Genomic DNA, 54,684 nt, shown 5'->3' on the forward strand with positions numbered 1-54,684 from the left:
CAGCCCGAGCGCGGCTGCGCCAACGCACCCGTGGACGACCACCGGTACGACGACGGCAGACTGCACGTACCACCCGGCGGCGGCGTGGTCGGCGGTGCGGTGGTCGGCGGCGCGGTGGTGGGTGGCGCGGTGGTGGGTGCGCCGGTCGGGTCGCCCGTCGGCGTGGTGGTGCCGCCGGTGCAGGTCACCCCGTTGAGCGCGAAGCTGGTCGGCACCGGGTTGCTGCTGGTCCAGGAGCCGTTGAAGCCGAACGACGTGGTGCCGTTCGTCGGGATCGACCCGTTGTAGTCGACGTTGCGCGCGGTGACCGCGGCCCCGCTCTGGGTCAGGCTCGTGTTCCACGACTGGGTCACCGTCTGGCCGGCGCCGAACGACCACGTCAGGGTCCAGCTCGACACCGGGTCGCCCAGGTTCGTGACGGTGACGTTGGCGCCGAAGCCGCCCTGCCACTGCGACGAGATCGCGTAGTTGACCGAGCATCCCGCGGCGGCGGCCCCGGCGGGCAGCGCCACGGCGACGGTCCCCGACGCCAGCAGTGCGGCGCCCGCCGACGCCAATATGGCATTTACTGATCTGGATCTGGACATGGAATGACCTCCTGCGGGGGCAGCGGCTCCGACATTGGCGGTGACGATTGTTTTGTGAGCGTTAACAGCCGCGTCAGGGATGTTACGGGAGCGCTCCCATGCACTCAACAATTCATTTTCGCGCCCACCGCGCCGCATGCCGTCGCCCGCCCGCGCCCACGCGCGCTCGCCCCGCCCGGTCCTCCGGATCATGAGGTGGACCGCGCTCGATGCGGAAGGATCCGCGGCCCGACGTCATGGTCGACGCGGCGGAGGCGGGCGGGCGGAGGGTGAGTGGGGGTGGGGTGGGGGTCAGGCGGGGGTGCAGGGGGTGTCGCCCGCGGTGCAGGCGGCGGGGGCGTCGTGCGCCGGGTCCGGGTCGCGGACGTCGAAGCGGATCGTGGCGGAGTCGCCGCCCGGCAACGCGCCACCGGTGAACGTGACCACGGTGCCGTCCTGCTTCGCCTCGGCCCCGCTCACGCTGCCCACGATGGCGCCGTCGTGCAGCGTCACGGTGACCGTCCAGACCGGACGCGGCGACGGTCCGGGGTTGCGCAGCACCACCTGGCCCCGGTAGCCGAAGACCCGGTCGTTGACCGTCTCGTAGGTGGCGCTCAGCGGCGCCGCCGCCACCGTCGAGGGCGTCGGGCTCGGCGTACGGCTGCGGGTGGGTGACGGTGTCGGTGAGGGCGACGCGCTGCGGCGGCTCGCGCTGGGCGTGGGCCGCGCGGTCGTCGGGCGGGCCGACGGCGTGGCGCTGGACGGCATGACGAGCGACGTCGTGGGCAGCGGCGCGGCCGGCGCGGGCGGGTCGTCACCGGTTGCCCACACAGTCGCCCCGGCCGCCGCGGCGAGCAGCGTCACCGCGCCGGCCGCCAGCAGCACCCGGCGCCGCCCGGGCCGGCGGTGATCGTCGCCGAGGAGCCGGACCACGGGCAGTTCGGCGGTCAGCCCGCCCTCGGCGCGGCGCAGGTCGACGTTCTGGAACGCCAGCCAGTCGAGGATCGCCGGCAGCCGTCCGGTGACTGCCTGCTCGTGCTGCGCGGCGCGGGCGTCGGCGTCCCAGTCGCCGTCCTCGAGGACCTCGCGTACCGACAGCCGGGTGCCGTGCGCGGTGGGGGTCAGGTCGCAGGCGAACCGGGTGGCCCGGCCGTCCTCCCGGCAGCGGACCACCAGCCGTTGCGGCGCGCGCAGCTCGACGGTCTCCACCTCGGCGTCGCTGTCGTAGCCGGGCAGCGCGGCGGTGGCAAGGATCCACCGGCCGGACCCGGGCGCGCTGTCGGCGAACCACTTGGCCAGCAGCGCACGTTCCGTGAGCGCCCGCCAGACCCGGGCGGGCGGGTGGAACAGGTCGACCTCGGTGACGATCTCGATCACGCGGAGACTCTAGGTCCTGTGTCAAGGCCGGCGCGGGGCGCTGTCGCCGACCGGCTCGGCCGGCCGCTGCCGTGCCGGATGGCGACGAGCGCGGTCCGGGGCCCGTCGCGCGGCCGCCGATCTCGGGGACGGCTCAGCCGTCCGCCGGGGCGGCGCGGGCGAGCACGTCGCGCAGCACGTCGCGCAGGGTTCGCCCGGGATGTTCCAGCCACTCGTGGGCGGCGACGCGCAGGGACGCGAGGAACGTCGCGGCGACGACCCGGGCCCGCAGCGGCGCGTCGGGTCCGGTCAACCGGCGGGCCAGCTCCGCGGCCAACTCCCGCTCCTGGGCCGCGTACGCGCCGACCTGGTGGGCGGCCAGGGCCGGGTGGCCGTGCAGCCGCCGGCGCCGGTTGAGCCAGGGCTCGGCCGGGTCGTCGTAGCCCTCCTCGGCCTGGACCAGGGTGGCCCGGGTCAGCGTGGCCCACGGCCCGAGTTCCGCCGGCTGCTCCGCGACCAGCGCGAGCAGCCGGCGCAGCCGCAGCGTGTCGCCGTGGAAGAGGGCCTCCTCCTTGCCACTGAAATAGTTGGAGAACGTACGCCGGGAGACGTTCGCGGCGTCGGCGATGGCCTCGACGGTGATCCGGTCCGGGCCGTGCTCGACGGCGAGCGACAGCGCGGCCTCGTGCAGCGCGAGGCGGGTGGCCGCCTTCTTGCGTTCCCGCAGCCCGGTGCACTCCTCCATGCGGCTTAGCGTAGGTGAGCGATTTCTCAATGGGCAAACTTGCCTACCGGGCAAGGTTTAGTGTTGATTGCTTGAGGCAACGAAGCGGCCAACCCCCATCGACACACCTGGAGGACGCGCGGATGAGCGCACCCACCGCGACGGCTGAGGCCGCCCCGATGACCAAGCGGCAGACGCTGGAGGCACTCAGCGGCCTGCTGCTCGTGCTCTTCGTGGCCATGCTGAGCGCCACCGTGGTCTCGACCGCCCTGCCGAAGATCATCGGAGCGCTCAACGGCTCCCAGACGCAGTACACGTGGGTGGTCACCGCCACCCTGCTCACCGCCACGGCGACCACCCCGATCTGGGGCAAGCTGGCCGACCTGTTCAACAAGAAGCTGCTGATCCAGATCGCCATCGTGGTGTTCCTGGTCGGGTCGGTCGCGGCCGGCTTCGCGCAGAGCGCCGGGCAGCTCATCGCCGCCCGCGCCTTCCAGGGCATCGGCGTCGGCGGTCTCCAGGCGCTGGTCCAGGTCGCCATCGCGGCCATGATCCCGCCGCGCGAGCGAGGTCGCTACAACGGCTACCTGGGTGGCGTGATGGCGCTGGCCACCGTCGGCGGCCCGCTGCTGGGCGGCCTGATCGTGGACACCTCCTGGCTCGGCTGGCGCTGGTGCTTCTTCGTCGGTGTGCCGGTCGCGGCCGTTGCGCTGTTCCTGCTCCAGATCACCCTGCACCTGCCCACCGTGCGCCGGAAGAACGTCAAGATCGACTACCTCGGCGCCACGCTCATCGCCGCCGGCGTCAGCGTGCTGCTCATCTGGATCTCGTTCGTCGACGACTCGTTCGCCTGGCTCTCCTGGCAGACCGGCGCCATGGTCGGCGGCGCGGTGCTGCTGCTCGCGCTCGCCGTGTGGGTGGAGGCGCGGGCCGCCGAGCCGGTGGTGCCGCTGCACATCGTCCGCGAGCGCACCACCGCCCTGGCGATCCTGGGCAGCCTCGCGGTAGGCATGGCGATGTTCGGCGGCGCGGTCTTCCTCGGCCAGTACTTCCAGATCGGCCGCGGCTACAGCCCGACCGAGGCCGGCCTGCTCACCATCCCGATGATGGCCGGCGTGCTGATCTCCTCGATCGTGGCGGGCCGGATGATCACCGCCAGCGGGAAGGTCAAGCCGTACATCGTGTTCGGGGCGGTCGTGCTCGTGATCGGGTTCGGCATGCTCGGCACCATCGACCACGAGACCTCGCTGGTCTTCGTCGGCATCGCGATGTTCATCGTCGGCGTCGGTGTCGGCATGACCATGCAGAACCTGGTGCTCGCGGTGCAGAACACGGTGTCGCTCAAGGACATCGGCGCGGCCAGCGCCAGCGTCGCCTTCTTCCGCTCGCTCGGCGGCACCATCGGCGTGTCGGTGCTCGGCGCGGTGCTGGCCCGCCGGGTCACCGACCGGATCACGCACGACCTGGCCGCGGCCGGCATCCCCACCTCCGGCGGAGGCGGCAGCACGCTCAACCTCGACGCGTTGCCCGAGCCGGTCCGGCAGATCGTCCGGGCCGCATACGGGGACGCGACCGGGCATATCTTCCTGATCTCGGCCGCCATCGCGGTGGTCGGTATCGTTGCGGCGCTGCTGCTGCGTCCGGTCACCCTGCGTTCCAGCCTCGATCTGCCGGACACCGGCCGTTCGGTGGCGGTGGGAGCGGACGCCGTCGACGGCGCGCCCGCCTTCGACGAGGTGAGCGTGGACTCGGCCGGCCGGGAGGAACGCGCCCGCCGCTGAGCCCGTACTCCCAGGGCCGTCGCCGACCCCGGCGGCGGCCCTGGTCCGTGGGGGGACGAACCGAAGGAGGAGCCGTGGACGTCACGCGGACCGCGCCCGCTCGTCTCGCCGCATGGCAGCGGGTGGCGCGTGAGCTGGCGCTCGTCGCCGTGCTCTTCCTGGCCTACAAGGTGGGCCGGCAGGTGGTGACCGGGCAGGCCGAGACGGCCCTGGCCAACGGCGAGTGGATCTGGCGGCTGGAGCGTCTGCTGCGCCTGCCCGACGAGGCGCTCGCGCAGGGGCCGCTGCTGGCGCACGAGCCGCTGATGCGGGCCGTCAACTCCTACTACGCCTTCGTGCACTTCCCGGCCACGGTCCTCTGCCTGGTCTGGCTCTGGCTGCGCCGCCCGGCCCACTACCTGCGGCTGCGGCGGGCCCTGGCGGCGCTCACCGCGGCGGCGCTCGTGCTCCACATCTGGGTCCCGCTCGCGCCACCGCGGCTGACCGCCCTCACCGGGATGGTCGACACCGGCGCCCGGTACGGCCCGAGCGTCTACGGCCCCCCGGACACCGACCAGCTCAGCAACCAGTACGCGGCCATGCCCTCGCTGCACGTGGGCTGGGCGCTGGCGATCGCGCTGGCGCTGATGGCGGTCACCGGCGGACGCCGCCGCTGGCTGTGGTTGCTCCATCCACTGGCCACCGCGTTCGTCGTGGTGGTCACCGGCAACCACTACTGGCTCGACGGCGTCGTCGCGGTGGCGCTGCTCGGGCTGATCCTGGCCGTGCTGCCGACGCCCGCGCCGGACCGGCCGGCGCTCGCGACCGGGCCGGCGCGCCCGCACGTGGTTCCGGCGCCGCGCCGCCCCGGCCGCCGCCGGAACCCGAAGGTCCCGGCGACGGCCGACGTGCGGCTGCGGCCACCCGGCCGCGGCTGAGGAGCGGTCAGCGCAGCGTGCAGACCGTCCCGTTGAGGCGGAACGCCGTCGGTGGCACGTTAGGTCCGCTGTACGCGCCGACGAAGCCGACGGTGGTGCTCCCGCCGTCGGCGGCGAGCCGCCGGTTGTCGGCGGTGGGCGTCACCCGGACGTTGCGGCCCTGCTGGTCCCAGGTGGCGCTCCACCCGCTGCTCACCTGCTGCCAGCCCGTCGGCCATGTCCAGGTCAGCGTCCAGCCGTCCACCGCCTTCGAGCCGGTGTTGATCACCTCGACGTTCGCCACGTACCCGTTGCCCCAGTCGTTGTCGTCGTTGAACCGCACCGCGCAGGAGCTCTCGGCCGGGCTGCCGGTGGCGAACGTCAGCGGCGGGGACGACCACGAGACCCGCCCGGCGGTGTCCCGGGCGAGCACGTTGACCGTGTAGCGGGCGCCCGGTTCGAGGTTGCCCACCGTGAGCGACGTGCCGGCGGTCTCGCCGAGCTGCTCGCTCACCGCGCCGTGCTGCCGGTGCACCTCGTACTTGGCGATCGGAGCCGCGCCGGGCGTGGCCGCCGGCCAGGAGATGGTCGCCGCGCGGTCGGTCACCGCGCTGGCCGTCGGCCGCCCCGGGGTGCCGGGCCGCCCGGCCGAGCTGCCTGCCGGTCGCAGCACGAGCGTGGTGAGCGAGTACGGCGGCAGCGTCCGGGCGGTCGCGTCGCCCGAGCGCCCGGTGCTGATCGCGGTCGCGCCGTTGGTGAAGGTGTGCACGGTCGGCGCCTCGTCGGCGGGGGTGAACCCGGCGTAGTCGAGTGCCACCGGATGCGCGTTCTCGGGGTCCTTGTTGAGCAGCAGGACCGCGAGGCTGCCGTCCGGCCGGCGGACCGCGTGCGCGGCCACCAGCGGCTCGTCGGTTCCGGCGCGGACGAGCTGGTCACCGGGCCGGGCGAACAGGTTCATCATGGACAACGCGTGGTACGGCGCGAACGGCGTGTTGAACGCCGGCTGGCACACCTCGCCGTCGCTCGTGCAGTTGCCACTGGACAGCAGCCCGAAGTCGCCGTAGTCGGTCTGCCCGGCCACCTCGGAGACGGTGCCGATGCCGTTGTGCACGTTCCACCACTGCACAGTGAACACGCCCTGTTCCAGCAGGCCGCTGTAGGCGTCGGCCAGGAACAGCGCGCCGGGCGCCGTGGTGCGGCCGGCGTCCACGTTCAGCTCGGTGAAGCTGATCCCGATCCGGTCCGCGCCGGGGCCGGCGTACCGGGCGATCTGCTGGCGCAGCAGCCAGGCCGCGTCGGGCAGGTGGCTGGTGCGGACCAGCGAGTCGGCGGCGCCGCCGCCCGGGTACCAGTGCACGTCCACGAAGTCGATCTTCGGGCCGGCGAGGGAGAGCACTGTCTGGTTCCACGGCCCCGGGTCGGATCCGGCGGTGATCCCGTCCGGCCAGTTGCCGGGCATGGTGAGCACCGCGCCGACCTTGATGCTCGGGTCGACCGCCTTCATCGCGTCGGCGTACTCGATCACCAGCCGCGCGTACTGGGTGGCGCTCTTGTCCGGGTGGTCGTCGGCCTCCCAGGCCGAGCCGTAGTGGCCGTTGCCGTAGTTCTCGTTGCCGACGGTCCACCACTTCGCGCCGTAGCCCTTTGTGACGTTGGCGTAGCGGACCCACGCCGCCGCCTCGGCGGGCGTGCCGGTGCCGTAGTTCGCGATGATCATCGGCTCGGCGCCGACGCGGCGGGCGCCGGCCATGAACGTGTCGAAGTCGGTGTTGGGCGCGACGTAGCCGCCGGGAGCGGTGTGGGTCTCCCAGTGGTAGATGTCGGCGTACGAGCCGCCGGGGTAGCGCAGCATCTTCACGCCCGCGGCCTTGAGCAGGTCGGACGTCTCGGCGCTGCCGAGCTGCGAATCCCAGATGGCGTGGTTGAGGCCGAGCGCGGTGGCCGGGACGGTGGCCAGCCCGGCGCGGGTGTTCACCGTGACGGTGACCGGTTCGGTGGGGTCGGCGGCGGCGACCGGCCCGCCGACAGTGCTGAGCGCGGCGGCGACCAGCAGCAGGCTGGCCGCGAACGCGGTGGATCTCCTCATGCGGGGGTGTCCTCCGGGGAGTGGGACGACGGGGGCGATGCCCGGTCTGCGTCGTCCTCCCGGACGCCTTGCGGCGGCGGGATGCCCAGGAACGACGGTCGGCTCCGCGCGGCGAGCCATCGATCAGGATCATACGCCCGGCGCCGGGCGTGCAGGACTTAATTTATAGATAGGAGTCTTTACTGTTAAGAATGTTTAATTTATGTTCGGGGCACCTTCCGTTCCCCCCGAAGGAGTTGCCACCATGCGACGGACAATCACCCTCCCGCTGCTCACCGCCGGCGCCGTGACCGGCACGCTGGCGCTCGCCGCGCCCGCGCAAGCACACGGCTACGTCTCCTCGCCGCCCAGCCGCCAGGCGCTCTGCGCGCAGAACCGGGTGCCCGACTGCGGCCAGGTCAAGTACGAGCCGCAGAGCGTCGAGGGCCCCAAGGGCCTGCGGAGCTGCCACGCCGGCATCACCCAGTTCGCGGTACTCAACGACGACAGCCGCAACTGGCCGGCCACATCGGTCGGCGGCACCGTCACGTTCACCTGGGTCAACACCGCCCGGCACGCCACCGCCAACTGGGAGTACTGGATCGGCGGCACCCGCGTCGCGGTCGTCGACGGCGGGGGCCGTCAGCCCGGCGCGACCGTGTCCCACACGGTCAACCTCGGCGGATTCTCCGGCCGGCAGAAGCTGCTGGCGATCTGGAACATCTCCGACACCGCAAACGCGTTCTACTCCTGCGTCGACCTCCAGATCGGCGGCGGAGGCGGCAACCCGACCCCGTCGCCCACCCCGACGGCGGCGCCCACCACGCCCGCTCCCTCGCCCGCACCCACCCGGACCAGCACCCCGGCGCCGGGCGGGACGTGGAGCGCCGGGCGGGCGTACCAGGTCGGTGACACGGTGACCTACGACGGCCGCGGCTACCGCTGCCGCCAGGCACACACCGCCATCGCCGGCTGGGAACCGCCGAACGTACCGGCGCTGTGGCAGCAGATCTGAGCCCGCGTACCCGCGCGGCGGAGCCGGCCGGCCCCCGGCTCCGCCGCGCGTCCGCCGCGGCGCTGCCCGGGATGGTGCTCGCGGCCGTGCTCGCCCTGCCCGGGTGCGGCGGCCCGCCCGCCGACCGGTCCGCCCCGGCGCAGGTCCCGTCCGCCACGGCCCCGGACCCGTCCGCCGCGCCGTCCGTCCCGGTCGGCGCGGACGCCGCGGTCAGCGGGATCGATGCGCTGTTCCTGGCCATGATGGTGGCGCACACCGAGCAGACGCTGGAGATCGTCCGGCTCGGCCTCGACCGGGCCGGCGAACCGCGGCTGCGCACACTCGCCGCCGCCGTCCGGGCCACCGAGACAGACGAACTGGCCACCATGCGCCGATGGCTGCGCGAGGCCGGCCCGTCGGCCGCCGCCGCGGCCGCCCGGCACGACCACTCCGGACACAGCGACGCCACCGCCGGACTGGACCGGCTGCGCGCCGCCGCGCCCGCCGACGCCGACCGGGTGCTGCGCGACGTGCTGAGCCGGCACCAGCGCACCGCGGCCGACCTGGCCCGCGCCCAGGTCACCGCCGGGACCGACGAGCGGGTACGCGAACTCGCCCGCCGCATCGACCGCTCCCGTACGGCCGAGGTCGAACTGATGGCCGGGCTGGGCTGAGCGGCGGCCCGGTGCGGGCATGACCTTCGTCACGGTCGCCGCCGCCCGCCCCACCCCGCCAAGGTTCACGAACCGGCGCGCACCAGCCCTTTCCGCGAGCCACCGCAGTGCCCGGGGTCGCCGGGGCGGCGGCCTGCCGCGCCGGCGCGGTTCGTCCTCCGGCTAAACCGGCCGCGTGCTGTCCCAGGTCATCGCTACGCTGTCGCCCGAACGCCGGCCCGCCGCGCGTTCGCCCGCGCTCCGCCGACGGCGCGCGGCGCCGCCACCGCCTCGAAGTGCCGGACCGGATCCCAGGAGACCGTCAGTGACACACCAACCCGTCGCGACGTCGACGAAGCTCGACGCCGCCGTGCTCAAGGTGGCCGGCGTCGTCGTGCTCGGCGCGATCATGTCGATCCTCGACGTGACAGTCGTCAGCGTGGCGCTGCCGACCTTCCAGAGCGAGTTCGACGCCACGTACGCCCGCGTCGCGTGGACCATGACCGGCTACACGCTCGCGCTGGCCACCGTCATCCCACTGAGCGGCTGGGCCGCCGACCGGTTCGGCACGAAACGCCTCTACATGGTGGCGTTGGCGCTGTTCACCATCGGCTCCGGGCTCTGCGCCACGGCCGACTCGATCGGCGAGCTGATCGCCTGGCGGGTCGTCCAGGGCCTCGGCGGCGGCATGCTCATGCCGCTCGGCATGACGATCATGACCCGGGCCGCCGGCCCGCACCGCATCGGCCGCCTGATGGCAGTGCTCGGCATCCCGATGCTGCTCGGCCCCATCACCGGCCCGATCCTCGGCGGCTGGCTGATCGACGTCGCGAGCTGGCACTGGATCTTCCTCATCAACCTGCCGATCGGCCTGGTCGCCCTGGTCTACGCCCAGCTGGCACTGCCCCGGGACAACGCCGAGCCGTCCGAGTCGTTCGACTTCCTCGGCATGCTCATGCTCTCGCCCGGTCTCGCGCTGTTCCTCTACGGCATCTCCACGCTTCCCGAGACCGGCACCGCCGCCGACACCAAGGTCTGGCTGCCGATGCTCGCCGGCGGCGCGCTCGTGGTCGCCTTCGTGCTCTACTCGTTCCGCCCTCGGCACCCGCTGCTCGACCTGCGGCTGTTCCGCAACCGCAACCTGACCATCGCCACCGTCACCATGTTCGTGTTCATCATCGCGTTCATGGGCGCCGGCCTGCTGTTCCCGAGCTACTTCCTCCAGGTGCGTGGCGAGACGACGCTGGCCGCGGGCCTGCTGATCGCGCCGCAGGGCATCGGGGCGATGCTGACCATGCCGATCGCCGGCATGCTCGCCGACCGCGTGCCGGTCGGCCGGACGGTGCCGTTCGCGCTGGTGCTCATCGCGGCCGGGTTCTTCACCTTCACCCAGCTCGGCACCGACACGTCGTACTGGCTGCTCTGCGGCTCGCTGTTCGTGATGGGCCTCGGCATGGGCGGCACGATGATGCCGATCATGACCTCGGCGCTGAAGACGCTCAGCGCGGCGGAGGTGGCGCGCGGTTCCACGCTCGTCAACATCGTCCAGCAGATCGGCGGTTCGGTGGGCGCCGCGGTCATGTCGGTCATCCTCACCAGCGAGCTGAACGGCTCGCGGCCGATCCCCGGCGCCGTCGACCCGGGCGCCGGCGCCCCGCTGACCGAGGCGCAGCTCGCCATCGCCGCTCAGCAGCAGCCCGAGCTGACCCAGCAGTTCCCGGTTCCGCCGTCGCTGATCGAGCGCGGTCTCGACTTCGCGGCGAACTCCTTCTCCACCACCTTCTGGGTCGCCTTCGGCCTGGTGCTGCTGACCTTCGTCCCGGCCGCGTTCCTGCCCCGCCGCCGGGAGCCCTCGCACCTGCTCGACGGCGAGACGGGGGAGGACAAGCGCCCCGCGCCGATCCCGATCCACTGACCGCCGCCGTGACCCCGGGGCCGGACGCGTCCGTGTCCGGCCCCGGGCCGTCGCGATCCGCTGCCCCGGCGACGACCAGCGCCTAGGATCGGTAACCGGAGCCGGGGAGAGGCGGTCGGCGTGAGCGGACACGACGCGCAGCGGTCGGCGCGACGGCGTAACCGGCTGCTGCTGGCCGGCCTGCTCGCCGTCGTCGGGTTGATCCTGCTGCTGCTCGGTCTCACCGTCGCCACCGGCACCGTCGCCGGCGTCGAGGTGGTGCTCGCGCTGCTGCTGCTGGTCACCAGCTACGCGATCCAGCGCGTGGCCCGCCGGGAGACCGTCTACCGGAACGAGCGGCGCTGACCGGCCCGGCGCTCCGGCCGGGCTAGGCTGCCAGTGTGGATCACGAAGACCGGATCGCGCTGTTCCTCGACTACGAAAACCTGGCCCTGGGCGTACGGGACCATCACGGCGGCCGGCCGTTCGACTTCCGGCCGATCGCCGACGCGCTCGCCGAGCGCGGGCGCGTGGTGGTGCGCCGGGCGTACGCGGACTGGTCGTACTTCGACGAGGACCGGCGGATGCTCACCCGCTCGCACGTCGAGCTGATCGAGATCCCGCAGCGGATGGGCGCCTCGCGAAAGAACGCGGCCGACATCAAGATGGCGGTGGACGCGGTCGAGCTGGCGTTCGAGCGTGGATACATCTCCACGTTCGTGATCTGCACCGGCGACAGCGACTTCACCCCGCTCGTGCACAAGCTGCGCGAACTCAACAAGCGGGTGATCGGCGTCGGGGTGGAGAAGTCCACCTCCGCGCTGCTGCCCCCGGCCTGCGACGAGTTCCTCTACTACGACCGCCTGGAAGGCGTGGACGTGCCGCCCCCGGCCGCCCGCCGGTCGCGCCCGGCCCGGCCCTCGCCGGCCGAGCCCGCGCCCGAGCCGGCGGTGGAGACCGCCCCGGCCGAGGAGGACTCGGCGCGGGACGTCGACACGCTCGCCGTGCAGCTCGTGCAGACGGTGGCCGGCATGCAGGGCAGCTCCAGCGGCGACGTGACCGCGTCCGCGCTCAAGCGTGCCCTGCTCCGCAAGGACCCGACGTTCAGCGAGTCCGACTACGGCTTCCGTACCTTCGGGGAACTGCTGCGCCACCTCGCGGCGCACAACGTGGTGGAGCTGGCCGCCGGGCCGGCCAAGGGCGATCCGGAGGTGTCGCTTCCCGAACAGGGTGACCGGGAGGTCGCGTTCGGGCTGCTCCGCTCCGTGGTGGTGGACCTCGCCGCGGACGGTGGCGCGGTGGCGCTGTCCGGCCTGAAGGACCAGCTCCGGCGGGCCCGGCCGGACTTCAGCGAGAAGAAGCTCGGCTACCGCAGCTTCCTCCAGTTCTGCAAGGCCGCCGCCACCGGCGGCGTGGTGGAGCTGCGCTGGAGCCCCGAAGACGGCGACTACCTGCTGACCCCCCAGCCCTCATAACCCCACCACTACCCTCGCTCTCGCGCCCCAGCTCCCCCTCGCCTCGCGATCTTGCACTTGCGGCCCTCATGAACGAGGGCGAATCGGGCATCCACGGGGCCACAAGTGCAAGATCGCCGGGGCCGGGGCCGGGGCCGGGGCCGGGGCGGGTCAGGAAGAGGGCGGGTTCGACGGGACTGTGACGCTGGGGCCGGCGACCGGGTCGAGCGGCAGGGCCAGCGGGGCCGGCTCGGGTGAGGAGACGGGGCTCCGCTCCGCGGTGGGGCTGGGCTCTCCGGTCGCGCCCGGATCGCCCGTCGGGCTCGCGGCCGGTGCCGGAGTCACCTGCGCGGTGGGCGGGGTGGACGGATCGACGCTTGCCGGTGGGCGGTTGTCCGTCTGCGACGGCGGCGATCCGGCGACGGGCGGCGCGGTGGTGAGGACTCGCGCGCCCGAGCGTGCCGCCGGATTCGGGAAGGGCTCCGGTCGCGGTGCGGGCCGGAGCGTCGAGGGCGTCGACGGGCCGGCCGGAGTGGCCACGGGCTGTGTCGACGGCGCGGCTGCCGTGGTGGAAGTGGCCGCCGGGTGGGACGCGGGTCCGCGCGCCGGGCCGGTCTGCCCGGCGGTAGCGCTCCAGGTGCCCGCGGAGGTGACGCCGAGCAGCACGGCCACCGCCGTGACGCCCGCCGCCACCAGCCGCCGGGGGAGTGCCGGCTCGGCCGGGGCGTCCCACGGGCCGAGCGGACGGGGTGGCCGGGGGCGTGCGGCCAGGTGGGCGGACCGCAGCGCATCGACGTCCTCGACGACCGCCTGCCGCGTGCCGGTGGCGTCGGCCCGGGCCAGGGTGAGGTAGAACCGGGCGTTCGCCGCGCCGGGCGCCGGTACGCGCAGGCCGGCCGGTGGGCCGCCGTCGACGCCGTGCAGCAGGGTGACCGGGCGGTCGCTGTGGTGGGCGAGGCCGTGCAGGTCCCGCAGGGGCCAGTCCCGCCGGACGACGCGCCCGGCGAAGGTCACCCGCCGGTCGGTCACCACGGCGGCGCCGCTGTCGACCACGCGCAGCCCTGCGGGTAGCCGGCCGTCGGCCGGGTCGAGGCGGTCGGTGAGCGTGCGGCCGGGCACGGGCAGTCCGGGCACGTGCCGGGCAGTGGCCTCGACCAGGTCGACGGCGGGCAGGACGCGGTAGACGACCTCACCGTCGTCCAGCGGCACCGGCACGGCGGTGCCCGGCAGCGCGCAGCCCTGGAAGCCGGCCGCCTCGATCGCCAGCCGGTCGAGGTGCTCCGCCCGGCGGCGCCAGATCCGCGCCGCCGTCTCGTACGCCTGACGCCGGCGTTCGTTCTCGCGCCGCGCCCAGGCCAGCCGTCGCCGCGGATGAGCTCCGATCGCATCGGGTCGCCTCGCCGTCACACCCGGTACAACGGTCCCGTGGCCAGGGCGGATACGTGAACGTGGCTATCGTCCGGGTTGGCGATATTATGTCCGCTACTAGACTTCGGGCATGCCGCGGATCGTCCAGTTGCTGGCCTCGCCCGTGCACCGGTACGTGGGCCGCCCGGCGGACGGACCCGCCCCGGCGCCACCCGGGGAACTGGTCGACCAGGTACGGGTACGCGCCGGACTCGGCATCGTCGGTGACCGCTACTTCGGCCGTCCCGCGCACCGGGAGGCGAGCGTCACGCTGATCGCGCGGGAGTCACTGCCGCCCGGCGCGGACCTCACCCAACTGCGGCGCAACGTGCTGACCGACGGCATCCCGGTGGACGACCTGGTGGGCCGGGTGCTCACGCTCGACTCCGGCGACGGTCCGGTCCGGCTGCGGGTACATCGGGCCGCGCCGCCCTGCGCCTGGCTCGACGTGGTGGTCGAGCCCGGTACGTGGAAGGCGATGCGCCGCCGCGGTGGCGTCCGGTGCGCCGCGCTCACCGACGGCGTGCTGCGGATCGGGCCGGTCACCGTGTCCGTCGAGGACTGACGAGATCCCGGGAACTTCCGTCACCCGACGGCCGACCAACCGAAGGGCGGCCGGCACCGCGGCGCCGGCAGGAGGGACGCCACTGATGAACCGAGCGGGGGCCGTATCCGTACCGTCCGGCATGAGCACGCCGGACCGGCGGACCGGTCGCGGATGAGACCGGACGCCGAAGACGAGCAGGTGACCGAGTGGGCGCGACGCGCGGCCCGGGGTGACCGGCTGGCCGCCGCCGCCTTCGTCCGGGCCCTCCAGGCGCCGGTGTGGCGTTTCCTCGCCCACCTGGCCGGGCCCGCCGAGGCCGACGACCTCGCCCAGGAGACGTTCCTGCGGGCGCTGCGCAGCCTGCCGGGCTTCGCGGGCCGGTCGTCGGCGCGTACCTGGATCTTCACCATCGCCCGCCGGGTCGCGGTGGACCACGTGCGGACGGCGACCGCCCGGCCCCGGCTGGCGGCGCTGCCGGACTGGCAGGCCGCAGCCGAGGCAGCCGGCGCGGTGACCGGCGGCGGGGACGACGGGGTGGTGTTGCGCGGTCTCATCGCCGCGCTGGCGCCGGACCGCCGGGAGGCGTTCGTGGCCACCCAGGTGCTCGGCCTGTCCTACGCCGAGGCGGCCGAGGTGTGCGGCTGCCCGGTGGGCACCATCCGCTCCCGTGTGGCCCGCGCCCGCGAGGATCTGGTCGCCGCCTGGTCCGGCGACGCCCGCGACCGCCGGGCCCGCTGAGACCGCGACCACCGCCGCCGGTCGGGGGGCCCGCAGGCGTCCAGGGGCCCGTGCGGCGGGCCGTCAGGCGGCGCGCCGGTCGCGGGCGTGTGCGGGGTACGGGCCGGGCGGCACCAACCGCAGCGGCGCGGGCGCGGGCGGCTCCTCGGTCCGCAGCGCCCACCGCGATCCCCCCGACCGGCGCTGCCCGGGCGGCGTGTCACCGGGACGCCGGCCGAGCCGGGACAGCACCAGCATCACGGCCCAGCCGACCAGCAGGAAGCCGTGGCCGACCAGCCGGGTCATCGCCACCTGCCCGGTGATCAGGTCGTTCACCGACAGCAGCACCAGCGTGGCGACGAACGCGCTGAGCATCGGCAGCAGGCCGGACGGGGCGGACCGGCGCGCCGCCACGTAGAGGAATCCGGCGCCGACCGCCACGTTCCACGCCGCCGACTCGTGCCACAGGTGCTGGCCGGAGGCGTGCGCGTGGGTGACGACCGCCTCCCGGCCGATCTGGGTCAGGCCGAGCACGAGCTGCACCCCGCCGAGCAGGCCGAGCGCCCCGCGCAGCCCGAGCGTGATCCGGTGGCGGCGGCTGGGCCGGGGCGGGGGCGCGGCGGCCAGTACCGCGTCGACCAGGTCGGGCACCCGCGGGGCGAGCTGCGTACGGGCCCGCCGGACCACCGACGCCGCGGAGTCGAACCAGCCGCGGCAGCCGGCGCAGCCGGTCAGGTGGGCCTCGGCCGCCTCGATCTCCGACCGGGACGCCTCACCGTCCAACTGTGCCGACAGGATCTCCCGCCACTGCTCACACCCCATGTAGGGATAGTCGTCGGGAGCGCCGCGCTGGTTCCCGGCGGGGTGCGGGTCACGCCCCGGTCAGCCGGGACTTCTGCACCTTGCCCATCGCGTTGCGGGGCAGCGCGCCGACCAGCCGTACCTGCCGGGGGCGTTTGTGCGCGGACAGGTGCCGCGCCACGAAGTCGATCAGCTCCGCCTCGGCCACGCCGTCGCCCACCACGTACGCGGTGACCTGCTGCCCCAGGTCGGGGTGGGGCGTGCCGACCACCGCCGCCTCCCGCACCCCCGGATGCGCCAGCAGCGCGTCCTCCACCTCGCCCGCCCCGATCCGGTAGCCGCCGCTGGAGATCAGGTCGGTCGCGGCCCGCCCGACGATCCGGTGGACGCCGTCCGGGCCGACGATCGCGATGTCGCCGGTGCGGAACCAGCCGTCCGCCGTGCGGCTGGCCGCGTCGGCGTCCGGCCGGTTCAGGTAGCCGTCGAACAGCGTGCCGCCGCGTACCTGAAGCTCACCCATCGCGGCGCCGTCGGCCGGCAGCGGGCCGCCGTGTTCGTCCACCACGCGCGTCCGCACGCCGGGCAGCGGCACGCCGACGGTGCCGGGCCGCCGGGGACCGTCCGCGCGGGCGCTCACCGTGACGAGGGTCTCGGTCATGCCGTACCGCTCCAGCGGCCGGTGCCCGGTCAGTCCGGCCAGCGCCGCGAAGACCGGCTCGGGCAGCGCGGCGCTGCCGGACACGAGCAGCCGGGCGCCGCGCAGCGCCCGCGCCGCCGCCGGGTGCGCCGCGATCCGCGACCAGATCGTGGGTACGCCGAAGTACAGCGAGGCGCCTGTCGCCGCGTACCGCTCGGGGTGGGGCCGGCCGACGTGGTGCAGCCGGCTGCCGACGCGCAGCGGGCCGAGCACGCCGAGCACCAGCCCGTGCACGTGGAACAGCGGCAGGCCGTGCGCCAGCACGTCCTCCGGGGTCCAGGCCCAGGCGTCGGCGAGCCCGTCCAGGCAGGCGGCGACCGCGCGTCGGGACAGCACCGCGCCCTTCGGCGCGCCGGTGGTGCCGGAGGTGTAGAGGATCAGCGCGGTGGTCGCCGGATCGGGCTCGGGGAGTGTGCTGTCCGATCGTCGCGCCAGGTCCAGCGGCACGACCGGCGGAGCGGCGGCGTCGCTGTCCGGTGCGTCCGGCGGCGCGAGCAGCAGTTCCGCGCCGGAGTCGCGCAGGATGTGATCGCGTTCCATCGGGCCGGCGTCCGGCGGCACCGGCACCACCGCCGCGCCGGCGAGCAACCCGCCGACCACGCCGACCACGGTCTCCAGGCTCGCCGTGGCGGGCACCGCCACCCGGGTCGCGCCGCGCAGGTCGTCGGCGACGGCGGTGGCCGCCCGGCGCAGCTCCACCCGTGACAGCGAACGGTCGCCGACCCGGACCGCTCCGGGTGCCTCGTCGGTGGTCTCGGCGAGCCGGCTGAGCAGCGACACGGGCACCCCTTCCCGGTATGTCCGCCCCGATGTACCGCGACCCTAACCGGCTGGGTCACCCCCGCCGGTTACGCCGTCGGGTATGTGTCATCGTGGGCGGCGGCGAGGGAGGTGCGGCATGTCGGGTCCGTTGCGCGGGGTGCTGGTCGCCGACTTCTCCCGGATCCTCGCCGGGCCGTACGCGACGATGCTCCTGGCCGACCTGGGCGCGGACGTGGTCAAGGTGGAGTCCCCGGGCGGCGACGACACCCGCGGCTGGCGGCCCCCGGTCCGCGACGACGTCTCCACCTACTACCTGGCGGTCAACCGCAACAAGCGGTCGCTGGTGCTGGACCTGACCGACCCGGGCGACCTGACGCTGGCGCACCGGCTGGCCGACAGGGCCGACGTGCTGATCCAGAACTTCCGCCCCGGCGCGCTGCGCCGCTTCGGTCTGGACCACGACACGGTGACCGCCCGCAACGCCCGCCTGGTGTACGCCTCGATCAGCGGCTTCGGCGCCGCCGGGGGCGCCGACCTGCCCGGGTACGACCTCATGGTGCAGGCCGCCGCCGGGCTGATGAGCCTCACCGGTGACGCGGACGGCCCACCGTACAAGGCGGGCGTGGCCGTGTTCGACGTGATCGCCGGGCTGCACGCGGCGGTCGGCGTCCTGGCCGCGCTGCGAGACCGGGAGGAGACCGGGCGCGGTCAGCACGTCACTGTGGACCTGCTCTCCTCGGCGCTGTCCGGGCTGGTCAACCACACCAGCGCGTACGTCGCCGGCGCGGCGGCGCCGCACCGGATGGGAAACGCGCACCCGAGCATCGTGCCGTACGAGCCGCTGCCCACGGCCGACGGCGAGCTGGTGGTGATCGCCGGGAACGACGGCCAGTTCCGTACCCTCTGTCGGGTGCTCGGCGTGCCGGAGTTGGCCGACGACGCGCGGTTCGGCCGCAACGCCGACCGGGTCGCGCACCGCGACGAGCTGCGCCCGCTGTTGGTGGCGGCACTGTCCCGGCGCGGCAGCGCGGGCTGGTTCGCCGAACTGCGCGCGGCGGGCGTGCCGTGCAGCCCGATCAACTCGGTGGCCGAAGGGGTGGCGCTGGCGCAGGGGCTCGGCCTGGAGCCGGTGGTGACTGTGGAGGGCGTGCCGGGCATCCGCAACCCGATCGGCCTGTCCGACACCCCGCCCCGCTACGACCTGCCGCCGCCGGAGCTGGACGAGCACGGCGCGGAACTGCGCGCCTGGCTCGCCGCCGAGTGAGGCGCGCGGTCGGTCCGGGGGTCGTCAGATCGTCTCGACCAGGCGAAAGCGTTGCAGCACGGCCGGCGTCTCGTCGTTCACCGTGAACCCGGGGGCGCCGAGCCAGCCGCGGTAGTCGTCGCCGTGCCAGAACCGCTCGTGGCCGGCCCGCCAGGCGGCGACCGTGTCGAACCCCTCGCCCTCGTCGCGCGCGTGGTCGAGGTCGACGTCGCCGAGGCGTGCGACGCGGACCTCGGCCAGCTCGATCACCGCCACCGGCCGGCCGTCGGAGTCGATGACCGCCGAGCGGGTCCCGACCGCGGGCAGCGGCTCGCCGTCGATCTCGTAGTCCTGGACCAGCGCGGTGGTCGTGGTCTTGCTGCAGTCGAGCACGGCGGCGACGAGCTGGTCGCGCAGCGGGCCGGGGAAGGCGAACTCGAAGGTGGGCAGATCGGCGTCCATGCGCGGCAGCGTAGCCGGGTCACGCGGGGCGGGCGACCGCATTGCGCGGCGCCCGGCCGCTCAGCCCGGCGGCGGCAGCGTCCGGTCGAGCCAGTCGAGCAGGACCCGCTCGTACTGCGGGCTGACACTGTCCAGGTCCTCGCGCTCGCCGAGCGTGGGTGCGTGGTCGCAGCCCGCCAGCCGGGCCACTGTCAGCCCCGCGTCGCGCGCCGCCCGCCGCCACACCGCGAGGCTGTCCTCGATCGGGATCCACGCGTCCGTCTCGCCGTAGCAGAGCAGCACCGGGCAGGTCAGCCGCGCCAGCACCGGCGCCGGGTCGTAGTCCATGTCGGTCCAGGTGCCGGGCTGCGCCGGCAGCTCGCCGGGCAGGAACGCCAGCGGGAACCACTCATGCCGAGCCGCCGCGTCCAGCGCCGCCTGCGCCACCGGGCGGGGCACCTCACCGCGCAGGAAGCCCTCGGCAGCCGCGCGCACCCGGACCAGCTCGGCCACGTCAGCCGGGCCGTAGCCGTGCCGGCGTAGCTGCTCGGCGGTGCCGTAGCGCATCTGGACGGCCGGGCTCACGCCGCTGCACCCGACCAGCACCAGGAAGTCGGCCGGGTGCCGGGTGGCGGTCAGCGCCGCCGCCCACGCGCCCTGGCTGAAACCCCACAGCCCCACCGGGGCCGTCCCGACGTGCCGGCGCAGTTCGGTGAGCGCTGCCGTCGCGTCCTCGGCCTGGTCGGCCAGCGGCACGTCGTGCCCGTCCACGCGCGGGCGGCGCTCGTAGCGCAGCACCGCGACCCCGGCCGGAGGCAGCAGCCGGGCCAGGTGCTCGTAGAGGAAGTAGGAGCGCTCGCCGGCGTGCGAGCCGTGCAGCACCACCAGGCCGCCGCGTGCCGGCCCGGCCGGCAGGTCGAGGACCGCGGGCAGGCCCGCCGCGCCGACTGTCGTCTCCACGCCGGGCAGTGAACCACGAACCGTTCCGCCCGGTGGTCCCGGCCGCCGTCCGGGACGCCCGCGTGCGTACGCTGACCGGGCACGCCGCACCGACCGTGGAGAACCGTGATGACCAGCCCCGCCTCCCGTACCGTCCGGGTCGCCCGCCCCGAGGACGTGGCCGGCCTCGTCGACCTGATCGAGTCGGCGTACCGGGGTGAGCGCAGCCGGCAGGGCTGGACCCACGAGGCGGACCTGCTGGCCGGGCAGCGTACCGACCCGGAGATGGTGACCGCGGCGGTCAGCGGCCCGGGCGGCGTGGTGCTGGTCGCCGAGCAGGGCGGTGAGCTGGTGGCCTGTTGCCACCTGGAGCGCCGCGACGACCACGTCTACTTCGGCATGTTCGCTGTCGCGCCCGGCCGGCAGGGCGGTGGCCTGGGCCGGGACCTGCTGGCCGAGGCCGAGCGCTACGGGGCCGTGCAGTGGCACGCCGGTGAGATGCGGATGACGGTCATCGTCCAGCGCGACGACCTGATCGCCTGGTACGAGCGGCGCGGCTACGTCCGCACCGGCGAGCTGAGCCCGTTCCCGTACGGCGACGAGCGCTTCGGCGTGCCGCTGCGGCCGGACCTGGCGTTCGAGACGCTGCGCAAGAAGCTGGGCTGACTCAGCCCGGCCGGTCGACGAGCGCGACCAGCTTCTTCGGGGCCAGCACGCAGTAGCTCTCGGTGAGCAGCTCGGCGACCTCGGTCCAGTCCGTCTCCGCGTCCAGCCGCAGGCCGACCACGTCAGCGGCCCAGTCCGGCTTGTAGAAGTGCGGCCCGGCGGCGAGCAGCCCGGCGATCTCGTCGCCGGGGGAGCGGAACGTCAGCACGCAGACCGGCTCGTCGGTCGCCGCGGCCCGCGTGTACGCCGCCCGGTGGCCCGGGTCGACGGTGAGCACGTGGGCGAACGTGCGGCCGCGCACGCGCCACCGCACGCCCACCCAGGCCGGTTCCTCGTAGGTCTCCGGCAGGCCGCGACAGACCGGGCGCAGGCGGTCGAGGTGCTCGGGTGGGACGTCTCCGGGGCCGGTCATGCGCGCAGGCTAGCCGCCGCCTCCGACAGTCCGCCGCCCCGGCGTGGCGGCCGTCCACGCGCGTCCGGTGCGGGAAATGTCGTAGCCGGGGAGTAGGAAGCGATGAGTTCCGGTGAGGCGCAGGGTCATTGCGACGAGGAACCCCTCGGACGAGAGGACGAGACATGAGCGGCGTACGAGTACTTGTCGGCACGCGCAAGGGCGCGTTCATCCTGACCTCGGACGGCAAACGCGACGAGTGGACCGTCGACGGGCCGCACTTCGGCGGCTGGGAGATCTACCACCTGACCGGTTCACCGGTCGAACCGGACCGGTTGTACGCGTCCCAGTCCGGCGGCTGGTTCGGGCAGCTGATCCAGCGCTCGGACGACGGCGGCCGGACCTGGTCGACAGTGGGCAACGACTTCGCCTACAGCGGCGAGGTGGGGCAGCACCTCTGGTACGACGGCACCCCGCGCCCGTGGGAGTTCAAGCGGATCTGGCACCTGGAGCCGTCCCGCCACGACCCCGACACGGTGTACGCGGGCGGGGAGGACGCGGCGCTCTACGTCACCACCGACGGCGGCGGGAAGTGGTCGGAGCTGACCGCGCTGCGCCAGCATCCGACCGGCCCGCAATGGCAGCCCGGCGCGGGCGGCATGTGCCTGCACACCATCCTGCTCGACCCGGCCGACCGCAACCGCATCTACGTGGCGATCTCGGCGGCCGGCGCGTTCCGCAGCGACGACGGCGGCGCGAGCTGGCTGCCGATCAACAAAGGGCTGCGCTCGGGGGAGATCCCCGATGAGGACTCCGAGGTCGGGCACTGCGTGCACCGTCTCGCCCAGCACCCGTCCCGGCCGGACACGCTGTTCATGCAGAAGCACTGGGACGTCATGCGCACCGACGACGCCGGGGCTAACTGGCGGGAGGTCAGCGGTGACCTGCCGACGGACTTCGGCTTCCCGATCGCCGTCCACGCGCACGAGCCGGAGACGGTCTACGTGGTGCCGATCACCAGCGACTCGCTGCACTACCCGCCGGAGGGCAAGCTGCGCGTCTACCGCAGCCGTACCGGCGGTGAGCACTGGGAGCCGCTGACCGAAGGGCTGCCGCAGTCGCACTGCTACGTCAACGTGCTGCGCGACGCGATGGCGGTGGACACGCTCGACCCGTGCGGCGTCTACTTCGGCACCACCGGCGGTCAGGTCTACCACTCGGCCGACGGCGGCGACACCTGGGCGCCGATCGTGCGGGACCTGCCGGCCGTGCTCTCGGTCGAGGTCCAGGTGCTGCCGTGATCCGGGTGGTGCTGCCGGCGCACCTGAAGAACCTCGCGCACGTCACCGGCGAGGTACGCGTCGAACTGGCCGGGCCGCCGACCCAGCGGGAGGTGCTGGACGCGCTGGAGGCCGCGTACCCGATGCTGCTCGGCACGATCCGTGACCGGCACAGCGGCAAGCGCCGGCCGTTCGTCCGCTTCTACGCCTGTGAACTGGACCTGTCCAACGAGTCCCCGGACGACCCGCTCCCGGAGGAGGTGGTCGCCGGGAAGGAGCCGTTCATCGTGCTCGGCGCGATGGCCGGCGGTTGAACGCACGGCCGGGAACCGCGCCCGCCACCGCCACGTCTGACGATTCATGACTTGTCGCAGATCCCGGACGCTCGGATTGACGATGGCCGCCGCGCTGGCCCTCACCGGCTGCACCGCCGCACCGCCGGCAGACGATCCGACGCCTGTCGGCCGGAGGGTGTCTCCCGGCGACCTGCGGCTGGTCGCCTTCGACTCCTGCGACGAGGCGCTGCGGCAACTCCGTACGGCCGCCAAGGCCGCGGTCGGGCCGTGGGGCCTCGGGCCGGGCACCTCCTACATGCGGCAGTTCAGCATGGAAGACAGCGGTGCCAAGGATGCGTCGTCGGCGTCCGCGCCTGCCTTCTCCGGCACCAACGTGCACGAGGCAGGTGTGGACGAACCGGACCTGGTCAAGACCGACGGGCGGCGGATCGTCACCGTCACCGGGGGAGAGCTGTCGGTGGTCGACGTGGCGACCCGCCGGGTGACCGGCCGGGTGACGCTCGATCCCACCGCCGAGCGGTTCTCCGGCGACGAGGCGAGCCTGCTGCTGCACGGTGACCGGGCGCTCGTGCTGCTGCGCGCTGGATGGGTCACCATGGGCACCGTGCCGGGCGGCCGTGCCGCGCCGGGCGCTGTCGCGCAGGCTCGGCTGGTCCTGGTCGATCTCGCCGGATCGCCGCGGATCGCCGGCGAGTACCGGATGGACGGCCGGCTGGTCGACGCCCGGCAGGTCGGCGCCACCGCCCGCGTCGTGATCAGTTCCGGGCACCGGCTCGTCTTTCCGCAACCCGGGAAGAGGCGCTCCGACGCGCAGCGGATCGCCGCCCACAAGGCCGTGATCGACAAGGCGACGCTCGACGACTGGCTGCCCCGCTACGAGGTCAGCGACGGTGCCCGGACCGTCGGCTCGGGCCGGGTCGGCTGTGACCGGGTGAGCCGGCCGGCCGAGTTCTCCGGCGCTTCGATGGTGACGGTGCTCAGCTTCGACATGGGCGCGCCGGCCCTCGGAGCGGGTGATCCGGTCACCGTGTTCGCCGACGGGGACACCGTCTACGGCACCGGCGCACATCTCTACGTCGCCAGCGACCAGCGTTGGCGGACGTGGCGGGGCGGGCCGTCCGAGGCGGGCGACGCCCGCACGGAGATCTTCCAGTTCGACACCGGGGCGGCCACGCCGCGCTACGTCGCCGCCGGGTCGGTGCCCGGCTGGCTGATCGGCCAGTACGCGCTGTCCGAGTGGGACGGTCACCTGCGGGTGGCCACCACCACCGGCGACACGTGGATCCGCGGAAGGTCCTCGCAGTCCGGCGTGTACGTGCTGCGTACCGAGGGCGCCACGCTGAACCAGGTCGGCGCGGTGACCGGGCTGGGCAAGGGCGAGCGGATCTTCGCGGTGCGGTTCCTCGGCGGCACCGGGTACGTGGTGACGTTCCGGCAGACCGACCCGCTGTACGGGCTGGACCTGCGCGATCCGGCCACCCCCCGGGTCACCGGCGAGCTGAAGATCAACGGATACTCGTCGTACCTGCATCCGGCCGGCGACGGCCGCCTGATCGGCGTCGGACAGGACGCGACCGCCCGGGGACGGGTGACGGGCACCCAGGTGTCGCTGTTCGACGTGGCCGATCCGGCCCGGCCCGCCCGGCTCGCCCAGCACCACGTCGCGGGCGGCTGGTCCGAGGCGGAGAGCGACCCGCACGCCTTCCTCTACTGGGCGCCGGAGCGGCTGATTGTGCTCCCGGTGAACCGTCCGGGCGTGGTCGCCGACCGGGCCGAGGGTGCCAAGGGCACGCGGTCCGGCGGTGTGCTGGCACTGCGGGTCGGCGACAAGGGCTTCACAGTGGCCGGCGCCGTCGACCACCCGGCCGCCCCGGCCGACGGTGGTGAGTGGACGTCGATCCGCCGTTCGCTGATGGTCGACGGTGTGCTCTGGACGGTGTCCGACGCCGGTCTCAAGGCGACCGCCCTGCCCGGCATGGCCACCGTGGCCTGGGTGCCGCTGGCCTGACCGTGGACGGCCGGACCTCGCCGCGTGACAGGCGCGCGGCGAGGTCCGGTTCCCTCACTGTTCCAGCGCCGCCTCGGCCGCCGCGACCTGCGGCCCTGCCCGCAGCGCGTACGCGACGACCCCGCCGAGGAAGAACGTCGTGGCGGTGACGGCGGCGATCCGGTTGCCCGGCTCCTGCGCCATCCACAGCACCACCTGCCGCCATTCCGGCCCGCCCGGCGCGGCCAGGAACGCCCCCAGCGCGGCCCAGGCGGTCGGCACCTGCCAGGAGCCGCGCGCTCCGGCGAGCGCGGCGCCGAGCCCGACCAGCCCGACCAGCCCGGCCGTGTTGCGGGCCAGCACGGACGGCGGCCCGAAGTCGGCGCCGAACACACGGGCGGCGGCCAGCAGCCCGACCACCACCGCGCCGTACCCGAGCAGGTGTCCGGCCCGGCGCGGCGCCCACTGCCACGCGGCGGTCCGCTCCAGCGCCGGGTCGGTGCCGGCGAGCGTCGGCCCCAGCGGTGCCACCGCCAGCGCGGTGGTGAGCAGGGCGAGGCCGGTGGGCACCTCGGGCCGGTCGGTGAAGGCCGACCAGGCGACGGCCATCACGGCGACGGCGACCGCCGATCCGGCCAGGGCTGCGGGTATCCGGCGGGACCGCACGTACAGCGGCAGCCAGCGGGTCACGGCGCGGCCCGGCCGGTGAGCGCCGGCATCAGGTCCGGCTCGCACCGCGCGGCCGCGTCCCGCAGCGCGGTCACCCGCCGCAGTTGCTCCGGCTCGGGCAGCGCGCGCAGTTGCCGCACTCCGGCCCGGATCTCCTCCTGCTGCTCGTCGGCGTACCGGTATCCGGTCCAGGAGTCCCACAGCCGGAGGGTCTCGGTGTCCAGCAGCCAGGCCGCGACGATCGCCGGGGCGATGTCGTCGCCACTGCGCCCGCAGCCGTACCACCTGGTGCCGCCGCCCAGGGCGATGCGCTCGGCCACGTCCGCGGCCCGGCCGGTGTCCGGGTCGACCTCCAGGAGGAACTGCACGGTGCCCGGTGCGGGCTCGGGCCGGTGCCACTGCTCGCTGTCGTTGCTGCCGATGGTGTCCAGCCGCAGCTCCACCGCACGGGTCGGAGCGCCCGGCAGCTTCGCCAGCGCGCGCAGCCCTCGGCGGGCCTCGGTGGTGACCTCGGGCAGCAGGTGCGCGTTGACTGCTGTTACGCACACCTGCGGCGCGCCGTCGGCGCAGACGTAGCGGCGCGCTCCCGCGTCGAGCTGCCAGATCCCGGCCGGGCCGGGCACGCCGATCAGCACGAGACCCGCCACGCCGCCGGCCAGGCTCGCGAACGCGCCGGCCCGGGTGAGCCACGATCCGCCCGCCGCCAGCAGCAGGCCGGCGAGCACCAGGCCGGCCCCCAGCGCCAGCCGGCTCAGCAGCAGCCGGTCCGACAGCGTCTCCCAGGGCGTGTCCGGCGGCCAGTTGATCATGAGCGACGGGCTCGCCAGCTCACTGTCCGGCCCGGCGAGGAGGGACGTGCCCTCCTGCGCCACGAGCGCCGCGGCGGCCAGCAGCGGCGGCAGCAGCGGTGAGGACCACAGGCGGCCGACTGCCACGCCCACCCAGGCTGCGCCCACCAGCACCAGCCCGTCGATCAGGGGCCCGGCGAGTCCGCGTACGCCGAGGTAGGCGCCGCCGGTGGCGACCACCGCCGCGCTGGCGGCGAGGACGAGCAGGTGCGCGCTCGCGGCGGCGACGCCGAGCGCGGTCATCGCCGGCAGCGCGCGCTGCCAGCGGGGCCGGCCGGTGCTGTTCATCAGCTCGTCGGCGCGGGTACGCCGGTCCCGCCGGCCCAGCACCGCGCCACCGGCGAGCGCGAGCGGCATCAGGAAGAACATGTCGGAGGCGTGCACGTAGCCCAGCCGCAGCCACTGTCCCTGCCAGAAGCTGTACATGCTCGCCGTGCCGAGGGCGCCGATCGCCAGCAGCAGCACCGCCACGGCCGGCGCGTTGGAGCGGCGCAGTTCGACGCGTACCTGTCGGATCATCAGGCACTCCGGTGCTGATTGAGGAGGTACGAGTAGCCGCGCTCGGCGGCGCTGTCGCCGACACCGCCGGTCTCGCCGTGGCGGACCAGCTCGGCGGGCAGGCCCTGGAACACCCGGGTGCCGTGGTCCATCAGGATGACGTCGGAGCAGGCCGCGACCACGTCCTCCACCAGGTGGGTGGAGACCAGCACGCAGGCGTCCCCGCCGAGTTCGCGGATCAGCTCACGGAACTCGACGCGCTGCTCCGGGTCGAGGCCGACCGTCGGTTCGTCGAGCAGCAGCAGGTCCGGTTCGTTGACGATCGCCTGGGCGATGCCGGCCCGGCGCAGCATGCCGCCGGACAGCGACTTGAGCTTGGCGTCGGCCCGGTCGGTGAGGCGTACCCGGTCGATGGCGCGCTGGGCGGCGGCCGGCACCGCCGAGGCGGGCATCTCCCGCAGCCAGGCCACGTACTCGACGTACTCCCGGACGGTGAACCGGGGGTAGTAGCCGAACTGCTGCGGCAAATAGCCGAGCCGGCGGCGCACGGTCCGCAGCTCACGGGTCGCGGTGGCGTCCGCGCTGAGCAGCCGCAGCACGCCGCCGTGCGGCTTGACCACCGTGGCGAGCGCGCGCATCAGCGTGCTCTTGCCGGCGCCGTTGGGGCCGAGCAGCCCGTGCACGCCGGCGCCGAGGGTCAGGCCGAGGTTGTCGACGGCCAGGTGCCGTCCGGCCTTGACCGACAGTCCCACCGCCTCGATCCGCCAGGCGTGCCGGGTCGGCGCCACCTCGTCGGCGCTCACTGCGCGTACCAATGTCGTCTCCTTTTCGGGCAGGGTCGTAGCGGCGCCGGGCGGGCGCCGTGTGGTGGTGCGGGTCTCGGGTCAGCGCCAGCCGGCGGGCCGCCGCAGGTGTTCGGCGCGCAGCGCGGTCAGCACTGTGAGCACGACGGCGGCCGCCGCCCAGGCGGGCATGGTCGCGGGCCGCAGCAGGGTCTCGGTGACGGCGGCGGCGCGGGCCGCGTCGCCGGTGAACGACACGGCCGTGACCGCCGCGAGCCAGCCGCCGCCGAGGACGGCGGCGGCCAGCGGCACGCCGACGCGGCTGCCGACCAGCAGCGTCGCCGCGGTGAACGTCAGGCAGGGCAGCAGCCACAGCGCCGGGTTGCGGCCGACCGCGAGCCCGGCCACCGCGAGCACCGGCGCGACCAGGAGCAGAACCGCGAGGGTACGGCGCAGCAGCAGTTCCAGCCCGGCGCGGGCGGTGCCGGCGATCACCTCCCAGTTCGGGTTGGCGCGGCGCGACCAGGCCACCGCGAGCCCGGCCAGCGGCGCCACCGGCGCGAGCAGCAGCACCGCGGAGGGCCGGTCCGGGTAGTTGCGGTCCAGCAGCACCGCGGCGAGGATCGCCGTGCACGTCATGGCCGCCCACGCCGCCAGCGACCAGTCGGTCCAGCGCAGCCACCACCTCCGCAGCGGGCGCCGGCGCACCGGCTGCGGCCCGGTGCGGGCCTGTTGCAGGATCGCCTCCCGGGCGTCGCCGAGCAGGGCCCGCAGCGGCGGCGCGGCCAGCTCGCCGAGCCGGTCGCGGCACTCGGCGCAGCCCTCCAGGTGCACCTCGATCGTCCAGGTGGCGGCGTCGTCGGGGCTGCCCGCGGCGTACGCGGCCAGTGCCGGCGGGGGAACGTGAGTGGTCATGCCAGCGCCTCCCGGAGTGCGTTGCGGGCACGCCGCGCCCGGCTCTTCACGGTGCCCTCCGGCACCCCCAGCAGGACCGAGGTCTCGCGGACGGTGAGGCCGTCCAGGACCATGGCGGCCAGCACCGCCCGCAGCTCCGGGGCGAGCGCGTCCAGCGCGGCGCCCACCTCGGAGCCGAGCGACCCGGCGAGCGCCTCGTCCTCGGCGGCCGGCACGCTGCGTACCGGCAGCACGTCGGTCGGCACCTCCTGCACCCGGGCGCGGCGGCGCAGCGCGTCGACCAGGCGCCGGGCCGCGATGGTCCAGATCCAGCCGGCGGCCGAGCCACCGGGCGCGTCCGCGCCACCGGAGGGCCGGAGCCCGCTGAACGAGCCGGCGGCCCGCCACACCGTCAGGTACGTGTCCTGGAGGACCTCGGCGACGATGCCGTCGTCGGCGCACCGCCGCCGCAGCCGGATCGCGAGCCACGGCGACGTACGCCGGTACAGCTCGTCGAACGCGTCCAGGTCGGCGCGTGCGACCCGCCGCAGCAGCCGCTCCTCGTCCTGTCGACTTCCTCCCACGCCTAGTTGGTCGTGCACGGCGCCCTCGACGGATCACGATCCGATATGACCTGGGTCACATCAGACCGTGCAGGGCTGTCCGTCACTCCGGTGCGGCGAACGGTCCGGTCGGGCCGAACGCCAGCGCCGCGAACCGCTCGCCGATGCGGCGGTCGGCAGCCGGGTCGGGGTGCAGCTCGTCGGGCAGCGGCAGTTCGGCGTAGTCGGCCTCGCCGTACAGCTCCAGCCCGTCGAGGTAGTGCAGGTTCGGGTCGGCGCCGGACCGGGACGCCACGATCCGGGCCAGCTCGGCGCGGATGACCCGCAGCGTGAGCCGCCCGGCGGCCTGCTCGGCCGGGTCGCCGGTGGCCCGGAACCGCAGCCGCCCGTCGCTGAGGTCGGCCGCGCCGGGGCCGGGCGTGTCCTCCTGGATCGGGCACAGGATCGACGACACCACCAGCAGCGGCGTCTCCGGATGCCCTTCGCGGATGGTGTCGAGGAAGCCGTGCACCGCCGGGCCGAACGCGCGCAGCCGCATCGCGTCGCTGTTCACCAGGTTGATGCCGATCTTGACGCTGATCAGGTCGGCCGGGGTGTCGCGCATGGCCCGCGCGGTGAACGGGTCGAGCAGCGCGCTGCCGCTGACCCCGAGGTTGATCAGCTCCACGCCGGCGAGTGCGGCGGCCACGGCCGGCCAGGTGCCGGTGGGGCTCTCCGCGTCCGAGCCGTGGCTGATCGAGCTGCCGTGGTGCAGCCACACCCGGCGGCCGGAGTCGCCGGCGGGCTCGACCGGCGCATCGGTGCGCAGCGCCACCAGTTCGGTGATCTCGCGGTGCGGCAGCCAGATCACCACCTCCTTGTCGGTGGCGGGCAGGTCGGTGAAGCGGACCGTGCCGACCGGACCCGGCTCGATGCCGGACGTGCCGGTGGTCAGGTCGATGGTGAGCACCCTGCCGCCACCGGCGGTGGCCTGACCGGCGAGGCGGCCGTCGACGACCAGGTCGTAGCGGCCGTCGGGACGCGGCCCGGCCCCCCGGTAGACCATCTTGGTGGGCAGCACGTCCAGCTCCACAGTGGTGGCGCGGGTCCGGAACGCCAGCCGTACGCCCGAGGGCATCGCCTCCGCCGTCGCCACCTGCGGATCGGTGTTCTGCGCCCGGGCCCACGCGGGCAGCCGGTGCGGCAGCACCCCGTCCGCGGTCTGTTCCAGGTCGAGCGCGCCGCGCAGCAGGTCGGTGGTGATCGGGGTGGTGAGGTGAGGGGATGCCATGGTTCCGATCCTGCCGCCGCATCCGGCGGGCGGCCACCTGATTTGTCCGACAGGCCGGACTCGTCACGCTGGGTCAGTCGGCGAGCACGCGATCCACGTAGCGCGCGGCCATGGTGGCGAGCACCAGGTCCGGGTCGGTGGCCCACACCTCGGCGTTGAAGATCTCCACCTCGACGTCGCCGGTGTACCCGGCGGCCTCCACCGCGCGGCGCAGCGGCGGGAAGTCGATGTGCCCGTCGCCCATCATGCCGCGGCCCAGCAGCACGTCGGCGGGCAGCGGGGTGAGGAAGTCGCAGACCTGGAAGCTCGCGATCCGCGCCCCGGCGCGGGCGATCTGCCGCCACACGTCCGGATCCCACCAGACGTGGAACGTGTCCACCACGACGCCGACCTGCTCGGCCGGGAACTCCTCGGCCAGGTCGAGGGCCTGGCCGAGCGTGGACAGCACCGCACGGTCGGCGCAGTACATCGGGTGCAGCGGCTCCAGCGCGAGGCGCACCCCGCGTTCGCCCGCGTACGGCGCCAGCTCGGCCAGCGCGTCGGCGACCCGCTGCCGGGCGCCCGCCAGGTCGCGGGAGCCGGGCGGCAGGCCGCCGACGACAAGCACCAGGCAGGCGGCACGCAGCTCGGCGGCCTCGTCGATCGCGCGCCGGTTGTCGGCCAGTGCGGCGGCCCGTCCGGCGTCGTCGGCGGCGGTGAGGAACCCGCCCCGGCACAGCGACGACACCCGCAGTCCGGCGTCGGCGACGAGCCGCGCGGCGGCCGGCACGCCGATCTCGGCCACCGGCTCGCGCCACAGCCCGAGCGCCGGGATGCCGGCGCGCAGGCAGCCGTCGGCCGCCTCGGCCACCGACCAGCGCCGCGTCGTGCGCTGGTTGAGCGACAGCCTCGCCAGCCGGGGGTCGGCGGTCATCCGGCCACGCCCGCGACGTCCAGGTACGCGCGCATCCGCCGCGCCGCCAGTTCCGGGTCGCGCAGCAGCCCGGCGGCGTCGACCAGCCGGAACGCCTCGACCAGGTGCGGGACGCCGCGTCCGCCGTGCAGGCCGCCGACCATGGTGAAGCCCGGCTGCCGCCCGTTCAGCCAGGACAGGAACGCGATGCCGGTCTTGTAGTACGGCGTGGGCGGGGCGAACAGGTGCCGGGACAGCGCCACCGTCGGATCGAGGATGGCCCGGAATCCGGCCCTGTCGTCCGCGTCCAGCCGTCCCAGCGCGGCCGACGCGGCCGGGGCGATCGCCGTGAACGCGCCGAGCAGCGCGTGACTGAACCGCTTCCCGTCGCCCTCGATCAGCTCCGGGTAGTGGTAGTCGTCGCCGGTGTAGACCTTCACGGCCGGTGGCAGCAGTTCCCGCAGCCGGACCTCGCGGCCGGCGTCCAGCAGCGACACCTTCACCCCGTCGACCGCGTCGGCGTGGGCGTGCACCAGCGCGGCGAACGTGGCGGTGGCCTCGTCCAGGTCGGTCGAGCCCCAGTAGCCGGACAGCGCCGGGTCGAACATGTCGCCGAGCCAGTGCAGCACCACCGGTGTGCCCGCCTCGCGTAGCACCCGCTCGTAGACGCGCAGGTAGTCGTCCGGGCCGGTGGCGAGCGCGGCGAGGTGCCGGCTGGCCATCAGCACCGGCGTGGCGCCGCACTCCCGCACGAACGCGACCTGCTCGGCGTACGCGGCGACCACCTCGTCGAGCGTGCCGGGCACCCCGGTGAGCTGGTCGGTGCCCGCCCCGGCCACGATGCGCCCGCCGCAGGCGGCGGCCTCGGCGGCGCTGCGCCGGATCAGCTCCCGGGTGGCCGCCCAGTCCAGCCCCATCCCGCGTTGCGCGGTGTCCATCGCCTCGGCCACGCCGAGACCCCACGACCACAGGTCGCGCCGCACCGCGAGCGTCGCGTCCCAGTCCAGCCGCGCCGGGCGGCCGGGGGAGTTGTCGGCGTACGGATCGGCGACGACGTGCGCCGCCGCGTACGCGATCCGGCTGGCCGGCGGCGCGGACGGCCGCCCCCAGGCGGGCGGTTCCCGCAGCGTCAGCCGCTCGGTGCCGCCGCCCGGCGCCGGCAGCGTGATCCGCGTGCTCACCGGGGGATCTCCTCGATCGTCACCCGCCGCCCCTCGCGGGCCGAGCGCAGCCCGGCCTCCGCCAGTTGCACGCCTCGGGCGCCGGCCAGGAAGTCCCACGGGAACGGCTCGTCGTCGACGACGTGCCGCAGGAACGACTCCCACTGCACCTTGAACGCGTTGTCGTGCTCGCCGTTGTCCGGCACCGTCTGCCACTGCGCGCGGTACGGCTCGGTGACCGGCAGGTCGGGGTTCCACACCGGCATCGGGGTGCTGCCCCGGTGCTGGATGCGGCAGTCGCGCAGCCCGGCCACCGCGCTGCCGTGCGTGCCGTCGACCTGGAACTCGACCAGCTCGTCCCGGTGCACGCGGACCGCCCAGGAGGAGTTGATCTGCGCGACGATGCCGCCGGCCAGCTCGAAGATGCCGTACGCGGCGTCGTCGGCGGTGGCCCGGTAGCCGGTGCCGGCCTCGTCGACCCGTTCGGGGATGTGCGTGGCGGTGACAGCGGTGACGGCGGTGACCGGGGCGATGATCTGCTCCAGCACGTAGTGCCAGTGCGGGAACATGTCCAGCGTGATGCCGCCGCCGTCCTCGGCGCGGTAGTTCCAGCTCGGACGCTGCGCGGCCTGCCAGTCGCCCTCGAACACCCAGTAGCCGAACTCGCCGCGCACGGACAGGATCCGGCCGAAGAACCCGCCGTCGACGAGCCGCTTGAGCTTGCGCAGGCCGGGCAGGAACAGCTTGTCCTGCACGACGCCGTTGCGGACGCCCTTGGCGGCGGCGAGCCGGGCCAGCTCCAGCGAGGCGAGGAAACCCTCGGCGAGCGGCTTCTCGGTGTAGACGTGCTTGCCGGCCTCGATCGCCGCCCGGATCGCCTTCTCCCGCGCGGCGGTCACCTGCGCGTCGAAGTAGATCCGGTGGGAGTCGTCGGCCAGCGCAGCGTCCAGGTCGGTGGTGTACGCCGACAGCCCGTGCCGCTCGGCGATCTCGGCGAGCCGGTTCTCGTCGCGGCCGACCAGGGTCAGCTCGGGCCAGATGCGGCTGCCGTCGCGGGCCGGCACACCGCCCTGTTCGCGGATGGCGAGCAGGGACCGGACGAGGTGCTGCCGGTAGCCCATCCGGCCGGTGACGCCGTTGAGGATGATGCCGACGGACGTGCGTTCCACTGGGCCTCCCCGCAGGTGAATGCGCTTTCAGTAAGCGCTTTCAGGGTGCTACCGTAGCCACGCCGGAACACCGGGTCAAGACGTTCCGCAGGGAGCCGCATCGATGTCGCACGTGACGCTGGAAGACGTGGCCAGGGCGGCCGACGTGTCCCTGGCCACCGCCTCCCGGGCGCTCAACGGGCGGCGCGTCACCCCGCACCTGCACGACCGCGTCCTGGCCGCCGCCGCGCGCCTCGCGTACACCCCGAACGCCCACGCCCGCGCGCTGGCCGGCGCGTCCCGCCGCAGCGTCGGCGTCGTCTGCCACGACGTCACCGACCCCTACTTCGCCGCCGTCGCCGGCGGCGTCATGCGCGTCGCCGCCGACAACGACCTGCTGGTCATGCTGGCCAGCACGTTCCGCGACCCGGAACGGGAGATCGCGTACGTGTCGATGCTGCGCGCCGAACGCGCCCCGGCGATCCTGCTCATCGGCTCCGGATTCGAGGACCCCCGCTGGGAACGGGCCATGGCCGCCGAGCTGGCGCCCTACCTCGACGGTGGCGGCCGGGTCGCGGTGGTCAGCCGGCACCGCACCCTGAAGGTCGACAGTGTGCTGCCGGAGAACCGGGCCGGCGCCGCAGCGCTCGCCCGCGCGCTGCTCGACCTGGGTCACCGCCGCTTCGCGGTGCTCTCCGGCCCGCCCGAGCTGACCACGGTCGCCGACCGGCTCGGCGGATTCCGCGACGAGCTGTCCGCCGCCGGTGTGGCGCTGGACCCGGCGGCGGTGGCCGAGGCGGCGTTCACCCGCGACGGCGGCTACCAGGCGATGACCGAGCTGCTCGACCGCGGACTCAACGCCACCTGCGTGTTCGCGCTCGCCGACGTGATGGCGGTCGGCGCGTACGCGGCGCTGCGCGACCGCGGACTGTCGGTGCCCGGCGACGTCTCGGTCGCCGGCTTCGACGACATCCCTGTCGTACGCGACCTCGCCCCGCCGCTGACCACTGTGGCGCTGCCGCTGCACCGGCTCGGCGAGGAGGCGATGAGGCTGGCCCTGACCGAGAACACCGGCCGCCGCCGCCGGATCGTCCGCCTGCCCGGCGAGGTGGTGCTGCGGGCCAGCACGGCGCCGGTCGCCTGAGCCCGGCCGGTAGGGTGCCGTCATGATCGAGGACGCCGTATGCCGCTGACGAACCCCTGGCTGACCGGGCCGACGCCGACGAGGAAGCTGGACCGGGACCGTCTGGAGGAACGCATCCGCAACCTGCTGTCCTCGCAGAACATGTGCGTGCTGGCCACCGTCGGGCCGGACGGGCCGCTGGCCACGCCGGTGCGCTACTACCCGCTCGACTTCACGCTGATGCTCACCGCCGCGCCGCGCTCGCCGAAGATGCGCAACATCGCCGCCGACCCGCGGGTGTCCGTCGGCGTTTTCGCGCCGCTGGTCGGCCTGGCCAGCAGCCGCGGCGCACAGGTGTTCGGCACCGCCCGGGTGCTCGGCCCGGACCACCCCGACCGGGCGCACCACTGGGCCGCGTTCCGCTGGGAGAACGAGCACGCCGAGCGGGGCCGGGATCTGTCCGAGCCGCCCGACGACCCGCTCGTCGTCATCGCGGCCGACCGGATCGTCTACACCGAACACTGGCTGCGCCGCGAGGGCTATGCGCCGCGCCAGCACTGGCGTCGCTGACCGGTCGTACGTGCTGCCGACGGCGGCGGCTGGCATGCTCGGGGCGTGCCCAGCTACGACGTCGCCCTCGTCCTGCTCGTCGACCCGACCGGCGCGATCCTCATGCAGCACCGCGACGGCAACGCGCCGGTGTCGCCGTACCAGTGGAGCCTGCCCGGCGGCAGCATCGAACCCGGCGAGACGCCGGAGCAGGCCGCGCGGCGCGAGCTACGCGAGGAGACCGGCCTGACCGCCGGGGAGCTGCACCTGCTGTGGAGCGGCCCCCGCCCGCGCGAGGAGGGCTTCGCCCACGCCGTCACCGTGTACGTCTTCCGCGGCGCCACCGACGCCCGGCAGGAGGACGTGGTGCTCGGCGAGGGCCAGGCGATGGTCTTCGTGCCCCGCGACCAGGTGCTCGACCGCGACCTGGCGGTGAGCGCCGCGAAGGTGCTGCCGCTGCACCTCGCGGAAACCGCCTAGCGCCCGGCCAACGCCCCGGCCAGCATGTCGGCGAACCGGGGGAGCAGCTCGTCGTCGGGCAGATGATCCGGGTTGATCTCGGTGACCGACAGCCCGGCGAACCGCGGGCTCGCCACCAGCTCCGCCAGCGTCGCCGCCGCCTCGCCGAGGCTGAGCCCGAACGGCTCCGGCACGTCCGCCAGCGGCGCGTCCACGAAACTCAGCACGTCGACGTCGAAGTGCACCACGAACCCGTCGGCCGCACCCTCGGCCACCGACCGGGCCCGGCGTGCCGCCGCCCGCGCGTCGGCGTGCACCTCCTCGGCCGGCACGTACGCCAGCCCCAACTCCGCCACCAGCTCCCGCTCGTGGTCACCAGGGGGCAGCGAGTCGCCGTACACCACCACCCGCTCCGGTGACAGCAGCGGCCCGACGCCCGCCACCTCGGGCAGCGTCCCCGGCAACCCGAGCATGTGCGCCAGCCCCATCGCGTCCAGGTTGCCGTTGGCGCGGGTCTGCGGCGTGTAGAGATCCGGGCCGCCGTCCACGTACACCAGCGCGGGCGACTGTCCGGCCCGCGCGCAACCGGCGACCAGGCCGACGGTGACGGTGCAGTCGCCGCCGAGCACCAGCGGCGCGCGCCCCCGGCGTACCGCCGCCGCGACCCGGTCGGCCACCGCCGAGGCGACGGCGGCCACCGCGCCCGCGTTCTGACCCCTGGGGTACGCCGGATCCGGCCGCCACCGGAAGCCCGGCACGTCACCGGCGTCCTCGACGTCGGCGCCCAGCAGGTCGAGCAGACCGGCGGCGCGCAGGGCGGCGGGCGCGCGCTCGACGCCCGGGGTGTGCGCGCCCGCGCTCGTCGGCGCCCCGACGACCGTCCACTGACGATGATCCATCGCCCAACCCTGACCACCGCCGGGGCATGCCGCCGGGGATCAGCGCAGCACCAGCAGGTCCAGCGCGTCGATCACCGGGCCGCTGTCGGCACGTGCCGCCTCGCGCAACCGCTGGACGCCGGCGGCGTACTTGCTCGTGCGCGCCGGTTATCGGTACGCGGAGACGTCGGTGCGGTACGACGCGCCGCTCACCGTCGACGACATGGTCGGCGGTCTCTTCTCCGCCATGTCGGCGGAGCAACTGCCGCCCCCGGAGCAACGCGCGGCGTTCGCCACCGACGTGCGCGACGCTCTCGGCGGGGTGGACGCGGTGACCGAGCGGGTCATCGTCCGGTTGCAGTGCGGGATCGCCGGCTCATAGCCGATCGCCGGACGGGGTTTCAGCTACGTCACCAGGCGGTAGTTGGGGATACGTCTGGTGCGTTCCTCGATCGGTGCGGCAGTGGACAGGGCCGTCACTCCGGCGGGAACCGGAGCCCGCGAGACGTGGATGCCCTCCAGGCAGGTGTCGCACCAGAACGAGACGTAGCCGTAACCGGCACCGGGGGGCGTGGTGAACACCATGCGCAGGGTCCGGTGACCGCAGTTCGGGCACTGGTGGTCGGACTCGGCCGGCAGCATGCGATAGACGACCTCGTACGCGTCCAGCCACTCGTCGAATGAAGCCACCACCTACTCCTCCGGTCTGACCGAGTGGTTCTCCCACCACTGGTCCTCGTGAGCATAGGCACGATCCTCGAACGCGATCGCCTCGTCACGGTCTCGGGGATACGGACGTCCTGCGCGGAGTTCCTCCACGTGGAACCGCTCATGCGCGAGCGTACGGGCCAGGTCCTCCTCGCTGTGGAACGCGTTCCGGCAGAGCATGACCGACTGGTCAGCCCTGGTAACTCCGTGAATCCCCGACCTTCCGCCGCAGACTGGCCAGCAACCCCCGCAACAACCGCGCGATCCGCGCCGCCCACGACGCCACGGTCGTCGTCACCTGCTCCACCACCAGCGGCGTAGCCAGCCCGGCCGTGGCGACCAGTTCGGCCGCGTACACGATCAGGCGGGACACGCAGGCGGCGATGGCGTCGCGCACCAGCAGCCGCACGGCCGCGACCAGGCCGGCGGCGCCCTCGGTGATCGCGGCCATCGCCTCGGCGCCTTGCGCCAGCCCGGTGACGGCCTGCTGCTGCTCGGCAGCCCAGCGGCGGTAGCCGGTGGCGGCGGCGCCGATCCAGCCGGTGACCTCGGTGCGGACGGCGTGGGCCAGCTCGGCGGCGTCGTCGTGCAGTGACGCGGCGACGTCGCGCCAGGTTTGCGCGTGCGCGGTGATCTCGGCGGGGTCACCGGCGAGCCAGTCGAGGGCCTCGCTGAGCGGCTTGACGTGTTCGATGAGCCAGGCGATGCCGTACTGGAGGAGGACCCCGGCCGGGTCGGACACGAGGGCGAGCGCGTCGAGGCCGGCGCTGACGACGCCGAGGCTGCCGTCGATCCAGCTGCCGTTGCGTACGCCCTGGGCGATGAGTTCGATGTCCTCGCAGATCCACACGCCGGCCCAAGGACTCGGGCCGGAGTCCGCCGCGGCGGCGACCAGCGGGTTAGTGGTCACCTGCGGTCCCGTACCCGGTCGAGCAGGTGGGCGGCGCGGCTGTCGGACGCGCGGTAGCGCTCGGCACTCGACCGGAGCTTCCCGGCGGTGTCCCGGACCGAGGCGGCGGCGGTGCCGATGCCGTCGGTCAGGCTCCGCTGGAGGCCGTCGAGCAGCACCGGCATGATCGCGCAGAGTTGCCCGTACGCGTCGGCACTGAGCCGGACATGCTGACCGGCCTGCCGCGCGGTGTCGATGCTCTCGGCGCGGCGGCCGAGGCGGGCGGCGTGCGCGGTCAGGTCGTCCGGGTTGACCTGGAGGCCGTCACCGGGCTGCATCCGGCGTGCCCGGATCGGGGCCGAGCCGTCGCCGGTGCGACTCGACTATCGCCGTCGCGGCCGGGTCGTCCGCGCCGAGCGTCTCGGTGGTCGCCTCGATGAGCCGCCGCAGCAGGTCCGCCCGCGCGTCCCGGGTGACCGCCAGGATCTGCCGGGCGGTGTGCGCGGCGGAGTGCTGCCGGACACGCTCGTCCAGTCGTACGTCCGTGGGCAGCCCGGACGCGTCGACGGTGACCTCGACCAGCCCGTCGGCGCTGCGGGCGATGCCGGTCAGCGCCTGGGTGCGGGCGGACAGGTCGCGGGCGCGCGCCGCCCGGTCGGCCAGCGACGACTCCCAGTCGTCGAGCCGGCGTGCCGCCGCGTCCAGCGCGTCCTCATCCGCCCACATGGCCACCCTCCCCAAGGGACCTGATGGCCGGCACGTTACCAACCCGTCGCGCTGCGTACTGCCCCGTGCGTCGGCGGTGCGCGCTTCAGGACGCGGTCAGCAGGGCGAGCAGGCCCGCCGGTGACGTGGCGGTCCAGGGCTCGTCGGGTGTGCCGGTCACCGTCAGCGCGGTGGAGCCGGCCCGGACCGGGCCGGCGCCGGCCACCCGCCGGAGCCGGTCCGGATCGGTCGCGCCGGCCAGGACCCGCAGGCCCGCCAGGTCGGGCAGGGCGCGGAGGGCGCCGGTCGGCGCCCCGGCGGCGGCACGCAGGGCGTCCACGTCCGTCCCGGTGTCGCTCCAGGTGCCGTCGCGGTGCGCGACGAGCACCCGGTCGGCGCGGCCGGCGGCGTGCCAGGCGAGCAGGTCGAACACAGTGGTCCGGTGCCCGTCGAGGAAGTGCTGCCACTGCGCGGCGGCGGCCAGGGCGAGCTGGTCGCCGTGCCGACCGACGTGGTGGCCGTACCCACGGCCGGGGAGGGTCAGGTCGGTCCACAGCAGCCGCCGGGCGTGCAGGTCGACCACCAGCGGCAGCAGCATGCGGGCGTTCCCGCGCAGGTCGAACCGTTGCAGGACCCGGGCCCCGTCGAACTGCTCGCCACCTCGCATGGGGAGCATCACGCCGGCGAACGCCTCGTCGAGGGCCTGGAACGGCACGGAGTTGAAGCTGAACACCAGCGGCACGGCGTACCGTGCGCCGCGTTCGACCAGCCGCTGCAGGTGGAGGTCGAGGAACTCGGTGGCGCCGAGTGGGGCCGGGGCGGAGGTGAGGTCCCCGGAGTGGACGGCGGCGCTGCCGGCGTACCGCAACGCGGTGAAATCGCAGTGCCCGAGCCGCGCCCAGTCCCTGTCGAAGAACACACAGGACAGGTCGAGGTCGACCCGGACGTCGGTGGGCTGCGCCCAGTGCAGGAACAGCCGCAGCACGTCGGCGTCGGGCAGCGTCCGGAGACTGCCCCGGGGCCAGCCGGCGAGCTGGTCGGAGCCGGCGCGTTCACGCACCGGCGCGGGCACGTGGACCAGGTCGGCGTCGAGCACCGCCACGGCGTACCGGTCGAGCCGGCGGGCCCGGCGGGTCAGCTCGTCGTCGACGAGTCGGCGGACCGGTTCGACGGTCGTCGGCGGCAGGGCGACCCGCCGCTCCGGCTCGCTCCAGGTGGTCGCCACGTCGCCGCGGGGGAAGAAGACCCGCCGTGGTACGCGCAGAAGAACCCGATTGGCGGGCTCGGCCAGGGCGTCCACCCGCTGCGGCTGCCCGCCCGCCGGTGGCGACGCCGGCGGGCCGACGCGGTGGCGACGCACGGCGTCGCGGATCATCTGCATCAGGCCGGTCGTGACCACCGGCGCCGGACGGGTCGCCGCGACGGCTCGGGCCGCCACCCGGGCCCGTTCGACCGCGGCGATGTCGGCGTCGGCCGCCCGGACCGTCCCGGCGCGGCCGGCCAGCTGCGCCGCAGCCGAGGCGAGCACGCCGGTGGACACCCGCGCGGCGGTGGCGCGCAGCGCGGCCAGCACCTCGCCCCGGGCCGACTTGTCGTCGCCGGCGGTCCGCAGCAGGTGGTCGAGTCGCCGCCACAGGTCGCCCGGGCGTTCGGTGAGCAGCCGCGCGGCGCCGGCCGCGTCACCGTCGGCCAGGGCGGCCTCGACGAGCGAGGCGTGGGTGCGCAGCCGCACCGACACCCGCCCGTCGGGATGCTCGGTGAGCCGGAGGTGTCGGGGTTCCCGGGCGCACGCCGCCACGATCGCCGCACCGAGCGTGCCCGCCCGCTCGGTGCGGGTGCCGCGCAGCGCCGCGAAGGCCACGGCCGCCGCCGGGTGGGCGGCCGCCTGTTCGTACGGGTGCAGCCGCTCGCCGAGCCGTTTCCACACCGTGGCGTGCCGGTGCAGGTCCTCGGCGGCGTCCGCCGCACCGCAGTCGTCCAGGTGCGCCAGGACCGCCCGGCGCAGCGGACGAGGCAGGGCGCGGACCCGGGGGGTCGGCACGGTCACCGCCGGCTCGCCCGGAGGTCGCCATCCGGGTTCGTCCTGCGGCGCGGGCCGGACCAGGCCGGGATCTCCCCCCGAGTACGCCCACAGCGTCCGCGCCGCGTCCGTGGCGGTCGACCAGCGCAGCCGTGCCGTCGCCACCACCTCGGGGTAGCCGGGGCGCAGCGCCGCCGCGTGCAGCGCCCACGCGATGACCGTCGCCAGTGTCTCCCGGGCCGGCACCACCTCGGGCAGCCAGTGCAAACGGCCGGGCGCGGTGGCGTCGACGAGCACCTTGAGGTCGGCCCGGTCGGCTTCGCTGAGCGGGGTCGCCCGCGTCACCAGGTCGTCGCGGAGCCGGCGCGCGGCACCCATCGGGTCGACCTCGTGCCCGACCAGGCGCACCGGCAGCGGGGTCGCCGACGCGGCGTCCCTGACGGACGCACGACGGGACGCCGGGGGAGCGACGACGGGCAGGTAGGTGTTGTCCGGTGCGATCCGCCGCCCGCAGATCGGGCAGGCGGTGAACTGCTCCGGCGGGAAGCAGGCCGGGCAGACGACGTGCCCGCACGGGTCCAGCGGCGCCCCACCCACCTCCCGGCCGCACAGCACGCACGGCGCGTCGGGCACTGCGAACAGGTGGGTGAGCACCCGTCGGACGTAGATTGCGTCGACGTCGTGCGGCGTATTCGGGAACGAACGGTAGAGCGGGAGCATCGGACGGTCCGCGCCGACCATGTCGTCGACGGCCGCCAGCAGCCAGTCGGCCCAGCGGACCCGCAGCGACGCGTGCAGGCCGGACGCGGCGACCCGCAGGTCGTGCTGGAGCACCCAACCCCGGTCGGCGAGGTCCGCCTCCAGGGCCCGCACCCACGCCGGCCCGTCCGGCGGTGGCGTGGCGGCGGGGATCGCCGGCACCCGACCGGTGCGGCGCAGCACCACGACCGCGAGTGCGTCCACCGGTGCCGCCTCCCCGTTGAGTGAGGCGGAGGGCGGAGAGTCGCGACGCTAGAATCCATCAGAAGAGAGAAGGAAGCACCGCGGGGAGCCGCCCACCGCGTACCGGATCATACGGACCGACGGCGACCGTCTCAGCCCCCTCTTCCGCCGGCCGCGCCTCTCAGCCGGCGAGCCGGCGGATCACCGCCACCGACCGGTCCACGTCCGCCTCCGTCGTGGTCGCGTTCGACACCGAGATCCGCATCAGCCGTCGTCCCCGCCACGTCGTCCCGCCCACCCAGCAGGTCCCGTCGGCCTGCACCGCGGCCACCACCCGGTCGGTGCGCGCGTCGTCGCCGAACCCGACAAGCACCTGGTTGAGCACCACGTCGTTCACCACCTCGAACCCGGCCGCGCTCAGCCCGTCGCCGAACCGGCGAGCCAGCGCGCAGCACCGCTCCACAAGCGCGGCGACGCCGTCGCGGCCCAGCTCCCGCAGGCCCGCCCAGGCCGCGAAGCCACGGGCCCGGCGGGAGGACTCCGCGGTCAGGTCCGCCCCTGCCGGCACGCCGCCGGACCCCACCAGGTACGCGGCCGTGTACGACATGGCCGCCGCGTGCGCGTCGGGCCGGGCGCAGAACGCGAACGCCGTGTCGTACGGCAGGTTCAGCCACTTGTGACCGTCGCAGGCCCACGAGTCGGCCAGTTCCACCCCGTCCACCAGGTGCCGGATGCCCGGACTGGCCGCCGCCCACAGCCCGAACGCGCCGTCCACGTGCGCCCAGCCGCCGTACCGGTGGATGAGGTCGCAGGCGCGGCGCAGGTCGTCGCACGCGCCGGTGTTCACGTTGCCCGCCTGCAGGCAGACGACGGTCGGGCCGGGGCCGGCGTCGCGCAGCGCCACGGCCAGTGCGTCCGGGTCGATGGCACCCTGCCCGTCGGTGGGCACCGGGCGTAGCGCGTCGGTGCCGAGGCCGAGCAGGCGCAGCGACCTGTCGACGGTGGCGTGCCGTTCGGCGCCGGCGAGCACCCGGACCGGGGGTGCGCCGCGTAGGCCGTACCGTTCCACGTCCCACCCGGCGTCGGCGAGCACCTGGTGGCGGGCGGCGGCGAGCCCGGCGGTGTTGGCGGCCTGCCCGCCGGTGACGAACCCGACCGACGCGGTGGCCGGGATACCGAGCAACTCCTTGAGCCAGGTCCCGGCGGCCGTCTCGGCGGCCACCGCGGCGGGGGAGGTGACCGCGTTGAACGCGTTCTGGTCCCACCCGGCGGCCAGCATGTCCGCGGCGGTGGCGGCCGGTGACGCGCCACCGATCACGAAGCCGAAGTAGCGCGGCCCGGCGGTGGCGACGAGTCCCGGTTCGGCGGCGGCCACCAGCTCCGCGAGCACCTGCTCGGGCGGGGTGGGCGCGTCCGGCAGCGGGACGGCGAACGCCTTGTTCAGCGCGGCCTGGTCCACGGGTACGCCGACCGGCCGGTCCGGCAGCGACAGCCGGTAGTCGGCCGCGTGGTCGGCGGCGTGCCGGAACAGGTGCCTCAGCTCGTCCATCGCCGCACCCTAGCCGAGGGCGCACTCCATCCGAGCTGCCCTCATGAACGGTCCTGACCATCGGTCACCCCGAGTGCGGCGTCGAGGCGGTCCAGGTGCGCGGCGACCGGCCCGACGGTGAGCAGGCCGCTACCGGCCCCGGCCACCTCGTGCGCCGCCGGGGCCAGCGCGACGCGGGCCCGGCGCATCGCGTCCCGGTCGTCGAGCGCCACGGCGGCCCGGCCGGTCAGGCACCACAGCGCCTCCAGCAGCAGGTCGTGCGGCGGCGCCGGGGTGCGGCGCAACGCCCTCGCGGCCTCGCCCCGGCGGCCGGCGGCGAGCAGCAGCAGCGGGCGGGCCCACGGCGCGTACGGGCCCCAGTCGGTGTCGTCGGGGAAGGCGGCCGGCCGGTCGTGCCACACCCGCAGGCACAGCAGCGTCAGCGGCGGCAGTCCGCGTTCCACGCCGGGCATCCCGCAGCCGGCCAGCCCGGTCGCCCACGTCAGGTACGCCGCCTCCGCGTCCGGGTACGCGGCGCCGGTCGCGGCGGTCCGCATGGCCCGGTAACCGCCCGTGAACACGCCGACCAGCGGGCTCTCGTGCCGGGCGGCGAGCCGGTCCGCCGCGTCGGCGTGCGCGTCGGCGGCGGTGAAGTCGGCGTGCGCGCTGCGCGCCTGCACCCGGATCAGGTGCCCGAGGATCTCCACTGTGGCCAGGCCGTGCCGGGCCGCGAGCGCGACGAGTTCGGCACCGATCGCGTCGCGCCGAGCGGCCAGTCCGGCCTGCTGGAACGTCTGCATGTACAGGCCGTTGAGCGCCTGGGCCAGCAGCGCCGGGTCGGCCACCCGCCGGGCGATCGCCTCCGCCTCCCGCGCCGCCTCGGCCGGGCCCGGCGACGCCGTACCCCGGGACTCGATCGCGACGGTGGCCAGCAGCCGGGCGCGGGTCGCCTCCGGCGCGTCCGGGCCCAGCCCGGCCAGGGCCCGCTGCGCTGCCGTGACCACCCGGGCCGCCTGCGCCGGGTCGTCCGAGCGGGTCCAGATCGCGGGTACGTCGTACCCGCCGATCACCCGCGCGGTGAACTCCGGGTCGCCCAGTTGCTCGGCCGCGCTGATGGCCGCCTCGCGCTGGCCCCGGGCGGCCTCCAAGCCGCCCGGCCCGGTCACCGCGAGGCTGCGCAGCATCCCGACCGTGGACTCCAGCCGGGCCCGCGCGCCGGGCACCACACTGCGCTCGTACGCGGCGGCGGTCTCCGCCCAGACCCGTGCCGGGCCGGTCGGCTCGGGTTCGGCCTGGCGCAGCAGGTCGGTCTCCAGCCGCCGCAGCCGCGGTCCCGGGTCGAGTCCGAGCTGGTCGCGCAGCAGCTCCCGGGCCCGGCGCAGCACGGCGAGCGCGTCGGCCTGCCGCCCGGCGCGATAGAGCGCCGACGCCAGCAGCGCCCACCCGTCCTCCCGCCACGGATACTGCGCGACGTGGGCGTCGAGATCGGGCACGGCGTCGGCGGCCCGGTCCAGCGCCAGCAGCGCCTCGGCCCGCCGCTCCACGGCTGTCAGCCGGATCTGGTCGAGGCGGGACCGTTCGGCGTGCGCCCACGGCTGGTCGAAGTCGGCGTACGCGGGCCCGCGCCACCAGCCCAGCGCCTCGTCGAGCCGGTCGAGCGCGGCCCGGGGCAGCGCGTCGGCGACAGCGGCGACGGTGTCCTCGAACCGCCAGGCGTCGACGCTCTCCGGTTCGGCGCGCAGCGCGTACCCCGGTCCGCCGGTGACCAGCAGCCGGGCCGGCTCGCGTGGCGGACGGTGCGGTTCCAGGCGGCGGCGCAACGCCGCGACGAACGTGCGGACCGCGCCCACAGCGCCGGCCGGCGGGTCGTCCCACAGGTCGTCGACGATCTGCCCGACCGGCACGGTCCGGCCCCGGGCGGCGACCAGCCGGGCCAGCACGGCCCGGTGCCGGGGCCCCTTCAGGTCGACCGGCGCACCCGCGTCGTCCCAGGCCGTGACCGGACCCAGCACACCGAAACCGACAGGCACCGACCCCTCCTCGACCCGGTGGTCACCGTATCGCGCTCATCGGCTGCTCATCGGGCGCCGCCACGCTTGACCGGTACGACGAGACGAAAGAGGGATCAAGATGAGCACCGCCATCGCGGGATTCGACTACCAGCGCGTTCCGGTCGCCGAGGGTGTGGCGCTGAACGTGGCGGTGGGAGGCTCGGGCAGCCCGGTCGTGCTGCTGCACGGCTTCCCGCAGACCCACCTGATGTGGCGGCACGTCGCCGCCGACCTGGCCGCCGAGCACACGGTGATCTGCCCCGACCTGCGCGGCTACGGCGCCAGCGACAAGCCGGCCGCTGCCACCGAGGACACCTACAGCAAGCGGACCATGGCCGCCGACGTGGTGGCGCTGGCCCGCGCGCTCGGACACGAGCGGTTCGCGCTGGCCGGGCACGACCGGGGCGCCCTGGTGGCGGTCCGGGCCGGCCTGGACCACCCGGACGCGGTCACCCACCTGGCGTCGCTGGACGTGCTGCCCACCCTCGACATGTGGGACGTCCTGCACGGCGCCTCCGCGTCGGTGGCGTTCCACCTCTACCTGATGGCTCAGCCGCCCGGCCTGCCCGAGCAGATGATCGCGGCCAGCGCCGACGCGTTCTTCGGGTACTTCCTCGACGCCTGGGCCGGTGACCCGGCGGTCATGCCGGCGGAGGTGCGCGCCGAGTACCTGCGGGCATCCCGGGAGGCGGTCGACTCGATCGTCGCGGACTACCGGGCGTCGGCCGGGATCGACGTGGCGCACGACCGGGCGGACCGGGACGCCGGGCGTCGGCTGGCCATGCCGGTCACCGTCATCCAGCAGGACTGGGGCGCCGCGCTCGGCTACGACGCGGCGGCGGTGTGGCGGGCCTGGGCCCCGGACCTGGAGCACCGCACCACCACGGCCGGTCACTTCATGGCCGAGGAGGCCCCCGGCGAGATCGCCGAGGCGCTGCGCGCGCTGCTCAAGCGATAGGTACGGCGGTCCGGGCGCGGCTCGCGCCCGGACCGTCCGCCCTCGTCCGCTCAGCCGGCCCGTCTCCGGACGTGCCACAGGCCGAACGCCGCCAGCAGACCGGCCGCGCCGAGGTGGAGCGCCAGTTCGATCCACTGGAACGCCCAGAACCGGCGGTTCGGCTGGTAGGCCAGGTCCACGTGCAGGTCGAGCCCGCCGAGGCAAACCGCGGTGTCACCGAACGTGCCGGTGGCGCCGGTGCGCGGCGGGTCACGGAAACAGGTGCCGCACCAACCTGGAGATCGGCGCGGAGCTGTTCATCTCGCTGAGCACCGTCAAGAGCCACGTCTCCGCGGTGCAGACCAAGCTCGGCCTGCGCAACCGCACCGAGATCGCGGTCTGGGCCTGGGAGCACCGCGTCGTCGACTGAAAACGTTGGCGCACGACATACCGTACGTTGTACGTTAGTGCCCTCGTCGACGGAGGGGGCACAGACGTGGAACACGCGATCCTCGCGGAGGGCCTGCGCAAGCGGTACGGGGACACGGCCGCGCTGGACGGATTCGACCTGCGGGTGCGACCGGGCACCGTGTGCGGGCTGCTCGGCCCGAACGGCGCCGGCAAGACCACAGCCGTACGCATCCTGGCCACGCTGCTGCGCTTCGACGCCGGACGGGCCGAGGTCGCCGGCTTCGACGTGGCGGGGCAACCCGACCAGGTGCGCCACCGCATCGGCCTGGTCGGGCAGCACCCGGCCGTGGACGAGGCGCTGAGCGGGCGGGAGAACCTGGTCGTCTTCGGCCGCCTGTTCCACCTGGACCGGGCCGGGGCGAGGCGGCGCGCGACCGAACTGCTCGACCGGTTCGGGCTCGCCGACGCCGGCGGGCGGCCGGTGCGCACGTACTCCGGTGGCATGCGCCGCCGCCTCGACCTGGCGGCGGGCATGATCCTCGCGCCGTCGGTGCTGTTCCTGGACGAGCCGACCACGGCGCTCGACCCACGCGGGCGCAACGAGGTCTGGGAGGCGGTACGCGACCTGGTGCGCGGTGGCACCACAGTGCTGCTAACCACGCAGTACCTGGACGAGGCCGACCAGCTCGCCGACCGTGTCTGCGTGCTCGACGCCGGACGGGTGATCGCCGAGGGCACCCCGGACGCGCTCAAGTCCCGCCTCGGCGGCGACCGGATCGAGCTGGTCGTCCGCGACGCCGCCGACCTCGCCACCGCAGCCGGGCGGCTGCGCGCCGTCGCCGTTGCCGAACCGGCCCTCGACAGGGACCGCCGGGCGGTCAGCGCCCAGGTCGGCGACCGGGCGAGCGCGCTGACCGAGGTGCTGCGCGCGTTGGACGCCGACGGCGTGGGCGTGGTCGACGTCGCGCTGCGGCGACCCACACTGGACGAGGTGTTCCTCCAGCTCACCGGCGTTTCGTCCGCCAGCCGGACCGGCATGGAGGTGACCGCGTGACCGCGACCGTGACCCCGGCCCGGCGGCCGTCCCTGGCCACCGACGGCCTGACCCTGACGGGGCGCGCGCTGGCGCACTGGCGGCGCGAGCCCGGCCCGCTGATCGGCTCGCTGGGCTTCGACATCCTGATGGTGCTGATGTTCGCGTACCTGTTCGGCGGCGCGCTCCAGGTGCCCGGCGGGGGCAGCTACCGCGAGTTCCTGATGCCCGGCATGTTCGCCATGACCATGGTCTTCGGCATCAGCATGACCACCATGGCGGTCTCGGCGGACCTGGACCGCGGCGTCACCGACCGGCTGCGGTCCATGCCGGTGTCCCGGCTGGCCCCGCTGCTCGGCCGCGCGGTCGCCGACCTGATGTTCGCGGTGGTGACGCTCGCCGTCATGCTGCTCCGCTCCACCGGTAGCGGCGGCGGCTGGCCAGGCCCATCGGGTCGGCGTGGGTCGCGCCGAAGAACGGCTCGGCGGCGGGGGAGCGCCAGTCCAGCAACAGCCGGCCGCCCGCGCCGTCGGTCAGGCCGAGCCGACCCACGTACACCGGTCCGGCGCCGTCCGCGCCGACCATCCGGCCCAGGCACAGATCCAGGCCGTAACGGCGCAGCGTACGCAGGCGCGCGCTCAACCGCCGGACCTCCTGGTCCCGGTCGACCGCCTGCCGGCCCCGGCCGCCCGCGGCCCGGCGCGTCTCGTCGAGCCGGTCGGTCAGCTCGGCGATCGAGCGGCGCAGGCTGTCCGCGATGGCGGCGAAGTGCCGCTCGTCGGCGGTGATCAGTTTCGGGTCGGCCTTCGCCGACAGACGCTCAGGAAGATCGAAAACGCTCGTGGTGGGCAGGTTCAACTCGTCTCCGATCACGGGCACGGCCGAGCCTCCGCTCTTCGCGGCTCTTTCGAATGCCTCGGCAATGGGTTACGGCCGGCAATTGTGCGCCCTTACCCGGGTCTTGCGGCAAGACCGGGGGTGCGCTATATGTTGGTAGTGGCGGGAGAACCCGCCATTCTTTTTGCGCGAACAATTCTCGGGCCGCCCTTTTCCGGCGTCCCGCCGACGGCCGGTGACCGGCGTGGTCGGTAGGATGACGGCACCATGTCGAAGGAGCGCCGGCGCAAGGCCGATCCCGCCCGCAGCCTGGCCCTTCTCTGGCGCACCCGGGAGCCGGCCAGCCGGGGCGCCGGTCCCGCCCTCAGCGTCGAACGGATCGTGCGCACGGCCGTCGAGATCGCCGACGCCGAGGGCATCGACGCGCTCACCATGCGCCGGGTCAGTGAGGCGCTCGGCGTCGGCACCATGTCCGTCTACACGTACGTGCCCGGTAAGGCGGAACTGCTCGACGTCATGGTGGACACCGTCCTCGGTGACCTCCCGCGCCCGGCCGACGTGCCGGGTGGGTGGCGCGGCCGGCTGGAACGCATCGCCCGGGACAACCTGGTGCTCTACCGGGCCCACCCGTGGCTGCTGCGCGCCGAGACCACCCGGCCGGTGCTCGGCCCGAACGTGCTCGCCAAGTACGACTACGAGCTGCACGCCGTCGCGGACATCGGGCTCGACGACGTGGAGATGGACGCGGTGCTCACGCTCGTGCTGGGGCACGTCAAGAGCGCGGCCCGGGCCGCCCTGGACGTGGCCGAGCTGGAACGTGAGACCGGGATGACCGACGACCAGTGGTGGCAGACGCACGGGCCGTGGCTGGAGAAGTTCATGACCGCCGGCAGCTTCCCGCTCGCCGCGCGGGTCGGCACCGCCGCCGGCATGGCACACGGCGCCGCGTACGGACCGGACCACGCCTTCGAGTTCGGTCTCCAGCGGGTGCTCGACGGCATCTCGGTGGTGGTCGCCGAACGTGCGGCGGGCGCGGAGCGTGGAGAGGCCTTGTAATCCTACTGGTTAAGTAGGAAACTCCTTCCATCGGGCAGCCGCTTCGGTCACCCCTCGCCTCCGGCTGCCCTCCGTCGCCCCCGCGCACCCGAAGGACCCCCCATGAGCAACGCTTCCACGCCACCCGAACCGCCGACCTCCGGCAGTTCGCGGCTCGCGTTCAACGAGGACTGGGCCGCCACGATCCTCGGCCTCGCGCTGCTGCTCCTGGTGCTGGCCGGCGCCATCCCCGCCGGGCTGGTGCCGTGATGGCCGGCGCACCGGAACCCGCCGGCTCGGCCGCCGCCCAGCCGCGCGCCGCCGCTCAGCCGTCCACTGTCGTCGAGCCGCGCACCGCCGCCCCGGCCGCCGGGAGCCCTCCGGCCGCCGGGAGCCCTCCGGCCGTCGGGGCCGCGACCACGACGGACCGGCCGTCCGGAACGCCCTCGGACGCCACGCCGCCTGCCGACCTGCGCTCCGGCGCGTTCTGGGCGTGGACCGCCCTGGGCCTGCTGGTGGTGCTCGGCCTCGCCGCGCTCACCCGGTATCTGGAACAGAACGTGCCGGTCTGGGCCGAGGGCAGCGCCGTCGAGGACGTCGCAGCCGCCGTCGAGTACCCGGTCTACGCGATCCTGCTCGGGCTGCTCGGCAACGCCGTCGTCACCGTGACCGGCCTGCGTGAGCGGATCTCCGCGGCGTTCCGTACCGAGTTCTTCATCAAGACCGGCCTGGTGCTGCTCGGCGCCTCGATCAACCTCGCCGTCATCGGAAGCGCCGCCGGGCCCGCCATCGCCCAGGCGCTGCTGCTGATCAGCGGCGTGTTCCTGTTCACCTGGTGGCTGGCCGGACGGTTCGGGCTGGACGAGAAGCTGCGGGCGCTGCTGGCCTCAGCCGTGTCGATCTGCGGGGTCAGCGCCGCCATCGCCGCCGCCGGAGCGGTCCGGGCCCGCCGGGAACAACTCGCGTACACGGCCAGCCTGGTCATCGCATTCGCGCTGCCGTCGATCTTCCTGCTGCCGTGGCTGGCCGACGTGCTCGGCCTCTCCGACGCGGTCGCCGGCGCCTGGATCGGCGGCAACATCGACACCACAGCCGCGGTCACCGCCGCGGGCGCGCTCGCCGGTGAGGACGCGCTGCAGATCGCCAGCATCGTCAAGGTCACTCAGAACGCGCTGATGGGCGTGGTCGCGGTGGCGCTCACCGCGTACTTCGCGCTGCGGGTGGAGCGCCGCCCGGACGCCCCGCGCCCCGGCCTGGGCGAGCTGTGGCGCCGGTTCCCGAAGTTCGTCCTCGGTTTCGTAGCGGCCTCGGTGATCGCCACCTGGTACCTCGACTCGGCCGGAGCGGACGGCAAGGCCACCATCGCGATCGTCACCGACCTGCGGGTCTGGTTCCTCATCCTGGCCTTCGTCAGCATCGGTCTGGAGGTCCGCGTGTCCTCGCTGCGCGAGGCCGGCTGGCGGCCGGTGACGGTGTTCGCCGCCGCCACCGTGTTCAACCTGGTGCTGGCCCTCGGACTGGCCTCGGTGCTGTTCCACGGCTTCACGGTCTGACCCGCCCCGCCCGCACCTGGAGGAACACCGTGACCGAGCCCGCCGACACCCCGGTCGATGCCGACGTCGACGCGCTGCTCGGGCACGGCCGGCCTGAGCGCCGGGCCGGGACCGGCGTCGCTATCGTGGCCGCGTGATCACCTGCGTCGTGCACTACACGATCGACCCCGCACAGATCGACGCGTTCGAGCGGTTCGCCCGCACCTGGATGCGGCTGGTGGCACGGCACGGCGGCGTGCACCACGGCTACTTCCTGCCCGCCGAGGGCGCCAGCGACCAGGCCGAGGCGCTGTTCAGCTTCGAGAGCCTGGCGGCGTACGAGCAGTACCGGACCCGGTTCGGAGTGGACCCGGAGTTCGTCGCCGCCGACCGGATCCGTGAGGAGTCGGGCTGCGTGCTGCGGTACGAGCGCACCTTCATGCGCCCGCTCCTGCCCACCGACTGACACCCGGCACGCGGGCGCAGTGGGAGGCGCGGTCAACCGCTGCGCGGCGCGTCCGGGGTCTGTGCGGCGGCGGCGTAGCGGCGGGCCAGGCGGGCGAACGCCTCCCGCAGCTCCGGCGGCCCGATCACCTCGATGTCGGCGTCGTAGCGGCCGAGCACGGCGGCCAGCCCGGCCCACGACCAGCCGCCGAGCACCAGCCGGCAGCGGTCCGGGCCCAGCTCCTCGACGATCCCGTCGCGGGTCCACGCGGAGGCCGTCCGGGCGGGCAGGTCGAGGATCACCTCGCCCCGGCAGGGCCAGTCACCGGGCCCGGTGGCGCCCTTGAACCGGCCGGCGACGTACGCGGCCACGTCCCCGCCGGGCAGCTCACGGGGCGTGAAGCGGGGACCGGTGGGCGTACGCGGGCTGATCCGGTCGACCCGGAACGTGCGCCAGTCGTCGCGGTCGAGGTCCCAGGCGACCAGGTACCAGCGCCCACCCCAGGTGACGAGGTGGTGCGGCTGCACCCGGCGCGGCGGCCGATTCGGATCCGGGGGCGCGGCGGACACCGACTCGTAGTCGAAGCGCAGCTCCTCGCGGGCGTGCACGGCGGCGCTCACCGTCATCAGCAGCTCCGGTTCGACCCGGTGCCGGGCCGGCGCGTCGGCGCGTTGCACGTCGACCACCCGCAACGCGTCGACCCGGTGCCGCAGCCGTGCCGGCATCACCTGCCGGACCGTGGCCAGCGCCCGCGCGGCCGCCTCCTCGATGCCCGTCACGCCGCCGGCGGCGGTCTGCAACGCCACCGTGAGGGCGACCGCCTGCTCGTCGTCGAAGAGCAGCGGCGGCAGCGCCGAACCGGCGCCCAGCCGGTAGCCGCCGTCCGGCCCCTTGGCGCTCTCGATCGGATAGCCCAGCTCGCGCAGCCGGTCGACGTCGCGGCGCACGGTACGCGGGCTGACCCGCAGCCGTTCGGCGAGCAGCGATCCCGGCCAGTCCCGTCGCGCCTGCAACAGGGACAGCAGCGAGAGCAGTCGGGCGGAAGTCTTCGGCACGACACGCATTCTGCCGCGAGAAGAGGACACTTCCTGACCGCTATGCCTGCGAGGGTGGACCCGTACCGATCAGGACCGGAAGGAACCGATGACGATGACCGGCACCACCACCACGACCCCCACCACCCTGGACGCCGAGCGGGCCGACCTGCTGGCCGAGCTCGCCGACGCCCGGAACATGCTGATCAACACGGTGCGCGGCCTCACCGACGAGCAGGCCGGGCAGAAGCCCACAGTCAGCGCGCTCTGCCTGGGCGGGCTGATCAAACACGTCGCGTCCACCGAGGAGGCGTGGCTGCGGTTCGTGATCGAGGGCCCGTCGGCGATGTCCTTCGCCCTGCCCGAGGGCGTCACCTGGGAGGACTTCATGTCCGGCCAGGCCCGCGAGCTGCCGCAGTGGGCGATCGATCGGGGGCGGGACTTCCAGATGCTGCCCGAGGACACGCTGCCGGCCATCCTGGACCGGTACGCCCGCATCGCGGCCCGTACCGAAGAGGTCGTCGCCGGCGTCGAGGACCTGTCGGCGACCTGGCCGGTGCCGGAGGCGCCGTGGAGCGAGCCGGGCGCGGTCCGCAGCATCCGGCGGGTGCTGATGCACGTCATCGCCGAGACCACGCAGCACGCCGGGCACGCGGACATCCTGCGCGAGACCATCGACGGGCAGACCACCACCTGAGCCGGCCCGCAGGCCGGCGCCGGGCGGGCGGTCAGGCGGCCGCCGCCCGGCCCATCCGGGCCACCGCCTCGGTGAGCACGGCGGGGGAGGTGGCGAAGTTGAGCCGCACGAAGCCGGCCCCACCGGCGCCGAAGACGTGCCCGGAGCTGAGCGCCACCCGGGCCCGGTCGAGGAACATCCGCGCCGGCCCGGCCAGGTCGCTGGCCACCCCCGGCCCGTCTCCGGCCTCGGTGGGTACGCCGAGGTCGCGGCAGTCCAGCCAGGCCAGGTACGTGCCCTCGGGCGGCCGCCACGACACAGCGGGCAGGTGTTCGCTCAGCAGTGACCCGAGCAGCGCCCGGTTCGCGTCCAGGCCGTCGAGCAGCCGGTCCAGCCACGGACCGCCGGCCCGGAACGCGGCGGTGTGCGCGAGCACCCCGAGGTGGCTGGGACCGTGGCTGACCTCCTCCGGCATCCGGGCCAGGTCGTCCGCCGCGTCCGGCCCGGCGACCGCCAGCGCCGCCTTGAGCCCGGCCAGGTTCCACGCCTTCGACGCCGACACCAGCGCGAACGCGTTCTCCGCGCCCGGCACCGTCAGGTACGGCGTGAACCGGGCGCCGGGCAGCGCCAGCGGCGAGTGGATCTCGTCGGCCACCACCCGTACGCCGTACCGGGCGGCCAGCGCGGCGACTGTGGCCAGCTCGTCGGGGCGGTGCACCACACCCGTCGGATTGTGCGGGTTGCACAGCAGGAACGCCGGCCGGTCGCCGAGCGCGCGGGCACGCCGGAACGCCTCCTCCAGCGCTGCGGGGTCGAGCCGCAGGTCCGCGCCGAGCGGCGCCTCGAGGACCTGCCGCCCGGCGTTGGTGACGAACGCGTAGAACGGCGGGTAGACCGGGGGAGTGACCACCACCGCGTCACCAGGGCCGGTGACCAGGCGCAGCACCTCGACCGTACCCATCATCACGTCCGGCACGAGCGTGGTGCGGCCGACCGGGAAGTCGGCCCAGTCCCACCGCTGCGCGGCGAACCCGCCGACCGCCTCGGCGTACCCGGTGCCGTACGAGTAGCCGGTGTCGCCCAGCTCGACGGCCCGGCGCAGCGCCTCGGCCACCGGCGGCGCCAGCGGCACGTCCTGCTCGGCCACCCACAGCGGCAGCACGTCCGGCGGGTGCAGCCGCCACTTCACGCTGGTGCGCTGTCGCAGCTGGTCGAGCGTGAGCTGGGTGAGCGGGTTGCCCTCGTCGGCGGAAACGGCCATGCGTCCCACCCTAGGCGGCACCTACCATCGCCCGATGGCCCACCCGGCGTACCCGCTGCGCACGTCCCGGCTGCTGCTGCGCCCGGTGACGCTCGACGATCTCGACGACGTGCACGCCTGGCAGCGCCGCCCGGACGTGGTCCGCTGGATGCTCGGAGCCTGGCCGCGTACCCGGGAGGAGTCGCGGTTGTCGGTCGCGGCGATGGCGGCGGAGGACGCGCTGCGCGCGGAGGGCGACTGCCTGACCCTGGCAGTGGTCGGCGATGCCCGGGTGATCGGCGCGGTGGAGCTCGTCTGGCGCAGCCGGGTCGACAGCACCGCCGAGCTGGGGTACGTCTTCCACCCCGATC

The 54,684-nt window shown here is 74.6% G+C and carries 57 protein-coding genes and 3 pseudogenes (1 of these 60 only partly in view); 28 read left to right on the top strand and 32 right to left on the bottom strand.

Going from position 1 to position 54,684, the window contains the following annotated elements:
• The 3 genes from ACFYO8_RS22660 to ACFYO8_RS22670 form a co-directional block, all read right to left on the bottom strand.
• The coding region (locus ACFYO8_RS22660; protein WP_354869790.1) for a cellulose binding domain-containing protein at window positions 1–587 on the bottom strand (587 nt) is incomplete at its 3' end.
• Between the two features lie 291 nt (window positions 588–878).
• Window positions 879–1,943 (bottom strand): SRPBCC domain-containing protein, encoded by a 1,065-nt coding sequence (locus ACFYO8_RS22665; RefSeq protein WP_357711611.1) that lies wholly within the window; start codon window positions 1,941–1,943, stop codon window positions 879–881.
• A 133-nt stretch (window positions 1,944–2,076) separates the two neighbouring features.
• Complete coding sequence (locus ACFYO8_RS22670) at window positions 2,077–2,667, bottom strand: TetR family transcriptional regulator (RefSeq protein ID WP_357711613.1); 591 nt, start codon at window positions 2,665–2,667, stop codon at window positions 2,077–2,079.
• Between the two features lie 122 nt (window positions 2,668–2,789).
• Here ACFYO8_RS22670 and ACFYO8_RS22675 point away from each other — a divergent pair, with 122 nt between their 5' ends.
• On the top strand, window positions 2,790–4,427 hold the full coding sequence (locus ACFYO8_RS22675) for an MDR family MFS transporter (protein ID WP_354869781.1): 1,638 nt from the start codon (window positions 2,790–2,792) through the stop codon (window positions 4,425–4,427).
• 74 nt (window positions 4,428–4,501) lie between these two features.
• Window positions 4,502–5,344, top strand: a complete 843-nt coding sequence (locus ACFYO8_RS22680) for a phosphatase PAP2 family protein (RefSeq protein ID WP_354869778.1) — start codon at window positions 4,502–4,504, stop codon at window positions 5,342–5,344.
• 7 nt (window positions 5,345–5,351) lie between these two features.
• Here ACFYO8_RS22680 and ACFYO8_RS22685 read toward each other — a convergent pair whose 3' ends face one another.
• On the bottom strand, window positions 5,352–7,409 hold the full coding sequence (locus tag ACFYO8_RS22685; protein WP_354869775.1) for a cellulose binding domain-containing protein: 2,058 nt from the start codon (window positions 7,407–7,409) through the stop codon (window positions 5,352–5,354).
• A 244-nt stretch (window positions 7,410–7,653) separates the two neighbouring features.
• On the opposite strand from ACFYO8_RS22685, the gene ACFYO8_RS22690 reads away from it, so the two are divergent.
• The 5 genes from ACFYO8_RS22690 to ACFYO8_RS22710 all read left to right on the top strand — a co-directional run bounded on the left by ACFYO8_RS22690 (window position 7,654) and on the right by ACFYO8_RS22710 (window position 12,404).
• On the top strand, window positions 7,654–8,403 hold the full coding sequence (locus tag ACFYO8_RS22690) for a lytic polysaccharide monooxygenase (RefSeq protein ID WP_354869772.1): 750 nt from the start codon (window positions 7,654–7,656) through the stop codon (window positions 8,401–8,403).
• Window positions 8,388–9,056 carry a DUF305 domain-containing protein gene (locus ACFYO8_RS22695; protein ID WP_387190010.1) on the top strand — a complete coding sequence of 223 codons (669 nt, stop codon included), beginning with the start codon at window positions 8,388–8,390 and terminating at the stop codon, window positions 9,054–9,056. Before ACFYO8_RS22690 ends, ACFYO8_RS22695 begins: the two co-directional genes overlap by 16 nt.
• A 304-nt stretch (window positions 9,057–9,360) precedes the next feature.
• Window positions 9,361–10,950, top strand: a complete 1,590-nt coding sequence (locus ACFYO8_RS22700; protein ID WP_387257502.1) for a DHA2 family efflux MFS transporter permease subunit — start codon at window positions 9,361–9,363, stop codon at window positions 10,948–10,950.
• Window positions 10,951–11,070: 120 nt separating this feature from the next.
• Window positions 11,071–11,295: a hypothetical protein gene (locus ACFYO8_RS22705; protein ID WP_354869763.1), complete on the top strand. Its 225-nt coding sequence runs from the start codon at window positions 11,071–11,073 to the stop codon at window positions 11,293–11,295.
• A 35-nt stretch (window positions 11,296–11,330) separates the two neighbouring features.
• Window positions 11,331–12,404, top strand: coding sequence for a PIN domain-containing protein (locus ACFYO8_RS22710; RefSeq protein ID WP_354869760.1), 1,074 nt, complete (start codon window positions 11,331–11,333; stop codon window positions 12,402–12,404).
• Window positions 12,405–12,554: 150 nt separating this feature from the next.
• Here the strand turns inward: ACFYO8_RS22710 and ACFYO8_RS22715 are convergent, their stop codons facing one another.
• A complete protein-coding gene (locus tag ACFYO8_RS22715) occupies window positions 12,555–13,790 on the bottom strand; it encodes a hypothetical protein (protein WP_357711622.1) in 1,236 nt (411 codons plus the stop codon).
• A 91-nt stretch (window positions 13,791–13,881) separates the two neighbouring features.
• Between ACFYO8_RS22715 and ACFYO8_RS22720 the strand changes: the two genes are divergently transcribed.
• Both ACFYO8_RS22720 and ACFYO8_RS22725 read left to right on the top strand, forming a co-directional pair.
• Window positions 13,882–14,355: a molybdenum cofactor biosysynthesis protein gene (locus ACFYO8_RS22720; protein WP_354869754.1), complete on the top strand. Its 474-nt coding sequence runs from the start codon at window positions 13,882–13,884 to the stop codon at window positions 14,353–14,355.
• A gap of 153 nt (window positions 14,356–14,508) precedes the next feature.
• Entirely contained in the window at window positions 14,509–15,075 is a 567-nt protein-coding gene (locus tag ACFYO8_RS22725; RefSeq protein WP_354869751.1) for a sigma-70 family RNA polymerase sigma factor, read from the top strand.
• A gap of 63 nt (window positions 15,076–15,138) precedes the next feature.
• On the opposite strand, the gene ACFYO8_RS22730 is transcribed toward ACFYO8_RS22725, so the two are convergent.
• On the bottom strand, window positions 15,139–15,876 hold the full coding sequence (locus ACFYO8_RS22730) for a zf-HC2 domain-containing protein (RefSeq protein WP_387257504.1): 738 nt from the start codon (window positions 15,874–15,876) through the stop codon (window positions 15,139–15,141).
• Window positions 15,877–15,925: 49 nt separating this feature from the next.
• Window positions 15,926–17,332 (bottom strand): acyl-CoA synthetase, encoded by a 1,407-nt coding sequence (locus ACFYO8_RS22735; RefSeq protein ID WP_354869745.1) that lies wholly within the window; start codon window positions 17,330–17,332, stop codon window positions 15,926–15,928.
• 118 nt (window positions 17,333–17,450) lie between these two features.
• On the opposite strand from ACFYO8_RS22735, the gene ACFYO8_RS22740 reads away from it, so the two are divergent.
• On the top strand, window positions 17,451–18,578 hold the full coding sequence (locus ACFYO8_RS22740) for a CoA transferase (protein ID WP_354869743.1): 1,128 nt from the start codon (window positions 17,451–17,453) through the stop codon (window positions 18,576–18,578).
• 24 nt (window positions 18,579–18,602) lie between these two features.
• Here the strand turns inward: ACFYO8_RS22740 and ACFYO8_RS22745 are convergent, their stop codons facing one another.
• A complete protein-coding gene (locus ACFYO8_RS22745; protein WP_357711626.1) occupies window positions 18,603–19,019 on the bottom strand; it encodes an ASCH domain-containing protein in 417 nt (138 codons plus the stop codon).
• A 60-nt stretch (window positions 19,020–19,079) separates the two neighbouring features.
• Window positions 19,080–19,958 (bottom strand): alpha/beta hydrolase, encoded by an 879-nt coding sequence (locus ACFYO8_RS22750; RefSeq protein WP_357711628.1) that lies wholly within the window; start codon window positions 19,956–19,958, stop codon window positions 19,080–19,082.
• A 108-nt stretch (window positions 19,959–20,066) separates the two neighbouring features.
• On the opposite strand from ACFYO8_RS22750, the gene ACFYO8_RS22755 reads away from it, so the two are divergent.
• Window positions 20,067–20,603: a GNAT family N-acetyltransferase gene (locus ACFYO8_RS22755; RefSeq protein WP_354869734.1), complete on the top strand. Its 537-nt coding sequence runs from the start codon at window positions 20,067–20,069 to the stop codon at window positions 20,601–20,603.
• Window position 20,604: 1 nt separating this feature from the next.
• Here ACFYO8_RS22755 and ACFYO8_RS22760 read toward each other — a convergent pair whose 3' ends face one another.
• Complete coding sequence (locus ACFYO8_RS22760; protein WP_354869732.1) at window positions 20,605–21,015, bottom strand: MmcQ/YjbR family DNA-binding protein; 411 nt, start codon at window positions 21,013–21,015, stop codon at window positions 20,605–20,607.
• A gap of 164 nt (window positions 21,016–21,179) precedes the next feature.
• Between ACFYO8_RS22760 and ACFYO8_RS22765 the strand changes: the two genes are divergently transcribed.
• The 3 genes from ACFYO8_RS22765 to ACFYO8_RS22775 all read left to right on the top strand — a co-directional run bounded on the left by ACFYO8_RS22765 (window position 21,180) and on the right by ACFYO8_RS22775 (window position 24,578).
• A complete protein-coding gene (locus tag ACFYO8_RS22765; protein WP_357711631.1) occupies window positions 21,180–22,295 on the top strand; it encodes an exo-alpha-sialidase in 1,116 nt (371 codons plus the stop codon).
• Window positions 22,292–22,588, top strand: a complete 297-nt coding sequence (locus ACFYO8_RS22770) for a MoaD/ThiS family protein (RefSeq protein ID WP_354869727.1) — start codon at window positions 22,292–22,294, stop codon at window positions 22,586–22,588. Before ACFYO8_RS22765 ends, ACFYO8_RS22770 begins: the two co-directional genes overlap by 4 nt.
• Before the next feature lie 82 nt (window positions 22,589–22,670).
• Window positions 22,671–24,578 carry a beta-propeller domain-containing protein gene (locus ACFYO8_RS22775; protein WP_354869725.1) on the top strand — a complete coding sequence of 636 codons (1,908 nt, stop codon included), beginning with the start codon at window positions 22,671–22,673 and terminating at the stop codon, window positions 24,576–24,578.
• 54 nt (window positions 24,579–24,632) lie between these two features.
• On the opposite strand, the gene ACFYO8_RS22780 is transcribed toward ACFYO8_RS22775, so the two are convergent.
• From ACFYO8_RS22780 to ACFYO8_RS22820, 9 genes are all read right to left on the bottom strand, one after another.
• Entirely contained in the window at window positions 24,633–25,247 is a 615-nt protein-coding gene (locus tag ACFYO8_RS22780) for a hypothetical protein (RefSeq protein WP_354869723.1), read from the bottom strand.
• Window positions 25,244–26,593 carry a hypothetical protein gene (locus tag ACFYO8_RS22785; RefSeq protein ID WP_354869722.1) on the bottom strand — a complete coding sequence of 450 codons (1,350 nt, stop codon included), beginning with the start codon at window positions 26,591–26,593 and terminating at the stop codon, window positions 25,244–25,246. The genes ACFYO8_RS22780 and ACFYO8_RS22785 overlap by 4 nt, the downstream gene beginning before the upstream one ends.
• Complete coding sequence (locus ACFYO8_RS22790) at window positions 26,593–27,387, bottom strand: ATP-binding cassette domain-containing protein (protein ID WP_354869720.1); 795 nt, start codon at window positions 27,385–27,387, stop codon at window positions 26,593–26,595. Before ACFYO8_RS22790 ends, ACFYO8_RS22785 begins: the two co-directional genes overlap by 1 nt.
• 69 nt (window positions 27,388–27,456) lie before the next feature.
• Window positions 27,457–28,269, bottom strand: a complete 813-nt coding sequence (locus ACFYO8_RS22795; protein WP_354869717.1) for a zf-HC2 domain-containing protein — start codon at window positions 28,267–28,269, stop codon at window positions 27,457–27,459.
• Complete coding sequence (locus ACFYO8_RS22800; RefSeq protein ID WP_354869715.1) at window positions 28,266–28,850, bottom strand: RNA polymerase sigma factor; 585 nt, start codon at window positions 28,848–28,850, stop codon at window positions 28,266–28,268. The genes ACFYO8_RS22795 and ACFYO8_RS22800 overlap by 4 nt, the downstream gene beginning before the upstream one ends.
• Before the next feature lie 64 nt (window positions 28,851–28,914).
• Window positions 28,915–30,081: a GDSL-type esterase/lipase family protein gene (locus ACFYO8_RS22805; RefSeq protein WP_354869713.1), complete on the bottom strand. Its 1,167-nt coding sequence runs from the start codon at window positions 30,079–30,081 to the stop codon at window positions 28,915–28,917.
• Between the two features lie 73 nt (window positions 30,082–30,154).
• Window positions 30,155–30,994, bottom strand: a complete 840-nt coding sequence (locus ACFYO8_RS22810) for a sugar phosphate isomerase/epimerase family protein (protein ID WP_354869710.1) — start codon at window positions 30,992–30,994, stop codon at window positions 30,155–30,157.
• Window positions 30,991–32,154 (bottom strand): dihydrodipicolinate synthase family protein, encoded by a 1,164-nt coding sequence (locus ACFYO8_RS22815; RefSeq protein ID WP_354869707.1) that lies wholly within the window; start codon window positions 32,152–32,154, stop codon window positions 30,991–30,993. Before ACFYO8_RS22815 ends, ACFYO8_RS22810 begins: the two co-directional genes overlap by 4 nt.
• A complete protein-coding gene (locus ACFYO8_RS22820) occupies window positions 32,151–33,302 on the bottom strand; it encodes a Gfo/Idh/MocA family oxidoreductase (RefSeq protein WP_354869704.1) in 1,152 nt (383 codons plus the stop codon). Before ACFYO8_RS22820 ends, ACFYO8_RS22815 begins: the two co-directional genes overlap by 4 nt.
• Window positions 33,303–33,405: 103 nt before the next feature.
• Between ACFYO8_RS22820 and ACFYO8_RS22825 the strand changes: the two genes are divergently transcribed.
• Genes ACFYO8_RS22825 through ACFYO8_RS22835 form a run of 3 tightly spaced genes read left to right on the top strand, consistent with a single transcriptional unit; the run spans window position 33,406 to window position 35,433 of the window.
• The gene (locus tag ACFYO8_RS22825) at window positions 33,406–34,425 is read left to right on the top strand and encodes a LacI family DNA-binding transcriptional regulator (RefSeq protein ID WP_354869702.1); all 1,020 of its coding nucleotides are present in this window, start codon (window positions 33,406–33,408) and stop codon (window positions 34,423–34,425) included.
• A gap of 39 nt (window positions 34,426–34,464) precedes the next feature.
• Window positions 34,465–34,974, top strand: coding sequence for a pyridoxamine 5'-phosphate oxidase family protein (locus ACFYO8_RS22830; protein ID WP_354869700.1), 510 nt, complete (start codon window positions 34,465–34,467; stop codon window positions 34,972–34,974).
• A 45-nt stretch (window positions 34,975–35,019) separates the two neighbouring features.
• On the top strand, window positions 35,020–35,433 hold the full coding sequence (locus ACFYO8_RS22835) for an NUDIX domain-containing protein (RefSeq protein WP_354869698.1): 414 nt from the start codon (window positions 35,020–35,022) through the stop codon (window positions 35,431–35,433).
• On the opposite strand, the gene ACFYO8_RS22840 is transcribed toward ACFYO8_RS22835, so the two are convergent.
• Both ACFYO8_RS22840 and ACFYO8_RS22845 read right to left on the bottom strand, forming a co-directional pair.
• Complete coding sequence (locus ACFYO8_RS22840; RefSeq protein ID WP_387189968.1) at window positions 35,430–36,311, bottom strand: arginase family protein; 882 nt, start codon at window positions 36,309–36,311, stop codon at window positions 35,430–35,432. The genes ACFYO8_RS22835 and ACFYO8_RS22840 overlap by 4 nt on opposite strands.
• Window positions 36,312–36,350: 39 nt before the next feature.
• Window positions 36,351–36,443, bottom strand: a pseudogene (locus ACFYO8_RS22845) (SAM-dependent methyltransferase); the annotation flags it as partial.
• A 4-nt stretch (window positions 36,444–36,447) separates the two neighbouring features.
• Here ACFYO8_RS22845 and ACFYO8_RS22850 point away from each other — a divergent pair.
• The gene (locus ACFYO8_RS22850) at window positions 36,448–36,672 is read left to right on the top strand and encodes a hypothetical protein (protein ID WP_387257507.1); all 225 of its coding nucleotides are present in this window, start codon (window positions 36,448–36,450) and stop codon (window positions 36,670–36,672) included.
• A 23-nt stretch (window positions 36,673–36,695) separates the two neighbouring features.
• Here ACFYO8_RS22850 and ACFYO8_RS22855 read toward each other — a convergent pair whose 3' ends face one another.
• The 7 genes from ACFYO8_RS22855 to ACFYO8_RS22885 form a co-directional block, all read right to left on the bottom strand.
• Window positions 36,696–36,980: a hypothetical protein gene (locus ACFYO8_RS22855; protein ID WP_387189965.1), complete on the bottom strand. Its 285-nt coding sequence runs from the start codon at window positions 36,978–36,980 to the stop codon at window positions 36,696–36,698.
• Between the two features lie 208 nt (window positions 36,981–37,188).
• Complete coding sequence (locus tag ACFYO8_RS22860; RefSeq protein ID WP_387257509.1) at window positions 37,189–37,908, bottom strand: WXG100 family type VII secretion target; 720 nt, start codon at window positions 37,906–37,908, stop codon at window positions 37,189–37,191.
• Complete coding sequence (locus tag ACFYO8_RS22865; RefSeq protein ID WP_354869629.1) at window positions 37,905–38,225, bottom strand: type VII secretion target; 321 nt, start codon at window positions 38,223–38,225, stop codon at window positions 37,905–37,907. The genes ACFYO8_RS22860 and ACFYO8_RS22865 overlap by 4 nt, the downstream gene beginning before the upstream one ends.
• Window positions 38,212–38,613 (bottom strand): YbaB/EbfC family nucleoid-associated protein, encoded by a 402-nt coding sequence (locus ACFYO8_RS22870; RefSeq protein WP_354869627.1) that lies wholly within the window; start codon window positions 38,611–38,613, stop codon window positions 38,212–38,214. Before ACFYO8_RS22870 ends, ACFYO8_RS22865 begins: the two co-directional genes overlap by 14 nt.
• An 85-nt stretch (window positions 38,614–38,698) precedes the next feature.
• On the bottom strand, window positions 38,699–41,575 hold the full coding sequence (locus ACFYO8_RS22875; RefSeq protein WP_354869624.1) for an MXAN_6230/SCO0854 family RING domain-containing protein: 2,877 nt from the start codon (window positions 41,573–41,575) through the stop codon (window positions 38,699–38,701).
• Window positions 41,576–41,735: 160 nt separating this feature from the next.
• Window positions 41,736–43,103: a pyridoxal-dependent decarboxylase gene (locus ACFYO8_RS22880; protein ID WP_354869622.1), complete on the bottom strand. Its 1,368-nt coding sequence runs from the start codon at window positions 43,101–43,103 to the stop codon at window positions 41,736–41,738.
• A 41-nt stretch (window positions 43,104–43,144) separates the two neighbouring features.
• Entirely contained in the window at window positions 43,145–45,112 is a 1,968-nt protein-coding gene (locus ACFYO8_RS22885) for a BTAD domain-containing putative transcriptional regulator (RefSeq protein WP_354869619.1), read from the bottom strand.
• Window positions 45,113–45,212: 100 nt separating this feature from the next.
• On the opposite strand from ACFYO8_RS22885, the gene ACFYO8_RS22890 reads away from it, so the two are divergent.
• On the top strand, window positions 45,213–46,091 hold the full coding sequence (locus ACFYO8_RS22890; protein WP_354869617.1) for an alpha/beta hydrolase: 879 nt from the start codon (window positions 45,213–45,215) through the stop codon (window positions 46,089–46,091).
• A gap of 50 nt (window positions 46,092–46,141) precedes the next feature.
• On the opposite strand, the gene ACFYO8_RS22895 is transcribed toward ACFYO8_RS22890, so the two are convergent.
• A complete protein-coding gene (locus ACFYO8_RS22895; RefSeq protein WP_354869615.1) occupies window positions 46,142–46,270 on the bottom strand; it encodes a hypothetical protein in 129 nt (42 codons plus the stop codon).
• Between the two features lie 101 nt (window positions 46,271–46,371).
• On the opposite strand from ACFYO8_RS22895, the gene ACFYO8_RS22900 reads away from it, so the two are divergent.
• The 3 genes and pseudogenes from ACFYO8_RS22900 to ACFYO8_RS22910 form a co-directional block, all read left to right on the top strand.
• Window positions 46,372–46,500: a response regulator transcription factor gene (locus tag ACFYO8_RS22900; RefSeq protein WP_387257538.1), complete on the top strand. Its 129-nt coding sequence runs from the start codon at window positions 46,372–46,374 to the stop codon at window positions 46,498–46,500.
• Between the two features lie 66 nt (window positions 46,501–46,566).
• Window positions 46,567–47,535, top strand: coding sequence for an ATP-binding cassette domain-containing protein (locus ACFYO8_RS22905; RefSeq protein WP_354869613.1), 969 nt, complete (start codon window positions 46,567–46,569; stop codon window positions 47,533–47,535).
• Window positions 47,536–47,543: 8 nt separating this feature from the next.
• Window positions 47,544–47,867, top strand: a pseudogene (locus tag ACFYO8_RS22910) (ABC transporter permease); the annotation flags it as partial.
• 64 nt (window positions 47,868–47,931) lie between these two features.
• Here ACFYO8_RS22910 and ACFYO8_RS22915 read toward each other — a convergent pair.
• Window positions 47,932–48,393 (bottom strand): annotated as a pseudogene (locus tag ACFYO8_RS22915) (AAA family ATPase); the annotation flags it as partial.
• 225 nt (window positions 48,394–48,618) lie between these two features.
• Between ACFYO8_RS22915 and ACFYO8_RS22920 the strand changes: the two are divergent.
• The 4 genes from ACFYO8_RS22920 to ACFYO8_RS22935 all read left to right on the top strand — a co-directional run bounded on the left by ACFYO8_RS22920 (window position 48,619) and on the right by ACFYO8_RS22935 (window position 51,384).
• Entirely contained in the window at window positions 48,619–49,407 is a 789-nt protein-coding gene (locus tag ACFYO8_RS22920) for a TetR/AcrR family transcriptional regulator (protein WP_354869605.1), read from the top strand.
• A 102-nt stretch (window positions 49,408–49,509) separates the two neighbouring features.
• Window positions 49,510–49,656 (top strand): hypothetical protein, encoded by a 147-nt coding sequence (locus tag ACFYO8_RS22925; RefSeq protein ID WP_354869602.1) that lies wholly within the window; start codon window positions 49,510–49,512, stop codon window positions 49,654–49,656.
• Window positions 49,656–50,939, top strand: coding sequence for a putative sulfate exporter family transporter (locus ACFYO8_RS22930; RefSeq protein WP_354869599.1), 1,284 nt, complete (start codon window positions 49,656–49,658; stop codon window positions 50,937–50,939). The genes ACFYO8_RS22925 and ACFYO8_RS22930 overlap by 1 nt, the downstream gene beginning before the upstream one ends.
• A gap of 133 nt (window positions 50,940–51,072) precedes the next feature.
• Window positions 51,073–51,384, top strand: a complete 312-nt coding sequence (locus ACFYO8_RS22935; protein WP_354869597.1) for an NIPSNAP family protein — start codon at window positions 51,073–51,075, stop codon at window positions 51,382–51,384.
• A 32-nt stretch (window positions 51,385–51,416) separates the two neighbouring features.
• Here the strand turns inward: ACFYO8_RS22935 and ACFYO8_RS22940 are convergent, their stop codons facing one another.
• Window positions 51,417–52,427 (bottom strand): helix-turn-helix transcriptional regulator, encoded by a 1,011-nt coding sequence (locus ACFYO8_RS22940; RefSeq protein ID WP_387189945.1) that lies wholly within the window; start codon window positions 52,425–52,427, stop codon window positions 51,417–51,419.
• Between the two features lie 85 nt (window positions 52,428–52,512).
• Between ACFYO8_RS22940 and ACFYO8_RS22945 the strand changes: the two genes are divergently transcribed.
• On the top strand, window positions 52,513–53,094 hold the full coding sequence (locus ACFYO8_RS22945) for a DinB family protein (RefSeq protein ID WP_354869593.1): 582 nt from the start codon (window positions 52,513–52,515) through the stop codon (window positions 53,092–53,094).
• Between the two features lie 31 nt (window positions 53,095–53,125).
• Here the strand turns inward: ACFYO8_RS22945 and ACFYO8_RS22950 are convergent, their stop codons facing one another.
• Complete coding sequence (locus ACFYO8_RS22950) at window positions 53,126–54,334, bottom strand: MalY/PatB family protein (RefSeq protein WP_354869592.1); 1,209 nt, start codon at window positions 54,332–54,334, stop codon at window positions 53,126–53,128.
• A 34-nt stretch (window positions 54,335–54,368) separates the two neighbouring features.
• On the opposite strand from ACFYO8_RS22950, the gene ACFYO8_RS22955 reads away from it, so the two are divergent.
• Window positions 54,369–54,684: the 5' portion of a GNAT family N-acetyltransferase gene (locus ACFYO8_RS22955; protein WP_354869589.1), read on the top strand. Its footprint extends 239 nt past the window's final position; 316 of the gene's 555 nt are visible here — the first part of the coding sequence; its start codon is at window positions 54,369–54,371; the stop codon falls past the right edge of the window.

This window comes from Micromonospora sp. NPDC005257 (assembly GCF_042872445.1).
Taxonomy (GTDB): domain Bacteria; phylum Actinomycetota; class Actinomycetes; order Mycobacteriales; family Micromonosporaceae; genus Micromonospora.

Excerpts from the sequence above, each read along its gene's own strand:
- ACFYO8_RS22670 (WP_357711613.1), bottom strand. The coding sequence starts at position 2,667 with ATGGAGGAGTGCACCGGGCTGCGGGAACGCAAGAAGGCGGCCACCCGC.
- ACFYO8_RS22675 (WP_354869781.1), top strand. The coding sequence starts at position 2,790 with ATGAGCGCACCCACCGCGACGGCTGAGGCCGCCCCGATGACCAAGCGG.
- ACFYO8_RS22685 (WP_354869775.1), bottom strand. The coding sequence starts at position 7,409 with ATGAGGAGATCCACCGCGTTCGCGGCCAGCCTGCTGCTGGTCGCCGCC.
- ACFYO8_RS22690 (WP_354869772.1), top strand. The coding sequence starts at position 7,654 with ATGCGACGGACAATCACCCTCCCGCTGCTCACCGCCGGCGCCGTGACC.
- ACFYO8_RS22720 (WP_354869754.1), top strand. The coding sequence starts at position 13,882 with ATGCCGCGGATCGTCCAGTTGCTGGCCTCGCCCGTGCACCGGTACGTG.
- ACFYO8_RS22725 (WP_354869751.1), top strand. The coding sequence starts at position 14,509 with ATGAGACCGGACGCCGAAGACGAGCAGGTGACCGAGTGGGCGCGACGC.
- ACFYO8_RS22730 (WP_387257504.1), bottom strand. The coding sequence starts at position 15,876 with ATGGGGTGTGAGCAGTGGCGGGAGATCCTGTCGGCACAGTTGGACGGT.
- ACFYO8_RS22740 (WP_354869743.1), top strand. The coding sequence starts at position 17,451 with ATGTCGGGTCCGTTGCGCGGGGTGCTGGTCGCCGACTTCTCCCGGATC.
- ACFYO8_RS22745 (WP_357711626.1), bottom strand. The coding sequence starts at position 19,019 with ATGGACGCCGATCTGCCCACCTTCGAGTTCGCCTTCCCCGGCCCGCTG.
- ACFYO8_RS22755 (WP_354869734.1), top strand. The coding sequence starts at position 20,067 with ATGACCAGCCCCGCCTCCCGTACCGTCCGGGTCGCCCGCCCCGAGGAC.
- ACFYO8_RS22760 (WP_354869732.1), bottom strand. The coding sequence starts at position 21,015 with ATGACCGGCCCCGGAGACGTCCCACCCGAGCACCTCGACCGCCTGCGC.
- ACFYO8_RS22765 (WP_357711631.1), top strand. The coding sequence starts at position 21,180 with ATGAGCGGCGTACGAGTACTTGTCGGCACGCGCAAGGGCGCGTTCATC.
- ACFYO8_RS22775 (WP_354869725.1), top strand. The coding sequence starts at position 22,671 with ATGGCCGCCGCGCTGGCCCTCACCGGCTGCACCGCCGCACCGCCGGCA.
- ACFYO8_RS22785 (WP_354869722.1), bottom strand. The coding sequence starts at position 26,593 with ATGATCCGACAGGTACGCGTCGAACTGCGCCGCTCCAACGCGCCGGCC.
- ACFYO8_RS22795 (WP_354869717.1), bottom strand. The coding sequence starts at position 28,269 with ATGACCACTCACGTTCCCCCGCCGGCACTGGCCGCGTACGCCGCGGGC.
- ACFYO8_RS22805 (WP_354869713.1), bottom strand. The coding sequence starts at position 30,081 with ATGGCATCCCCTCACCTCACCACCCCGATCACCACCGACCTGCTGCGC.
- ACFYO8_RS22810 (WP_354869710.1), bottom strand. The coding sequence starts at position 30,994 with ATGACCGCCGACCCCCGGCTGGCGAGGCTGTCGCTCAACCAGCGCACG.
- ACFYO8_RS22825 (WP_354869702.1), top strand. The coding sequence starts at position 33,406 with ATGTCGCACGTGACGCTGGAAGACGTGGCCAGGGCGGCCGACGTGTCC.
- ACFYO8_RS22830 (WP_354869700.1), top strand. The coding sequence starts at position 34,465 with ATGCCGCTGACGAACCCCTGGCTGACCGGGCCGACGCCGACGAGGAAG.
- ACFYO8_RS22840 (WP_387189968.1), bottom strand. The coding sequence starts at position 36,311 with ATGGATCATCGTCAGTGGACGGTCGTCGGGGCGCCGACGAGCGCGGGC.
- ACFYO8_RS22865 (WP_354869629.1), bottom strand. The coding sequence starts at position 38,225 with ATGCAGCCCGGTGACGGCCTCCAGGTCAACCCGGACGACCTGACCGCG.
- ACFYO8_RS22870 (WP_354869627.1), bottom strand. The coding sequence starts at position 38,613 with ATGTGGGCGGATGAGGACGCGCTGGACGCGGCGGCACGCCGGCTCGAC.
- ACFYO8_RS22880 (WP_354869622.1), bottom strand. The coding sequence starts at position 43,103 with ATGGACGAGCTGAGGCACCTGTTCCGGCACGCCGCCGACCACGCGGCC.
- ACFYO8_RS22890 (WP_354869617.1), top strand. The coding sequence starts at position 45,213 with ATGAGCACCGCCATCGCGGGATTCGACTACCAGCGCGTTCCGGTCGCC.
- ACFYO8_RS22920 (WP_354869605.1), top strand. The coding sequence starts at position 48,619 with ATGTCGAAGGAGCGCCGGCGCAAGGCCGATCCCGCCCGCAGCCTGGCC.
- ACFYO8_RS22925 (WP_354869602.1), top strand. The coding sequence starts at position 49,510 with ATGAGCAACGCTTCCACGCCACCCGAACCGCCGACCTCCGGCAGTTCG.
- ACFYO8_RS22930 (WP_354869599.1), top strand. The coding sequence starts at position 49,656 with ATGGCCGGCGCACCGGAACCCGCCGGCTCGGCCGCCGCCCAGCCGCGC.
- ACFYO8_RS22940 (WP_387189945.1), bottom strand. The coding sequence starts at position 52,427 with ATGCGTGTCGTGCCGAAGACTTCCGCCCGACTGCTCTCGCTGCTGTCC.
- ACFYO8_RS22945 (WP_354869593.1), top strand. The coding sequence starts at position 52,513 with ATGACCGGCACCACCACCACGACCCCCACCACCCTGGACGCCGAGCGG.
- ACFYO8_RS22950 (WP_354869592.1), bottom strand. The coding sequence starts at position 54,334 with ATGGCCGTTTCCGCCGACGAGGGCAACCCGCTCACCCAGCTCACGCTC.